Below are 56,610 nucleotides of genomic sequence, written 5' to 3'. Positions count from 1 at the left end.
TTGGTCGGATCGTAGCCGGCGATGCGGATCGGCCGGTCCTCGATGTAGCTCTCGGGATGCGCAACCCCTTGTTCGAACGCGAGTCCGTAGATCAGCGGCTTCAGCGTCGAGCCGGGCGAGCGCACCGCGCGGGTCATGTCGATGTGGCCGAGCCGGTCGTCGTCAAGAAGGCCGGGCGACCCGGCCAGGGCGAGGATATCGCCACTGGCGTGGTCGGCGACGACGAGCGCGCCGGACAGGCGCGGGCCGAGGGCGGCGACCTTGCGGGAAAGCAGGTCCTCGAGCGCCGCCTGCAGGTCGCGGTCGAGGGTAAGCCGGTGCTCGATGCGCTCGGGCGCGGCGACGACGACCTCGCGCGCGAGATGCGCGGCGAGCATCGGCATCGGCCGGCGCAGCGTTGGAATCGCTTCCCTTTTCGCCGCTTCGGCGGTGTCGCGGTCGATCACGCCGGCGGCCGCCGCGCGCTCCAGCACGCGGTCGCGGGCGCGCCGGGCAGCGGGGATGAAGCGATCCGGCCGGCGGCTTTCGGGCGCTTGCGGCAGGGCGACGAGCAACGCCGCCTCGGCCGGCGTCAGGCGCCAGGGTTCCTTGCCGAGCCAGACCAGGCTGGCAGCGCGGATGCCCTCGAGGTTGCCGCCGTAGGGCGCGCGCAGAAGATACAGGGCAAGAATATCGTCCTTGGCGAGCCGGCGCTCGAGCGCCAGCGCGTCGACCATCTGCCGGTACTTGCCGGTAAGCGTGCGGGTCGGCGTCTCGCGCAGCAGGCGGACGACCTGCATGGTCAGCGTCGAGCCGCCCGACACCGTCCGGCCGTTGGCAAGGGCTTGAAAGCCTGCACGAATCAGCGCCAGCGGATCGACGCCGAGGTGGTCACGGAAGCGACGGTCTTCGTAGGCGATGAGCATGTCGATCAGCAACGGGTCGACGGTGCGAAGCGATACCGGCAGGCGCCAGCGCTCGTCGGCGGTGACGAAGGCGCGCAGCAGCCGGTCGTTGCGGTCGAGGACAACCCGCGAGACGGAGATCTCGGCGAGGCCCGGCAGGTCGGGCGCGCGGGCGACGTCGAGGGCGACGAAACCCGCCGCCGCGACGGCGAGACCGGCGACGGCCACAAGGACGATGCGAAGCCCCGTCAGCCGCCCTCGACCGACTCCGGAGAGTCGCCGGAAACCCTCCGGATCGTCGCCTACATCCCTCCGATCCTGCGCGGCCATGGCGCCCCGCCTCAGCGCACCGGGCCGAGCACCTCGAACCGGCCGGTGTCGGTGCGCGCCTGACGGTCGGGCTGGTACATGTCCTCCACCGTCGCCGGCGGATGGACATAGGAGCCCGGCGTCACCGCGCGCGCCAGATAGGCGAAGGTCAGCACCGGGTCGCCGAAGCGCTTCTGATCGACCGAGACCACGAAGCGGTCCTGGCGGAACTCGACGTGGTCGGGCTGGTCGATGGTCTGCAGCCAGTCGAGGGCGCCGAGATCGCCCGAGCGCACCAGACGCGGGTTGTCGATCGCAAGCCCGCCCGGCAGGCGGTCGACGACGAGCAGCCGGCCTTCCGATTCGTACAGCGGCTCGACGGTCAGCACGACCGCGACACGGGTGTTGTAGGGGATTGCCGAGGGATCGAGCTCGGTGCCGTCGAGATCGTAGAGCGTGCGGGTGACGGTGAAGCCGTCGCCGCCGGCAGGTTCCGGCACCTCCGGCTGGCCGGCGACGCTGACCAGGATGTCGACCGCCTGGGCGCCCTCGTTGGCGAACACCACCGGGCGGGCGAGGATCTCGCTGCCCTCGAAGCGCCAGACGATGCGCCCGTCCGGGGCGTTGCCGTCGACGGTCAGGCGGGCGTTGCGGGCCTGCTCGTCGGCCTCGCGGGCGGCGAGCAGCAGCCAGGCCATGTCCTGGGTCGACAGGTGGACGGTGCGCTCCTGCTGGACGGCGACGAAGGCCGTGGCCTGGGCCTCGCCGACACCGGACGTCCGCGTCTCGGCGATATAGCTCAGCACCCCGGCACCGTCGCGGGTCGGCGAGCCGTAGTCCTCGCGATAGAGGCCGGCGCGCACCAGCGGCAATGCGTCGACGGCGGCGCGGAAGCCGGTCTTCGCCCGCTCCTGCTCGCCGTAGAGGGCGAGGCCGGCGGCGACCTGCGCCTTCGCGAGAGGCGTGGCGAAGTCGGCGAGCTTGACGTCGAGATAGTAGCGCAGGTCGCCGATCGAGGCCCGACCGGTCCGCGCCAGCACGTAGAGCGCATAGGCGATGCCCTCGCCGCCATCGGAGAAGTCGGAGGCATAGGCGAGCCGGTTCTCCAGGTTGTCGAGGGCGGACTCGAAGGCGATCTGCTGCACCTCGTAGCCCTTTTCGCGGGCACGCACGAGGAAGTCGGCGACATAGGCGTCGAGCCAGGTGTCGCTGTCGCCGTAGCTGTTCCAGACGCCGAACGAGCCGCTGGAACTCTGGTTGGCCAGAACCCCGGCGATCGCCTTGACGATGCGCTCGCGCAGCCCCGCGTCGGTGCCGAGGCCGACGGATTCGGCGACCTCGTTCAGGTAGAGCAGCGGCAGCGCGCGGCTGGTGGTCTGCTCGGTGCAGCCGTAGGGATAGCGGTCGAGCGCGGCGAGCAGGCCGGGCACGTCGATGCGCGCGGCACCACCGGCGGCGATGCTGACCGAGGTGGTGCCGGGCCTGAGCCCCGCGAGCGAGTCCGCGTCGAGGGTCAGCCTGTTGCCCGAGGCGAGCGTCATGAGCGAGCGCCGGGTGACCAGCGGCTGGGTGTCGCGCACGCCGAGCGCAAGGCTCTTTTCCGCGTGGGTGCCGTCGGGGCCGTCGAGATCGAGCCGGATTGCGGCATCGCCGGCGTGGGCTGCGGCCGCGATCCGCATCAGCACCTCGGTGCGCTGGCCGGCGGTCAGCTCGACGACGCGCCGCTCCATGCCGGCTTCCACGGCAACGGGGCCGTCGATCGCGGTGGTCAGCGTGTAGGCGCCGGCCGGGCCGTCGACATTGTCGATCTCGATCAGCATGCGTGAGCGGTCGCCGGGGCCGAGGAAGCGCGGCAGGCTGGCGGTCAGCACGACCGGATCGCGCACCTCGACGTCCTTCTCGCCGTGGCCGACGCCGGACGCGGTCCAGGCGACCGCCATCAGGCGCAGGGTGCCGTTGAAGTCCGGCACGTCGAAGCTGACGGTGGCGCGGCCGTCGGCGTCGACTTGGACGATGCCGGAGAACAGCGCGACGGGTTCCTCGTCGGGCGGCGGTGCCTGCAGCAGCATGCCGCCGCCGTCGCCGCCGGAGCGGACCTGGCCGCGGGTGCCGGCGGTGCGGTCGATCAGCTGACCGTAGAGGTCGCGCAGGTCCATGCCGAGTCGCCGTTGGCCGAAGTACCAGCCGTCCGGATCGGGCGTCTTGTAGCCGGTCAGGTTGAGGATGCCGACGTCGACGGCGGCAAGCGTCAGATAGGCGGCCTCGCCGGCGGCGAGCTTGGCGAGCCGGACCGGCACTTCCAGCGTCGAGCGCGGAAGCATCCGCTCGACGCCGCCAATCTCGACGGCAATGCGCCGGTCGCCGGGCTCGACCTGCAGCCAGTTGACGCCGATGGCGCGCGCCGGCATGCGCCTGGCTTCGATGTCCATCGGCCGGTACAGCGTGGCGGTGACATAGGCCCCTGCTCCCCAGTCGTCGGTGACGGGCAGGTCGAGGCGCGCCTCCGCGCCCTCGACCTTGACGGTATGGGTGGCGATCAGCCGGTTCGACAGGACGTTGACGACGGCAAAGCCGTCGAACTGCGGCTTCAGGCGCAGCACGGCGGTCTCGCCCGGCCGGTAGGCGGCCTTGTCGAGGCCGACATCGAGGAAGTCGGGCGTCTCGGAGGAGGCCTCGGCGACGTACCAGCCGGCGGAGAATTCGGTGCTGGTCGCCGCCGGGCGGTCGCCCTCGCGCACGATCTCGAGCCGGTAGCGGCCCCACTCGACCGGCACGGACAAGTGCGCCGGCCGGTCGGCGGCGACCTCGAGGCGGCCGTTGGCGACGCGCTGGCTGGTCGTCACCGGCTCGAACGACCAGGAGCCATCGGTGCGGTACCACTGGTAGCGGCGCTCGACCCTGGACAGCGTCCACACCAGGCCGTCGCCTTCGATGCGGCGGCCCTCGCCGTCAACCAGGACGATGTCGAAGCCGGCCGGACCGCCCTCGTCGACGCCGCCAGAGAAGGCCGGCTTGATGCCGATGCGCGGACCGTCGGCGACGACCGGGCGCTCCAGCCGGCGTTCGACATAACGCCCGCCGCTCTCGACCAGGCGGGCGACGAGGCGGGCCTTGTAGAGGCCGGTCGTCTCGGAGAGCTCAGGCAGCGAAAGGTCGAAGGCGAGCGCGCCGTCGCCGTCCGTGCGCAGCCCCTCGGGCAGCGTGTCGCGGATCGGGTAGCCCTCCTCGTCGGCAAGGCCGAAGACGTAGCCGGGATAGGCGTCGAGCGCGCGGACCGGCGACACGGTGACCTCGCCTTCCAGCACCTGGCCGGACGCCGGCGCGCCGTAGAGGAAGCGCGCCGACAGGCTGATGCGCGCAGGCGCAGCCGGATCGAAGGCATCGACGTCGGTCTCAAGCGCGTAATCGACACGCTCGGGCTGGTAGTCCTCGACCAGGAAGGTCTTTTGCGCCAGCGGCTCGCCCTTGGGATCGACCAGCACGCGCCACGACCAGACACCCTGCTGGACGTCGTGCGGGAGGGGGAGATCGTAGGCGTAGCCGCCGAGGCCGGCATCGGAGACGACGGTGCGCAGATATTCCACGCCGTCCGGCCGGTCGAACACGACGGTCAGCGGCAGGCCCTCCTGGGCGACCGCGTCGGCATTGCGCAGCAGCGCCTGGGCATGCACCGTCTCGCCGCCCTTGTAGATGCCGCGTTCGGTCCAGGCGAAGACATCGAGCGGGCCGGACGCGGGCCGGCCGTCGACACCGCGGTCGGACAGGTCGAAGGCGGGCTTGCGCAGGTCGAGGAAGGAATAGTCGCCATCGGCGGTCTCTGCGACCAACAGCGACGGCGTGCGTCCGCCGCGCCCGCGCGACAGGCCGGGCGCGAAACGCGCCATGCCGTTCGCATCGCTCACGGCCTCGCCGAGGATCTCGTTGTTGACCGCGACCAGGCGCAGCGGCACGCCGGCGCGCGCCTCCGCGCTCGCCAGCGAGCGGACCGAGGCGGTGACGCCGTCGCTGCCGGAATAGGCCGACAGGCCAAGATCGGAGACGATGAACCACTGTGTCGCCCTGGGACCCCAGTCGTCCTGGGTGTCGAGCTTCGAGCGCGCCGTCATCGCATAGACACCGGGCTTGAGGTCGAGGCCGATGTCGTCCAGCGGTATGGCGGTGGTGACGTCGACGTTCAGCCGGCTCTCGGTCTCGACCACGCCCGTCCACACCTTCTCGCCGAGTTCGTCGCCGAGCGTGTCGGCCTGATAGGGGCGCAGCTGGCCGAGGAAGCGGTCGTCGCGCACGACGTCGGCGAGCCCGCGGTCACCGACGCGGTAGATCTCCGCCTGCACTTCGGTGGTGTTGACCGAGACGATCGGGATGGTGGCGTCCTTGCCGCGCGGCAGCACGTAGGCACGGCCGAGGAAATGCACCGACGGCGCGCGGTCGCGCACGTAGATGGTCAGATCGGCGGAGCGTTCCAGCTTCTCGCTGTCGGCCGAGGGCACGCCTTCGCGCACCGTCACGCCGTAGCGCGCGCCGTGGCGCACGCCGGTGATGCAGATCTGCGCGCCGTCGGTCTCCACCGCGGTGCCGCCCTCCCCGCTCACCCTGACGAAGGGCGCGAGGTCTTCGCCCCTGGCAAGGTCGTCGGAGAAGACGACGCAGATGCGCGGCTCGGCGGCGTCGGCGTCGACCTGATGGTCGACGATGCGGAAACCGTGCTGGGCGACCATGTCGTCGTAGCGTTGGCGCAGCGACGGGCTGTCGTCGAGGGCGAGCGCGGCGCGCAGCGCCCGGATCGCAGGCTTCCAGTCCTGGCGCGCCGACAGCGCCGAGGCCAGCGCGCCGAGGCTGCGCACGCGCTCGCCGTCGCCGGCCGAGCGCAGATAGGCGTTGATCGCGCTCGAGGTGGCGTCGCGGCGCAGATCCATCCGCCGGCTCCAGTCGTCGGGGTTCTGCATCGCCTGGGCCAGCGACAGGCCGACCCAGGCATCGGCGTCGCCGGGCAGCAGCACGAGCAGGCGGGCGAACTCGAGCGCGGCCGCCTCGCCGGCGCGCGCCGACAGCGCCTGCATGGCGCTCTGGCGCAAGGTCTCTGCCGTGGCTGCGCCGACCGTGACGGTCGACGGCAGGCGCAGCGCATAGCGCTGGGCCTCCTCCATGTAGGGCTTCGGCACGAAGGCCAGTTCGGCCCTGCGCTCGGCGACGCTGACCTGCGGCCGGTCGACGACCTCGACGACGCGGCCGGCGACCGCGCCGCGGAAGCTCTGCAGCTGGCCGGCATCGGACTTGAGGAAGCACCAGCGCGCCGCGGTGTTGTAGGTGAAGGCGCGGCACATCGGGTCGGCCAGGCAGGCCGCCTCGCAGGTCGCCAGCTCGACCTCCTTCACGGTGCGGTAGTCGGCGCCGAAATAGTCCGCGTCGGGGATGGTAACGACGCGTCGCTCGGCCGCGGAAGCCGCGCCGGTGGCACCGGCAAGGGCGCCGGCAAGAGCGAAGAACAGGGCCAGGACCGCGAGGGCGCCCCGCAACCTGACGGCGGACGACCCGAGCGCACGAGCAAAGACCATGGCAAACCTCCCGACCCGGCGCACCGGCGGCGCCAGCCTGTCCATAAAGACACTTCGACGTGACAATGCCAAGGCAGGATCGCGGGCAATGGCGGCCGCCGTCAATCCGTCATCGCACGGAGCCCGGTCGAACCGGCCCCGCTCAGCCGAGCCGATCCAGCAGGGCGCGCACCAGCGCCTCGACCTCGGCGGCGGCCTTGCCGCGCGCGTCGGTCTCCTGGACGGTACGCCCCTCGCCCATCGAGGCGGCGAAGGCGGTGCGGTTGCCGAGATGGGCGGCGAGCCGCTCGAAACCGGACTTTTCGATCGCTTCGGCCATGTCGGCGGTCAGCGCGGCGCGCGGCGGCACCCGGTTGAGCACCAGCACCGCCGGCGTGCTTTCGCGCCGGGCCATCTGGATGGTCTGGCCGGTCGCCCACAGGTCGACCGGCGTCGGCTGCACCGGCACAACGACGAGGTCGGCGGCGTCGATCGCCGGCTTGGCGTCGACGTCGGTCTTGGGCGGCGTGTCGACCAGGACGAAGTCGAAGTCGCGGGCAAGCGCGCGCGCCTCGCGCCGGGCACCCCAGCCGCTGGCGGTACGGAACTCGAGGCCGGTCGCAGCCTCGCCGAGGCTGCGCTCGCGCGCCTCGAACCAGGTGCCGAGCGAACCCTGCGGGTCGACGTCGAGGATGGCAACGCGAAACGCCGGCGCGCCGTCGGCAAGACGTGTCAGGCCGACGGCGAGATGGGCCGCGAGCGTGGTCTTGCCGGAGCCGCCCTTCTGCTGCGCCACGGTCACGATGCGTCCCGCCATGTCCTGCCTCCCGATGGTCTTGTCGGGACCCATTGTGCTCTGCAAAAAGAGGGCTGGCAACCGGCCGCCGGGCGCGCCTATTTGCCGCCCAGCGCCCGGTAGATGCGGGTGCCGGGCCGGCCGGTCTGGGGCATGCCGAAATGCGCTTCGGCCTTCTTGATCCCCTCGCGGGTGGCCGGGCCGATGCGCCCGTCGGGCTGGCCGACGTCGAAGCCGGCGCGGTTCAGGAGCTTCTGCAACTCCAGCCGCTGGGCGCGCGACAGGCCCGGATCGTCGGTCGGCCAGGCCGCCCTGAACGGCTCGCCGCCGGAAACGAGCTGGGACAACAGCGCGATCGCCAGCCCGTAGGACTGGGAGGCGTTGTAGGAAAACAGCGCGTCGAAGTTGCGCGTGACCAGGAACGCCGGTCCGCGCCCGCCGGCCGGCAGGATCAGCCCGGCCTCGGTCGCCCCGGTCAGCGGCTTGCCATCGAGGCGAGCGAGGCCGCGGCTCGCCCAGGTCGACAGCGAGGCGCGCTGGCGCCGGCCGGTCGGGCCCTTGTAGCCGGCGGGCAGCTTCACCTCGTAACCCCACGGCCGGCCCTGCTGCCAGCCGGCGTCCTTGAGGAAGTTGGCGGTCGAGGCGAGCGCGTCGGGGACGGAGTTGACCAGGTCCTTGCGGCCGTCGCGATCGAAGTCGACGGCGAGCCGCAGGTAGGTGGTTGGCATGAACTGGGTCTGGCCGAAGGCGCCGGCCCAGGAGCCGCGGAAGTCGGCCGCCGGCACATCGCCGCGCGCGGCGATCTTCAGCGTCTTGATCAGTTCGTCGCGGAAATAGGCCGCCCGCCGGCCGCCGGCGCAGGCGAGATTGGCGAGCGCATGGGGGGTGTAGAAGTCGCCGCGGAACTGGCCGTAGTCGCTTTCGATGCCCCACACGGCGAGAACCACGTGGCGCTCGACGCCGTAGGCCTTCTCGACGGCGGCGAGCGTCGTGCGGTGCTTCTGCAGCAGCGCGATGCCATCGCGGATGCGCTTCTCGTCGACCAGAAAGGCCATGTAGTCCCAGATCGGCGTCTCGTATTCGGGCTGGCTCTGCGAGAAGCGGATGACCTTCTCGTCATAGACCGCCCCCCCGAGCAGCGCCTCGGCGGTCGCCGTGTCGACACCCGCCCTTCCCGCCTCGGCGCGCAGGCCGGCAAGGCATCGCTCGAACGAGCCCTGCGCGACCGCCGGGGCGGCGAACGCAAGCCCTGCCGCCAGAGCCAGGGACACCACCGCCGTCCGTCGTTTCGTCATCGCACCGGTCCCGCGTCGAACAAAGCCTCGGCGGGAACTATGCCATCTTGCGCGCCTGCGCGCAGGCCCCGACCGGCGGCGGAGGCCCAATCGCCTGTGGATGGCCGGTCCTATCTGCCCTCGATCAGCCGCCGGCGCAGCCAGCCCGACAGGCTGTCCATCGCGATCACCAGAACCAAGGTCAGCAGGATGATGTAGGCGACGTTCTCCCAGTCGCGCGAGGTCTTCATCGTCTCGACCAGCACCAGGCCGATGCCGCCCGCGCCGAGCGCGCCGATGACGGTCGCCGAGCGCGTGTTGGATTCCAGATAGTAGAGCGACTGCGACATCAGCACCGGCAGGATCTGCGGGATGACGCCGAAGCGGTAGGACTGCAGGCGGTTGGCGCCGGTGGCATCGACGCCTTCGACCTGCTTGCGGTCGATGTTCTCCAGCGCCTCGGAGAACAGCTTGCCGAGCGACCCCATGTCAGTGATGGCGATGGCGAGCGAACCGGTCAGCGGACCGAGGCCGAAGGCGCGGATGAAGATCAGCGACCAGATCAGCGAATCGACCGCGCGCACGAAGTCGAACACCCGGCGCACGCCGAAGCGCAGCAGCAGCGACGGCGTGAAGTTGGACGCGGCGAGGAAGGCGAGCGGCAGCGCGAGCAGCGCCGCCGTCATGGTGCCGAGCAGCGCCATCAGCAGGGTCTCGAACAGCGCGACGGCGAGGATGCCGTGCTGCCAGTCGGGATTGCCCCAGAAGCTGTCCCAGATGAGGCCGAGGTTCGATTTCGACGCGTCGATGCGCTGGTCGCTCCAGGCTAGATCGATCAGGTCCACGGCCGACAGGCCCTGCAGCGGCGAGCCGAACGGGAACCAGAAGTTCTCCCAGCCGAAGAAATAGCGGTGCACCTCGATCTTGCTGCGCGAGACCTGGAGGCGGCGGTCGAAGGTCGGGCGGGCGTCGAACTTGATCTCGTTGCCGGAGACCCAGCTGGGCACCGGCCCGGGGTAACGGACCTCGATGCCCTCGCCGACGACGCGAGCGGTGATGATGCCGTAATCCGGCACGACGAGCCGGGCGGCGTCGCCCTCGATCTCGACCGCATAGCCGTCGCCGAGGTCGACGAGGCTGCGCTCGCCGTCCCGGACGACCCAGTTCGGCGTGGTGCCGGCCGGCCAGGTCGCCGTTCGTTCGCCCTCGACGGCGACGGTGAAGTCACCGCGGCGCAGGTTCTTCTCGACATGGACCTTGTGGTAGAGCGTGTCCAGGGCGAGCAGCGCACCGCGCTCGGGATCGGCGCGTCCGAGCAGGTCCGTCACGCCGAACACGTTCCAAGCATAGGCCAGATAGAGCAACACGAGCAGCGGAACGCCGAAGGCGCGCAGGATGCGCGCCCGCACGATCCGTCCGACCTGTCCGGCGTTCGGCGACGGGATGGCGCCGGAGCGCTGGGACGCGGCAAGGAGAGCGTCGGCCATCGATGGCGGTTCCTTCAATGACGCGCGGCGCCGGTCAGCCGGGCGCGCAGGTAGGAGGAGGTCTGGTCGATCGCCACGATCGACAGGAACAGGAGCAGGAACAGCGCCGCGGTGTCGTCGCCCTGACCCTGGCCCCAGCCGATGGTGCGGCGCAGTTCGGAGCCGATGCCGCCGGCACCGACGAAGCCGAGGATCGCCGAGGCGCGCACGTTGATCTCGAGGCGCAGGAGGAAATAGCTGAGGTAGTTGGGCGCCACCTGGGGCATCACGGCGTAGCGGATCCGCTGCAGCCAGTTGGCGCCGACCGCCTTCAACCCCTCGATCGGCTTGCGGTCGATGTTCTCGTTGACCTCGGAAAACAGCTTGCCGAGCGCGCCGGCGGTGTGGAAGGCGACGGCAATCATGGCCGGCACCGGGCTGGAGCCGAGCAGGAAGATCAGGAACAGGGCGACCACGAGTTCGGGAAAGGCGCGCATGATGTCCATCACGCGGCGCGTCACCGGGATCAGCGGCCCCCAGACGTCGAGGTTGCGCGTGCTGGCGAAGGACAGCGCCATGGCCAGCGCGCCGCCCAGAATGGTCGCGACGAAGGCGATGTTCAGGGTCTCGATCAGGGCCGGGAAATAGTGCCACATCAGGGCGATCATGCCGAACAGGCCGGTCGTCCAGGCTTCCCTGACGATCTCGCCCGGATAGTCGAAGAACTTGGCGATGCCCGTGGCGAAGCTGCCGGAGTTGAGCGCGTTGGCCTCGCCGTAGCCCCAGGCCATCAGCGCCACGATCAGCAGCACCGAGCCGATGGAATAGAGCTGACGCCGCCGGCGCATGGCGAGCAGGTCGTTGCCCAGATCGATCACGGCCATCGAGACTTCCTTTCGCAGATGCAGGACGGCCCCGGACCGCTGGACCGGGGCCGCCGATTTGACGCGTGCCGGATCAGTTGCCGGCGGCGCGACGCACTTCGATGATGTTCTCGTAGGCGGCGTGGTTGATCGGCTTCAGGCCCAGAACTTCACCGGCCATGAAGCTGTAGGCGCATTCCTTGTCCATGAAGCCGAGCGAGGCCAGCATGGCGGTCATGTCGATCTTGACGCGTTCCGGCAGCGCCTTGCGCAGGACGATCGGGCCTTCCACGATCAGCGGCGACTTCCAGATCTCGACCAGTTGGGTCATGTCGACGAGGCCGGCATCGGCGGCCTTGCGCAGGGCGCCCGAATTGTAGCCGTCTTCCCATTCGCCGAGGCCGTCGGCCCAGGTCACGCTGGCCGGAAAGTCGCCGTTGTAGACGCCGACGATCGACTGCTCGTGTCCGCCGCTGGAAACGACCTCGGAGAAGAACTCGCCGTTCTTGGTGGAATAGCCGGCCTTGTTCAGTTCATAGCTCGGGATCAGGTAGCCCGACGTGGAGTTCGGATCGCCGAGGGCGAACTTCTTGCCCTTGAGGTCGTCCAGCGACTTGATGCCGCTGTCGGCACGGGCGAAACCGATCGCGTAATAGCCGAAGGAACCGTCGGTGTTGACCTTGACGAGCACCGGCTCGACGGCTTCCGGATCGGTCAGGTAGACCTTGGCATATCCAGAAGCGCCGAGCCAGGCCATGTCGAGGTTGCCGCCGAGCAGGCCTTCGATGACGCCGTTGTAATCGGCCGGGGCGAAGATCTTGGTCGGCACGCCGAGCAGTTCCTCGGTCTTGGCGCGGATGCACTCGTTGGAGCGCAGGCGGTCGGACGAGTTCTCGCCGCCGAGAATGCCGATACGGAATTCGGAGATGGTATCCTGGGCAAGCGCGCCGTTGACGCCGAGGGCGAGCAAGCTCACCGCGGCCGCGGCGATTTTCGAGATCAGGTTCATGTCGGGATGCTCCCAAAAGCTGTCGGTCGATGACGTTTGACTTCGGCGCGGATCAGACCGCCGCCGCTGCCGCCGGGGTCATCGCACCGGCGGAAAGGGGAACGGCCCCAGCGCGCTGGCGCGGGGCGTCGAGGGCCGTCGACGTGGCGGCCTCGTTGAAGCTGTCGTCGGCACCGTAGATCTCGCGCGCGACATCGGTGGTCAGCGCCTCGGGCGCGCCGTCGAAGACGATGACGCCGTCGCGCATGCCGATGACGCGGTCGCAGTAGGCGCGCGCGGTGTCGAGCGTGTGCAGGTTGCAAATGACCGTCTTGCCGTCGCGCTCGTGGATCTCGCGCAGCGCATCCATGACGATCTGGGCGTTCATCGGATCGAGCGAGGCGATCGGCTCGTCGGCCAGCACCAGTTGCGGCTCCTGGACCAGGGCGCGGGCGATGGCCACGCGCTGCTGCTGGCCGCCGGATAGTTCCTCCGCGCGCTTGACCGCCTCCTGGACGATGCCGAGCCGGTCGAGCGCGGACAGCGCCCGGTCGATGTCGCCCTTACCGAAGATGTTGAACATGCTCTTCAGCGTGCCGTGGGTGTTGAGGCGGCCGAGCATCACGTTGGTGACCACGTCGAGCCGCGGCACCAGATTGAACTGCTGGAACACCATGGCGCAGTCGCGCTGCCAGCGGCGCTTCTCGCCGCCCTTCAGCGACAGCACGTCGCGGCCGTTGAACAGGATCCGGCCTGCGGTGGCGGGCGTCAGCCGGTTGATCATGCGCAGCAGGGTCGACTTGCCGGCGCCCGAGCGCCCGATGATGCCCACCATCTGCGGCGCATCGATCGAAAAGGAGACGTTGTCGACCGCCACGCGGTTGCCGAACTGCTTGGTCACGCCCTCGAAATGGATCACCGGCCAGCCCTGTCGTTGCATTGATCTTCTGGAGCGACAAGAGCCACGGCTTTGTTACAGACGAATGACAAGCGAGGAGGCGGTTTCTTGAAGTTTTCATGACAGATAGTCTTTGACGTCTTGAAGACGTGCGCCGGCGCTCGCCCGGAGACTCCGCGCCGCCTGAAGTCGCTGCCGGCCCCGATCCCCGCGCCCGTCATCGCGCCGTCATCGAAGCGTCATCCGCGCCGGCCCGCGAGGCGCTATGGTGCCCGCCTTCCGCCGTTCCAGATTCGGGACCACCGCCGCAATGACCACGCCCTCCGCACAGCCCGCGCTTTCGCTGCTGCCCTCGATCCACCCCGACGCGCTGGTCGTCGACAGCAGTCTCGGCGCCTGGACCGAGGTCGCCGCCGGTACGGAGATCCGCCAGTCGGAGATGGGCGACTATTCCTACATCATGCAGGGCGGCGACGTGGTCTGGACGACGATCGGCAAGTTCTGCTCGATCGCCCGCAACGTGCGGCTCAATCCCGGCAACCATCCGACCTGGCGCGCCTCGCAGCACCATTTCACCTACCGCGCCGCCGCCTTCGGCATGGGCGAGGACGACGCCGCCTTCTTCGCCTGGCGCAAGGAGCACTGGGTCACCATCGGCCACGACGTGTGGATCGGCCACGGCGCGACGGTGCTCGCAGGCGTTTCGGTCGGCACCGGCGCGGTGATCGCCGCCGGCGCGGTGGTCGCCAAGGACGTCGCGCCCTACACCATCGTCGGCGGCGTCGCCGCCCGGCCGATCAAGCGCCGCTTCACCGAGGCCCAGGCCGAGGCGCTGATGGAGATCGCCTGGTGGGACTGGCCGCACGAGAGGCTCGCCGCCGCCCTGCCCGATTTCCGCACCCTTGCCATCGACGCCTTCATCGAGGAATACCGCTGAGGCGCGGCGATCCGCTCAGATGATCGCCGCGCGGACCCTGGCGGAGATCCACTCCGACAGGACGACCGTGGCGAGGATGACGATCAGGATCATGGTCACCTGCGGCCAGGCCAGCACGTTGAGCGAGGATTGCAGCTTGAGGCCGAGGCCGCCGGCGCCGACGAGGCCGAGGATGGCGCTTTCGCGGATGTTGATGTCCCAGCGGAACACGGTGATGCCCCAGAACGCCGGCAGCACCTGCGGCACGATGGCATAGGACAGGACCTGTGCGGAACTGGCGCCGGTCGCCGTGACCGCCTCGACCTGGCGCACGTCGGTCTCCTCGATCGCTTCGTAGAGCAGCTTGCCGATGAAGCCGACCGAGCGCAGGCCGATGGCGATGACGCCGGCGAGCACGCCCGGACCGAGGATGGCGACCAGCAGCAAGGCCCAGATCAGAGAGTTGATCGAGCGCGACCCGACGATGACGAACAGCGCGGCGGGCCGCAGCACCAGAGCCGAAGGCGTGGTGTTGCGCGCGGCGAGAAAGGCGACGGGGACGGCCAGGACGACGCCGAGCAGCGTGCCGAGCGTCGCCATGTTGAGCGTGTCCCACAGCGGCCACAGCAACTCCGGGAGGTAGCTGACGCGCGGCGGCCACATGCGACTGCCGATGTCGGCTGCCTGGGTGGGGGCGTCGGTGACGAAGAACCAGATCGTGTCCTTCGTCATCACCTGCCAGCACCAGACGAACAGCGCGGCCAGGCCGAGCCAGCCGAACCACAGGGCGAGGCGGGCGCGCGGCGTGCGGTGCTGCCAAGGCCTCGGCGGCGCAGACGAGGACGAGACGGTCGCCGGGATCATTGCAGGTATTTCCGCAGATACGAGGAGGAATATTCCGCCACCATCACGACGGCGATGATGATCAGCAGGATCGCGCCCGCGCTGTCGTACTCGTAGCGGTCGATGGCGGTGTTCAGCGTCGAGCCGATGCCGCCGGCACCGACGATGCCGATCACCGCGCTTTCGCGGAAGTTGATGTCGAGGCGGTAGAGCGACAGGCCGATCAGCCGCGGCATCACCTGCGGCTGGACGCCGAAGTTGACCAGTTGCAGCCACGAGGCGCCGGTCGCCCGGATCGCTTCGGCCTGCGCCTCGTCGATGTCCTCGATATCCTCGGCGAGCAGCTTGGCGATGAAGCCGATGGTGGCGAAGGACAGCGTGAGGAAGCCGGCGAAAGGGCCGAAGCCGAACATGGCGACGAAGAAGATCGCGATGATCACCTCCTGAAGCGCGCGCGACAGGGCAATCACGGAGCGGCAGGCGAGGTAGATCCAGCGCGGCGCCAGGTTGCGCGCCGCACCGATACCGATCGGGACCGAGAGGGCGACGCCGACCACCGTCGAGGTCAGCGTCATGGTCAGGCTCTCGACCAGGCCCTTGGAGATGTCGCGCCAGCGCGAGGTGAAGTCGGGAGTCAGGAACCCCTCGACGAAGCGCAGGCCGCGAGCCGCTCCCTCGACGACGCGCGTCCAGTTGACGTCCAGGGTACCGAGCGCCAGCACCAGGTAGGCGAGCGCGCCGACCTGGATGACGATGCGCCAGGTGCGGTTGGTCAGGATCTGCGGCGGCCGGCGCCAGGTCTGCGGATAGGCGACGGCGGTCATGCGCCGATCTCCGCCAGGCACCGGACGGCCTCGACCTCGGCCTCCGTGTCCTCCTCGTGGCCCTTACGCATGACGTTCCAGTCCTCGGCGCCGTAGATCGTGGTCAGCGCCGCCTCGGTAAGGTCCGCCGGGGGGCCGTCGAACACCACACGGCCCGCGCGCAGGCCGACGATGCGTTGCATGAACTGCTGCGCCAGCGGCACGTCGTGGATGTTGACGATGGCCGGCAGGCCGCGCTCGGCACAGATCTCGATGATCAGGCGCATGATCTGGCGGCTGGTCTTGGGATCGAGGCTCGCCGTCGGCTCGTCGACCAGCAGCAGTTCGGGTTCCTGCGACAGCGCGCGGGCGATGCCGACGCGCTGGCGCTGGCCGCCGGAGAGCGCGTCGGCGCGCTTGTCGGCGTGGTCGATCAGGCCGACGCGGTCGAGCAGGCGGTAGGCGCGCTCGATGTCGGCGGCCGGAAAGCGGCGGGTGAAGCTCTGCCAGAAATTGACGTAGCCGAGCCGGCCGGACAGCACGTTCTCCATCACGGTGAGCCGCTCGACCAGGGCGTATTCTTGGAAGATCATACCGATGCGCCGGCGCTGGCGGCGCAGGGCGCCGGCGGAGAGGCCGGTCAGTTCGCTGCCGGCGAGCAGCACCTTGCCGGCGCTCGGCTCGACCAGGCGGTTGATGCAGCGGATCAGAGTCGACTTGCCGGCGCCGGAAGGTCCGATGAGGCCGACCACCTGGCCCTTGGGCACCGTGAAGCTGACCTCGGCGAGCGCCTTGTCGCCGGTGCGGTAGGTCTTGGTCAGATCGCGCAGTTCGAGCATCGTCCGGTCCCTGAAACGGGCATGCGGGCGGAGGGCCCGCCCGCATGCGGTGATCCGATCGGTCTTACTTGCAGTCGTAGGAGACGCCGGTCGCCTCGTCGATCTGACGGATGACGGCCCAGGTGTCCTTGAAGGTGATCGGGATGAACTGCGCTTCGCCCGACTTGGAGAACTCGGCCTCCAGCGAGGAGCCTTCCCACTTGAAGCTGAAGAAGGCTTCCTTGATCTTCTCCTGCAGCTCCGGCGTCACGTTGTGGGCGATGCCGTAGCCGGTGGTCGGGAAGGTCTGCGACTTGTAGATCGACACGACCTGCTCCGGCTTGATCACCTCGCGCTCGATCATGCGGCTCATCACCGAGTTGGCGATGGCGGCGGCCGGATAGTCCTTGTTGGCGACGCCGAGGATCGAGTTGTCGTGCTTGCCGGAGAACACCGGCTCGAAGTCGGTGCCGGCGACCAGGCCGTACTCGGCCTTCAGCAGCGCCGACGGCGCCTTGTAGCCCGAGTTCGAGGTCTCGGAGGTGAAGGCGAGCTTCTTGCCCTTCAGGTCCTCGACCTTCTCGATGCCCGAACCCGGATGGGTGATGATTTCCATCTCGTAGCCGAACGAGCCGTCGGCCTTGGCCATCATGGTGAACGGGCGGAAGCCGGCGCAGGCAACGGCGAGCGGGTTGGAACCGGTGTTGAAGCCGGCGACATGCAGGCGGCCGGCGCGCATCGCCTCGATCTGAGCGGCGTTGGAATCGACCGGGAAGAACTGGACCTTCTTGCCGGTGACCGATTCCATGTGGGCGAGGAAGTCCTTCCAGGCCTCGGCATAGACCGCCGGATCTTCCACCGGGGTATAGGCGAAGATCAGCGTGGAGGGATCGACCAGCTTGCCGGCATCGGTCGGGATGTCGGCGATCATGTCGCCGTCGGCGTCGGTGTAGCGGGCGTCGAGCTTGAATTCGGCCTGGGCCGTCGAAGCGGCGAGCAGCGCCACAGCGGCGAGAAATGCGCGTTTCATGAGGGACGTCCTCCTGGGAATTGACGTGACGGGCGTGTGCTACCGGCATCCGATGTCAGTTGGGTGACAGCGATATGACAGTTCGTTGACGCGCCCCTGCAATCGTCAGGGGACTTCGGTCGGAGCGCCGACCTCCCTCTTTTCGGTGCAGGCGTGCGTGCAGACACGCCGGCGGCGGTTAGAACAGGCCGAGAAGGGCGCGGGCGAGTGCGGTGTCGGCGTCGCGGAGGTCGAGGACGATGTCGAAGTGATTGCGGCCGGGCACCGTCAGTTCCGGCGCGCCGATGGCCTGCGCATAGGCGCGCGTCTGGCGGTGGAAGCCCGCGGTCTCGGTCGCCGCGACGGCGACGACGCTGCGCGGCGCCCCGGCCGGATGGCGCAGCGGGCTCAGCCGCTCAACTTCCTCCGCCGTGAGGCTCATCCACTCCTGCACGTAGCTGGCAGCGATCGGCGCCAGCTCGAACAGGCCGCTGATCGGCAGGCCGGCCTTGAGCGGCTGCGCGGGCAGACCGAACGCCGCCTGCCAGCCGGTCATCATCAGCGCGCCGGCGAGATGGCCGCCGGCCGAACTGCCGCCGACGACGATGCGGTCGCGGTCGATGCCGAGGTCGGCCGCGTTGTGCCACAGATAGGCCAGCGCGGCGCGCATCTGGCGGACGATCTCGGTCAGGCTCGCCTTCGGCGCCAGCGTGTAGTCGGGCACGGCGGTGGCTATGCCCCGACCGGCCAGCATCGGCGCCATGAAGGCGGAATGCTCCTTGGACAGCGCGCGCCAGTAGCCGCCGTGGATGAACACGAACACGGGCCTGGCCTCGCCCGGCGCCGTGCCGAACAGGTCGAGGCGCTCGCCGCTCGTCTCGTCGTAGACGAGGTCGCAGCGGCTGCCGGGGAGCGCGCGGGCCGCCCGCGACAGCTCGGCGTAAGCGCCGATGATGCGTTCGAAGGTCGCCGCGTCGACGCAGGCGCGCGCCGTGTAGTCCGCGTCCACGCGCTCGCGCGGCCACGCGCCTTCGGCTGCAAGATCGCTCATGGTTTCTCCCCTCCTCTGCCGGTCACACCACCCGCGCGCCGGCGCGGTTCTCGATGAGCCGCACCAGCGACAGCGCGGTCATTTCCGAGGACTTCGGATTGCTCGCCAGCGGCCGGTTCTCAAGCGCGATCTCCATCGTGCCGAAATCGCCTTCGGCGCGGATGCGGTGGCTGTTGCGCCGCGCGCCCGGGTCGGCGACCAGCGCCACGGTGGTGCGGTCGAGACCGAGCCCGGCGAGCGCGGTGATCACCGCGACATTGGCGTTCTGCGGAAAGGCACGCGCCGCCTCGCGCGCGGAGCCCTCGAAGAAGGTAGCCGGCGCGTTCAGGCCGGCAAGGTCGCACAGCGCCTCGGCCGGCGTGCCCGTCCAGGCCTGCGGCGGCTTGACGATCTCGTGGCGCACGCCGGCGAGCGGCAGGCGCGCGGCGGCGGCCAGCGCGTCGATGCCGCCGAGCGCGCCGGGCGGAATGACGAGCTGCGCCCCGCTCGAACGGGCGAGCGCGGTGAGGTCATCGAGGAGCCCCTCGTCGACGAAGGCCGAGGTCGAGGCCGGCGCGAAATCGGCACCGCGCGCCAGCACCGCCCGGCCCCAGGGCCCGACCGACTCCCGCCCGGCCGCCTCGACCGCGAGGTCGAAGGCGAGATCGGCAAGAGCTCCGGGATCGTCGATGAGCCGCGTGCCGGCCGGAAGATCCTCAGGCCTCGTCGTGCCGTCGCGCACCGCGACGGCGATGAGGTCGACCGGCGCGGCGCGCTCCGCAAGCAGGTCGGCGACGCGGGTGGCGATGGCGCCCCAGCCGATCAGGACGAGGCGCAGCTCAGAGCCCGACATAGCCGTGCACCCGCTCCGCGTCGCGGTCCATGTCCGCCCCGCTTCCCGTCCACACCGTTCGGCCCTTCTCGACGATGTAATGGCGGTCGGCCAGCCGCTTGAGCACGGCGAGGTTCTTGTCAATCAGCAGGATCGACTGGCCGGCCGCCTTCAGGTGTTCGATGCAGTGCCAGATCTCGCGCCGGATCACCGGCGCGAGGCCCTCGGTCGCTTCGTCGAGGATGAGCAGGCGCGGGTTGGTCATCAGCGCACGTCCGATGGCGAGCATCTGCTGCTCGCCGCCCGACAGGGTGCCGGCCATCTGTCCGGCGCGTTCCTTCAGACGCGGGAACAGGCCGTAGACCCGCTCCAGCGTCCAGGGATCGGCGCGGCCGAGCCGGTTGGCGGCGGTGGCGACAAGGTTCTCGCGCACCCTGAGCGTCGGGAACACCTGGCGCCCTTCCGGCACCAGCCCGGCACCGAGGCGGGCGATGCGCTCGGGCGTGAGACCGGCGACGTCGCGGCCCTCGAAGCGGATGCTGCCGCCCTGCGGCGCCAGGAGCCCCATGATGCAGCGCACCGTGGTGGTCTTGCCCATGCCGTTGCGGCCCATCAGCGTCACCACCTCGCCGTCGGCGATCTCCAGATGGACGTCGAACAGCACGCGGCTCTCGCCGTAGGCGGCCTGAAGATTGGCGACGCTCAGCACAGCTCGTCCTCCGCCCCGAGATAGGCCTCGCGCACGGCCGGGTCGTCGCGGATCTCGTCGACCGTGCCGGTGGCGATGATCTTGCCGTAGACCAGCACGGAGATGCGATCGGCGAGCGCGAACACCGCATCCATGTCGTGCTCGACCAGCAGCATGGCGGCACTCTCCCGCGTCCGCCGCAGCATCTCGATCATGGCAAGGCTCTCGACATGACCGAGGCCCGCCATCGGTTCGTCGAGCAGCAGCAGGCGCGGCTTCATGGCCAGCGCCACGACCAGTTCGAGCTGCTTCTTCTCGCCGTGGGAGAGGTCGGCGACGCGCACGCCGGCGCGCGGGGCCAATGCGCTGTCGGCAATGAGGCGGTCGGCCTCCTGCCAGACGGCGCGGCGGTCGCGCACGGCGTCGAAGATGCGGAAGTTGTGCCCGAGGCGCACCTGCACCGCCATGCCGACATTCTCGCGCACGCTCATGTCGTCGAGCAGGCTGGTGATCTGGAACGTCCGGCCGAGGCCGAGGGCGACGCGCGCCGGGGTCGGCACGCGCGTGACATCGCGTCCGGCGAGGCGGATGGTGCCGGAATCGGGCGCGAGTTCCCCGCACAGCTGGTTGATCAGAGTCGACTTGCCGGCGCCGTTGGGGCCGATCAGGGCGTGGATCTCGCCCTCGCGCACCTCCAGGCTGACCCGGTCGGTGGCGACCAGGCCACCGAAGCACTTGACCAGGTCCTCGATGGCCAGGATCGCGCTCATTGCCCCCCTCCCCGCCCGAGGGCCGACAAGCGCCTGATCAGCGCCTCGATGCCGCCGCGGGTGCCAAGCACAACCACCAGCAGGATCAGCCCGAGGGCGAGCGGCCAGTGTTCGGACCAGGAGGCAAGGAAGGTCTCCAGCATGAGGAACACGCCGGCGCCGAGGAACGGCCCGAACAGCGTGCCGACGCCGCCCAGGATGACCATGATCATCAGTTCGCCCGACTTGGTCCAGTGCATCATGTCCGGACTGGCGAAGCGCAGGAAATTGGCCATCAGCGCGCCGGCCAGCCCCGCGCCCATACCCGACAGCACGAAGGCGGCGAGCTTGTAGCGGTAGGCCGGGATGCCGAGCGCGGCCATGCGCCGCTCATTCTGGCGGATGCCGGAGATGACGGCGCCGAAGCTGGAGTTGATCAGCCGGCGCAAGCCGAGGAAGAAGAGGACGGCGATCGTCAGCACGACCCAGTAGAGGGTCGCCTTGTCGCGCATGTTCAGCCCCGGCAGCGCATTGGTGCGGCGGATGATGATGCCGTCCTCGCCGCCATAGGCCTTGAGCGACACGAACAGGAAGAACAGCATCTGCGCGAAGGCGAGCGTGATCATGATGAACTGCACGCCGCCGGTGCGCAGCGACAGCGCGCCGATGGCGGCGGCGAACAGGCCGGCGACCAGGATCGCCACCGGCAGCGTGACCAGCATCTGGTCGGTGCCGGGAATGACGCCGAACAGCGGCTCGCCGCTGGCGTGGTGGGTGAACAGGATGCCGACCACGTAGCCGCCGATGCCGAAGAAGGCGGCGTGGCCGAAGCTGACCATGCCGCCGTAGCCGAGGATGAAGTTCAGGCTGGCGGCGGCGATGCCGTAGATCAGGATGCGGGTGGCCAGCGCCAGCCAGGCGGCCTGGCCGAGCGCGTCGGTGACGAAGGGCAGCGCGGCAAGCGCGGCGACGAGGACAGCGAATCCCAGGACACGCATGGTCACGACCCCGCCGCAAAGAGGCCCTTGGGCCGGATCAGCAGGACGAGCGCCATCAGCAGATAGATGCCCATGGAGGAGATGCCGATGCCGAGCGCGTCTGCCTCCGGCCCCGCCATCACCTGGCGCAGCAGGCCCGGCAGGAAGGCGCGCAGGCAGGTGTCGACGATGCCGAGCACGATGCCGGCGACGAAGGCGCCGCGTATCGAGCCGACGCCGCCGATGACCACGACGACGAATGTGGCGAGCAGGATCTGCTCGCCCATGCCGACCTGCACGGCGAGGATCGGGCCGGCCATGTAGCCGGCGAGGCCCGCGAGCAGTGCGCCGAGGCCGAAGACGACCGTGTAGAGCAGGCGGATGTCGACGCCGAGCGCACGCACCATCTCGCGGTTGGTCGACCCGGCCCGCACCAGCATGCCGATGCGGGTGCGGTTGATGAGAAAATACAGCCCGACCGCGACCAGCAGGCCAGCGGCGATGATCAGCAGCCGGTAGGGCGGATAGTGCAGGCCGGGGATGAGTTCGATCGAGCCGGCGAAGGCCTCGGGCAGCATGGTGAACACCGGCTGGCGGCCGAAGCCGATCACGATCAACTGGTTGAAGGTCAGGATCAGGGCGAAGGTGGCGAGCACCTGGTCGAGATGGTCGCGCGCATAGAGCCGGCGCACCACCGCCGCCTCAATAGCGAGCCCGGTGACAGCCGCCGCCGCCAACGCCGCCGGCAGGCCGAGCCAGAAGCTGCCGGTCTCGGCCGCAACCCAGGTGCCGGCATAGGCGCCGACCATGTAGAGCGACCCGTGTGCCAGGTTGATGACCCCCATGATGCCGAAGATCAGGGTCAGCCCGGCTGCGAGCAGGAACAGCATGACGCCGTACTGCAGGCCATTCAGGATCTGTTCGAGAACGAGGATCATCCGCCCGCCCGATAAACCGTGTCAGACATGGTGCGGCCGGGGGCGCTGACCCCCGGCCCTGCGTGCGGAGATTACATCTTGCACTGGTCGGCGTAGGCGTCGCCGTAGTCGTCCAGCAGCTTTTCCTTGGTTACGGCCATCGGCTTGCCGTCCGGCCCGGCGACGATGTCGAGCAGGTACCAGTCGTGCACCGGGTGCTGGTTCGGGCCGAACTTGAAGTCGCCGCGCACGCTCTCGAAATCGGCCGCGCGCACCGCCTCGCGGAACGCGTCGATGTCGTCGAGGCCGCCGGTTTTGGCCAGCGCCGAGGCGATCAGCCTGGCGGTGTCGTAGCCCTGCGAGCCGTAGTAGGTAATCGGCCGGCCGTATTTCTCGTCCCACGCCTTGACGAATTCCGCATTGGCGGCGTTGTCGAAGTCGCGGTTCCAGTGGGCGGTGGCGTGGATGCCGATCGCCGCCTCGCCGACCGCGCCGAGCACGACCGCGTCGGTCGACGGCTCGGACAGCACCATCGGGATCTGGCCGATCAGGCCGGCTTGGGCGTATTGCTTGAGGAAGGCAATGCCGAGGCCGCCGGGATGGAACTGGAACACCACCTCCGGATTGGCGGCGCGGATCTGGGCCATTTCCGAGGCGAAGTCGGTCTGGTCGAGCTGGGTGTAGATCTCGCCGGCGATCTCGCCGCCGAAGGTGCGCTTGAAGCCGGTGATGGCGTCCTTGCCGGCCTGGTAGTTGGGCGCCAGCACGAAGGCGTTCTTGAAGCCGAGCTGCTTGGCGGCGGCGCCGGCAGCCTCGTGCAGGGCGTCGTTCTGCCAGCTGACGACGAAGTAGTTCGGATGGCACTCGGAGCCGGCGAGGTTCGACGGGCCGGCGTTCGGGCTGATGTAGATCGCGCCGTTGTCGACGATGTCGGGCACGGTGGCGCCGGCAACGTTGGAGAACACGATGCCGGTCAGGAGCTTCATGCCGTCGTCGTTCATGAACTTTTCGGCGATCTGCCGGCCGTTGCCCGGCTTCAGGCCGTCGTCCTCGACGACCAGCTCGACCGGCACGCCGCCGAGCTTGCCGCCTTCCATCTCGATCGCCAGCAGCATGCCGTCGCGGATGTCCTGGCCGAGATAGCCGGCCGGACCCGACAGCGTCGTGATCATGCCGATCTTCAGCGGATCCTGGGCCAGCGCGGCGCCCGTCATCATCGCAACGAGGCTGGCGGCGGTCATAAGCGTCTTCATCATCATCCTGTTCCCCTCTCTATCAACGCCGTTCGGCATTCTTGATTGCGGCCAGCTTGTCGCCTCCGCGCAGATATTTCAAGTCTAAAATATTTACAGTTTCACCCAGCCCGCCGGCGGCTCCTTGCCGGGATGCACGGCACCGCAGTTCGGGCAGGTGCGCGCGTTCTCGTCGGCGTAGAACGCCTTGTAGATCGGCGGCAGGTCGTCGACGATGCTCTCCAGGTCGACCTCGGCGCGATGCACCAGGTGCTGGCATTCGAAGCAGTACCATTCGATCGCGTCGAGCGCACCCTCGGGCCGCGCGGGCTCGATGACCAGGCCGATGGAGCCTTCCTGCGGCCGCTGCGGCGAGTGGCGCACGTGCGCCGGCAGCAGAAACACGTCGCCCTCGCGGATCGGCACGTCGTAGAACTCCTTGCCGTCGTAGACCTTGAGCAGCATGTCCCCCTTGAGCTGGTAGAAGAATTCCTCGACCGGATCGTCGTGGTAGTCCGTGCGCTTGTTCGGCCCGCCGACGACGGTGACCATCAGATCGGCATCCTTGAACACCAGCTGGTTGCCGACCGGCGGCTTGAGCAGGTGCTTGTGCTCGTCGATCCATTTCTGGAAGTTGAAGGCGGACAGTCGGGACATCCTCGTTCTCCTTTCGGGGCTGCGATCATGCGGTCTTCAGGCCGCAGGCGTCAAACGCCGCGCGGGTTGCGCGTCTTTCCTCTTCGGTGAGTTCCAGCAGCGGCGGGCGAACCCTTCCGCCGGTCTGGCCCAGAAGCTCCTGCCAGTATTTCTGGTGCGCGTGCGGCTTCTCGGGCGGGCGCGTGTGCTTGAGCGCGCGGCGCACCGGCTCGAGGCTGTCGCGCACGGCACGCGCCTCCCCGGCGCGGCCGGCGAAGGCAAGGTCGGTGTAGGCGCGCATGCGCCGGTCGGCCGCAGTCTGGATCAGGTAGGGCGGCGACGAGCACAGGTAGAGCCGCCAGTCGAGCTCCAGGATGTTGTCGAGCCATTCCTCCTCCGAGGCGGTCGACACGATGATACGGTCGCGCGCCATCGCGGTCAGGCGCACGTACATCTCGCGCGGCACCGAATACTTGATCGCCACCACGGTCTCGATATCGGCCAGCCGGTTGCACAGCTCCGGGCTCATCAGGTAGCCGCTGTCGGGATGCGACCACAGCGCGATGCCGATGTCGACCTTGGCGGCGATGGTCTCGTAGTAGCGGATCAGCGTCTCGTCCTGGGCCTTGAAGAAATGCAGCACCGGCGCGTGGACGACGATGTAGTCGGCGCCGCAGGCCTGGGCGTGGCGCGCGAGATCGATGACGACGTCCATGTTCTGATCGGAGCACGACATGATCGTTTGCGCCCGGCCGGCCGCCGCCGCGACGGCCAGGTCGAAGCAGCGCTTGCGCTCGTCCACCGACATGGAGAAGAACTCGCCCTGCTTGCCGGCGATGAAGAAGCCGTCGATGCCGAGGTCCTCGATCCAGTGGTTCATGTTGGCGCGAAAGCCGTCCTCGTCGATCGACAGGTCGTCGCGGAACGGCGTCAGCGCTGCGGCCCAGATGCCGCGCATGGCCGCGAAGGCATGGGATTTGGCGTCCTTGCGGGAATAGTTCATGGCTCAAGTCCTGTGATGATCCGCCAGACCTTTTCAGAGGTCAGCGGCAGCGAGAGATCGGGGGCGCCGAACGGCAGCAGCGCATCCTGGACGGCGTTCAGCAGCGCGGCCGGCACGCCGATGCAGCCGGCCTCGCCGACGCCCTTGACGCCGAGCGCGTTGGCCGGCGAAGGCGTCGGCTGACTTACGATCCGCACCGGTGGCATGTCGGCGGCGCGCGGCAGGGCATAGTCCATCAGCGAGCCTGTGAGCAGTTGGCCGTCGCGGTAGACCACCCGCTCCATCAGCGCCGCGCCGAGGCCCTGGGCGAGGCCGCCGATGAGCTGGCCCTCGGCGAGCAGCGGATTGACCATCGTGCCGGCGTCGTCGACCCAGGTGATGGCCTCGACCGCAATCGTGCCGGTGTCCGCCTCGATGGCGACCTCGGCGAGCACGGCACCCGACGCCCAGGCCTCGCCAGGCGCCTCGTAGCGTTCGCTCGCCGACAGCACGACGGCGTCGGGCGCGCCGAGCCGCGCGGCGAGCTCGCGCCAGACGAGCAGCGTCCCGCCGGGCGCGATCAGCCCGCCGGGTCCGACATCGAGCGCATCCTCGCGGCAGCCGAGCAGCGCGGCCGCCTTTCGAACGGCCCGGGTCACCAGCGTCCGGCACGCGAGCAGCATGGCCGAGCCGCCGATCGCGGTCGACCGGCTGGCCAGCGCGCCGATCCCCTCCGGCACCGCATCAGTGTCGCCGGCGACGACGCGCACCGCCTGCGGCTCGATGCCGAGCGTATCGGCGACGATCTGGGCGAAGGCGGTCTCCCGCCCCTGCCCCTGGGCGCTCGCTCCGGTCGCGGCGACGATCGTGCCGTCGCCCATCAGCCGGACCTCGGCCGTTTCCCATCCCTGGCCGCAGGGTTCGATGTAGAGGCCGAGGCCGAGACCGACGATCTCGCCTGCCGCGCGCCGGCGCGCCTGCGTAACGCGCTTTTCCTGGTAGCCGGTTTCCGCCGCAAGCCGGTCGAGCAGGGCCGCGAAGTCGCCCGAGCACAGCCGCTCGCCGGTCGGCGTCATGCGCGGCAGCACGGACGCCGGCGTGACGTTGCGCCGGCGCATCTCCAGCGGATCGAGCCCGAGCGCCTGCGCCGCACGGTCCATCAGCCGTTCCATCAGCATCGTGGCCTCGGGCCGGCCGGCGCCGCGATAGATGTTGACCGCCGGCCCCGCGCTCAGGTGCGCCTGGAGCGCCACGTCGACGGCGGCAATATCGTAGGGGCCGGGCAGGATGCGGCCGGCATTGCGGCCCGGCGCCAGCGCCGAATAGGGCATCCAGTGGCCGAGCGGATAGTCGAGATCGGCCTTAAGCGCGCACGCCCGTCCCTCGGCGTCGACTTGGAGCGTCGCCGAGGTGACCGCGCCGCGGCCCTGGGTGGCGGCCTGCATCTCCTCGGACCGCGTCGCGCACCACTTGACCGGCCGGCCGAGGCGCAGGGCGGCGCAGGCGACCAGCACGTCCTCGGGCATGAGCGACGCCTTGCCGCCGAAGGCGCCGCCGACGTCGGGGGCGACGACGCGGATGCGGTCGCGCTCAAGGCCGAGCATGGCGGCTAGATCGTCGCGGCACCGCTGCGGCGTCTGGGTCGACAGCCACACCGTCAGCCGGTCGCTGTCGGGCACGGCCAGGGCGGCACGCGGCTCCAGCGCGAAAGGCGCGACCAGGGCGTGCTCGACGCGCACCGAGACGGCCCGCCCGCAGGCCGCCGGGGCAGAGTTCCCCGAAGCGGCGACCGGGGCGCCCCAGCGGTGGCGAAGCACCGTCCGCGTCGCGGCCGGCACCTCCTCGACATCGAGCGAAACGAGTTCGAGCGCGTCGCGCGCCGCCTCGCGGCTGTCGGCGACGACGGCAACGACGCCCTGGCCGAGGGCGCGGACGACGCCATCGGCCAGCACCTGCATCGGCACCGCCTCGCCGCCCGGCAGCAGCGGGTTGATAGCGGAGGCGCCGAGGCCGGCGAGATCCGTGGCGGTCAGCACCAGACGCACGCCCGGTGCAGCGCGCGTGGCCTCAACGTCGAGGTCCACGATGCGGCCCGCGGCAAACGGATTGCGCAGGATGTCCAGGGTCAGGCAGCCGTCGGGCGCCAGATCGTCGACGTAGCGACCCTGGCCGGTGACAAGGCGCAGATCCTCGCGCCGGGGCATCTCCCGTCCGATCCATGCCTTGGTGTGCCACATCGCGTCCACGGCGTCCCCCATTCGGGAACGAGTTAAACACCGGCAAACCTATACAACAATCATGATTTATCTTATTTATTGATAAGAAATAGGGATAAATCATGCGTCCAAGCCTGCGCCAGATCGAAGCCTTTCTCGCCGTCGCCGAACACGGCAGCTTCTCGCGTGCCGCCGAGCGGATCGGCTCGACCCAGCCGGCCCTATCGCAGGCCGTGCGCGACCTGGAAGCCGCGCTGGCGCTGCGCCTGTTCGACCGCACCACCCGGCGGGTCGACCTGACCGAAGCTGGCCGGCTGTTGCAGGAACGCGTCGCCAAGGGGCTGGAGGAACTCGACAACGCCTTCCTGCATGCGCGCGATCTCGCCCGCCTGCGCCGCGGCCACCTGCGCGTCGCCGCCCCGCCCCTGCTCGCCGCGACCGTGCTGCCGCAGGCGCTCGCCGGCTTTCTCGCGGCCCATGCGGAGCTGACCTGCGCGCTGGCCGACGTCGGCACCGAGGAAATCGTCGCGCGGGTGCGCTCCGGACAGGCCGACCTTGGCATCGGCACCTTCCAGCCCGGCGAGCCCGATCTGGAGCTCAGGCCGATCCTGCGCGACGAGATGATGCTGTTCTGTGGTTGCGACGAGGCGCCGGCGCGGACCTGGCGGGACCTCGAGCATCGGCCGGTGATCACGCTGACGCGGGCAAGCAGCCTGCGCCTGGTCACCGAACTCGGTTTCGAGACGGCCGGCCTCGCGCTGCGCCCGACCCACGAGGTCAATCAGATCGCCACCGCGCTGGCCCTGGTCGAGGCCGGGTTCGGCGTCGCCGTGCTGCCCGGCTATGCGCGGGCGGCCATGCGCGGCATGGCGGTGCGTGCAGCCCCCTTGCGCGAGCCGTCGATCAGCCGCGAGATCATGCTGCTGCAGGCCCGCGACCGCCCGCCCGGCCCGGCTGCAGCCGCCTTCGCCGAGTATCTGGCCAGGACGCTGCCGCGCCTGTCGCCGGCGGCCGACTGAGGGCTTTACGCCTCCTCGCGTAGGCGGAACCGCTGGATCTTGCCGGTCTGGGTCTTCGGCAGGGCGTCGGTGAAGACGACCCGGCGCGGGTACTTGTAGGGCGCGATCACCGCCTTGACGTGGTCCTGCAGCCGCCTGACCGTCGCCTCGTCGGGCGCGACGCCTGCCGCCAGCACAACATGCGCCTCGACGATCTGGCCGCGGTCGGCATCCGGCGCGCCGATCACCGCGCATTCGAGCACGTCGGAATGGGCGAGCAGCGCGGCCTCCACATCCGGTCCGGCGATGTTGTAGCCGGCCGAGACGATCATGTCGTCGTTGCGCGCGGCGAAATGGAAATAGCCCGCCTCGTCCTGCCAGAAGGCGTCGCCGGTGATGTTCCAGCCATTCTGGACGTAGTTCGCTTGCCGTTCGTCGGCGAGATAGCGGCAGCCGGTCGGCCCGCGCACGGCCAGCCGGCCGACCTCGCCGCGCGGCAGTTCGGCGCCATCGTCGCCGACGATGCGCGCCTCGTAGCCGGCTACCGGTCGGCCCGTGCAGGCGGGCTGGCTGTCGCCGAAGCGGCTGGTGATGAAGATGTGCAGCATTTCCGTGGCGCCGATGCCGTCGAGCATCGGCTTGCCGGTCCTGGCCATCCACTCCTCGTAGACGGGCGCCGGAAGGGTCTCGCCGGCCGAAACGGCGGCGCGCAGGCTGGACAGGTCCGCGCCCTCGTCCATCGCCTTCAGCATGACCCGGTAGGCGGTTGGTGCGGTGAAGCAGATGGTGGCGCGGTACTTCTGGATGATCTCGATCAGATTGGGCGGCGTGGCATTTTCCAGCAGCGCTGCGGCGGCGCCGAAGCGCAGCGGGAACACCGCGAGCCCGCCGAGGCCGAAGGTGAAGGCGAGCGGCGGCGAGCCGACGAAGACGTCGTCGGGAGTCACCCCGAGCACTTCCCTGGCATAGCCGTCGGCGATGATCAGGATGTCGCGGTGGAAATGCATCGTCGCCTTGGGCACGCCGGTGGTGCCGCTGGTGAAGCCGAGCAGCGCGACGTCGTCGCGCCCGGTCCTGACCGCCTCGAAGCGCACCGGCTTGCCGAGCGCTATGCGGTCGAGTTCGGCGTCGTGATTGGCGGTGCCGTCGAACCCGATCACCTTCTTCAGGAACGCCGAGCCCTTGGCGCAGGCGACCAATTCGTCCATCAGCCGCGTGTCGCACAGGGCAAGGCCGATCTCGGCCTTGTCGACGATCTTGGACAGTTCGCCGGCGCGCAGCATCGGCATGGTGTTGACCACCACGGCGCCGGCCTTGGTCGCCGCCAGCCAGCAGGCGACCATGGCCGGATTGTTGGCGGAACGAATCAGCACGCGCTCGCCCGGCTTGACGCCGTAGTCCTCGACCAGGGCGTGGGCGATGCGGTTGGTCCAGTCCGACAGTTCCTTGTAGGTCCGCTGGCGGCCGTTGCCGATCAGCGCCACATGGTCGCCGAAACCCTTCTCGACCATGCGGTCGGTCAGTTCGACCGCGGCGTTGAGATGGTCGGGATAGTCGAAGCCGTCGAGCGGCATCGCCGGCCACTGCGCGAACGGCGGCAGGTTGTCACGCGTGAAGGTGTCGACATGGGCGCTCGGCCCGAGCGGCGGCAGTGTGATCATCATCTGTTCCCCTGGATGCGACGGCGGCCGGTCGCGGGATGTGCCCCCCGTCGCCGGCTGCCGGTTGTCAGTCTTCCGTGTCCGGAACCACGGCGGTCGCCTCGATCTCGACCAGCGCCCGGTCCTCCACCAGCGCCGCGACCTGGACCAGGGCCATGGCCGGATAGTGCTTGCCCAGGATGTCGCGGTAGGCGGCGCCGAGCCCGGCGAGGTTGTCGAGATAGGCCTGCTTGTCGGTGACGTACCAGGTCATGCGCACCAGATGCTCCGGCCGCGCGCCGCCCTCCTCCAGCACGGCGACGATGTTGCGGAGCGTCTGGGCGACCTGGCCGACGAAGTCGTCGGTCTCGAATTCCTGCTCGCCGTTCCAGCCGATCAGCCCGCCGAGAAACAAGAGGCGCCCGCGCGCGGCGACGCCGTTGGAATAGCCGCGCGCCGGCTTCCAGGATTTCGGATGGAGGAATTCGTGCGGCGATCCGCTCATGCGCCCGCTCCCTGCTTGCCCCCGGCGATCGTCGCCCGGGCGATGACGATCTTCTGCACGTCGCTGGCGCCCTCGTAGATGCGCAGCGCGCGGATCTCGCGGTACAGGCTCTCGACGGCGAAGCCCTTGCGCACGCCGTCGCCGCCGTGCAGCTGCAGCGCGGTGTCGATCACCGTCTGCGCCGCCTCGGTGGCGTGGAGCTTGGCCATCGCCGCCTCGCGGCTGACCCGTTCGGCGCCCATGTCCTTGGTCCAGGCGGCGCGGTAGACGAGCAGCGCCGAGGCATCGACGGCGAGCGCCATGTCGGCGATGTGGCCCTGCACCATCTGCAGGTCGGACAGAGGCGCGCCGAACAGCCGGCGGCTTTCGACCCGCGCCAGCGCCTCGTCGAGCGCCCGGCGCGCGAAGCCGAGCGCCGCCGCGCCGACGGTGGCGCGGAACACGTCGAGCACCGACATGGCGATCCTGAATCCCTCGCCGTGTCGGCCGATCAGCGCGCCGTCGGACAGCACGATGTCGTCGAAGCGCAGATGCGCCAGCGGATGCGGCGCGATCACCTCGATGCGCTCGACGACCGCGAGACCCGGCGCGTCGGCCGGCAGCAAGAAGGCCGACAGGCCGCGGGCGCCGGGCGCCTCGCCGGTGCGGGCGAACACGACATAGACGTCGGCGATGCCGCCGTTGGAGATGTAGGTCTTGTCGCCGGAGAGCACCCAGCCGCCGCCGGTGCGCGGGCGCGCCTGCGTCGCGATGTTGGCGACGTCGGAACCGGAGCCCGGTTCGGTCAGCGCGAAGCCGGAGATCGCCCTGCCGGTGCGGGTGCGCGCCAGCCAGGCGCGCTGCTCCGGCGTGCCGAACAGGCTGACCGCGCCCATGCCGAGCCCCTGCATGGCGAAGGCGAAGTCGGCGAGCCCGTCGTGACGCGCCAGCGTCTCGCGGATCAGGCACAGGCTGCGCACGTCGAGCCGCTCGCCCTCCTCCGCCCCCGAATGGCGCAGGAAGCCGGCCGCGCCGAGGCGCGCGACGAGATCGCGACAGGCCGCATCGGTGTCGGTGTGGTCGACCGGCAGGTTGGCCGCGCACCAGGCGTCGAGTTCCGCGGCAAGGGCGCGGTGGCGGTCGTCGAAGAACGGCCAGGCGAGGAACGAGCGGTCGGCCATGTCAGTTGCCCTCGAACACCGGCTTTTCCTTCGCGACGAAGGCGCGGTAGGCGCGCGCGAAGTCCTCGGTCTGCATGCAGATCGCCTGCGCCTGCGCCTCCGCCTCGATCGCCTGCTCGAGGCCCATGTTCCATTCCTGGTTCAGCTGGGTCTTGGTGATGCCGTGGGCGAAGGTCGGCCCGGCGGCGAGCCGCGCGGCGAGCTTCAACGCCTCGTCCTCGAGCACGTCGGCCGGATGCAAAGCGTTGAAGAAGCCCCAGGCCGCGCCCTCTTCGGCGCTCATGGCCCGCCCGGTGTAGAGCAACTCGGCCGCCCGCCCCTGGCCGATGATCCTGGGCAGCATGGCGCAGGCGCCCATGTCGCAGCCGGCGAGCCCGACGCGGGTAAACAGGAACGCGGTCCTGGCCTCGGGCGTCGCCAGGCGCAGGTCGCTGGCCATGGCGATGATCGCGCCGGCGCCGACGCAGACGCCGTCGACGGCGGCAACGATCGGCTTGCCGCAGCCGATCATGGCCTTGACCAGGTCGCCGGTCATGCGCGTGAAGGCGAGCAGCCCCTTCATGTCCATGCCGACCAGCGGCCCGATGATGTCGTGCACGTCGCCGCCGGAACAGAAATTGCCGCCGTTGGACGCGAACACGACGACGTCGACGTCGTCGGCATAGGCGAGCGCGCGGAAGGTGTCGCGCAGCTCCGCGTAGCTGTCAAAGGTCAGGGGGTTCTTGCGCTCCGGCCGGTCGAGCCGGACGACGGCGATGCGCTCGCGCACCTGCCACTGGAAATGCACGGGCGCAAGGCCGGCGAGCTTGGTCATGGGGCTTCCTTCCTCATCCGTTTCAGGATGTCCGTGATCGCGTCGAGATCGGCTTCGGACAGGCCGGAGAAAAGCGCGTTGACCTCGCGCTCGTGGTCGACCGCCAGACCCTCAAACTGGCGCAGGCCCTCGTCGGTCAGCGACACGTGAACCGTGCGCCGGTCGGTCTCGGACGGCACCCGGCGCACCAGCCCGTCCCTTTCCAGCCGGTCGACGACCGTGGTGGCGTTGCCGTTGGAGACCAGCAGCAGGCGCGACAGTTCCGACATGGTCAGCGGCTCGCGACGCCGGTAGAGCGCCGCCATGACGTCGAAGCGCGGCAGCGTGGTGTCGTGGTTGACGCGCAGGAACTCGCGCAGATGCGCCTCGGCATGACGGGTCACGCCGAGCAGGCGGATCCACATCTTCAGCCGGCGCTTGGACAGGGGATCGGTCACAGTTCGCCTCCCGCGATCGCAATGGCCTGGCCGTTGACGCCTTCCGATCCCGGTCCGCACAGCCACAGGGCCGCCGCGGTCACCTCGTCGGGCCGGATCAACCGTCCCTGAGGATTGGTCGCCGTCAGCGCCGCCATCGCCTCGTCCGGGCTCTTGCCGGTCTTGTCCATGATGGTGACAACCGACCGCTGGGTCATCTCCGTGCCGAGAAAGCCCGGGCAGAGCGCGTTGACGGTGATGTCCCGGCGCGCCACCTCCAGTGCCAGCGAGCGGGTCAGACCGACGACGCCGTGCTTGGCCGCCGCATAGGGCGCGACATAGCCGTAGCCCTTCAGCCCGGCGGTCGAGGCGACGGCGATCAGCCGGCCCCAGCCGGTCATCTGGCGCAGGCCGGCACGGAAGGTCAGGAACACGCCGGTCAGGTTGACCGACAGCATGGCGTTCCACTGCTCGAGCGTCGTGCGCGCGAACGGTGCGCTGTCGGCCGCGCCGGCGTTGGCGACGACGATGTCGACCGGGCCTGCGGCGGCAAACAGCGCCTCGACGCTCGCCTCGTCGGTGACGTCGACGGCCAGCGCGCGTACGCCGGCATGGCGCGCCGCGACCGCCTCGAGCGGTCCGGTCCGACGGCCGGCGGCGACGACCTCGGCGCCCGCGTCCGCGAAGCCGCGTACGAGGTCGGCGCCGACGCCGGTGCCGCCCCCGGTGATCAGAACGCGACGGCCGGAGAGCATCGCGGAACGCGTCATGCCCGGATCGCCTCCTGCGTACGTTCGGCGAGCCGCAGCGCCTGGTCGCGGCCGGCCAGATAGGGCAGCGGCCAGGCCGTTCCCCGGTCGCCCAGCGCGACGCCGGCATGCAGCGTCCAGTAGGGATCGGCGAGATGCGGGCGGGCGAGGCAGACGAGATCCGCTCGCCCGGCCATCAGGATCGAGTTGACGTGGTCCGGCTCGTAGATATTGCCGACCGCCATGGTAGCGATCCCCGCCTCGTTGCGGATGCGGTCGGAGAACGGCGTCTGGAACATGCGACCGTAGACCGGGCGTGCCTCGGTCGAGGTCTGGCCGGCGGAGACGTCGATGATGTCCGCCCCGGCCTCGGAAAACCGCTTGGCAATCGCCACCGCCTCAACCGGCGTCACGCCGGCCTCGTCGACCCAGTCGCTGGCCGAGATGCGCACCGACATCGGCTTGTCCTGCGGCCACACGGCGCGCATGGCGCCAAACACCTCGAGCGGATAGCGCAGGCGGTTGTCCAGCGAGCCGCCGTAGTCGTCCTCGCGCCGGTTGGAGGTCGGCGAGATGAAGCTGGAGATCAGGTAGCCGTGCGCGGCATGAAGCTCGACCATGTCGAAGCCGGCCCGTGCGGCCATCTCGGTCGCGGCGACGAACTGGTCGCGGACGCGGTCCATGTCGGCCCGGTCCATGGCCCTCGGCACCGCGTTGCGGTCCGACCAGGGGATGGCGGAGGCAGACAGCAGCGGCCAGTTGCCGTCGACAAGCGGCGCATCCATCTCCTCCCAGCCGAGTTGGGTCGAGCCCTTGCGGCCCGAATGGCCGATCTGGCAGCAGATCTTGGCCGCCGTCTCGGCGTGGACGAAATCGGTGAGGCGCTTCCAGGCCGCCTCGTGTTCCGGTGCGTAGAGGCCGGGGCACCCGGGCGTGATCCGCCCCTCCGGCGAGACGCAGGTCATTTCCGTGTAGACGAGCCCCGCCCCGCCCTTGGCGCGCTCCGCGTAGTGGACGAAATGCCAGTCGGTCGGGCAGCCGTCCTTGGCCTTGTACTGCGCCATCGGCGAGACCACGACGCGATTGTTGAGCCGCAGGCCGCGCAGCCGGAACGGCGCGAACATCGGCGCCCGTCCGGGCGTACCGCCGGCCTGGTCCTGGAACCAGTCCTCGGCAGCGCTCAGCCAGTCGGGATCGCGCAGGCGCAGGTTCTCGTGGGAAATGCGCTGCGAGCGGGTCAGCAGCGAATAGGCGAACTGGTAGGGCGGCATGCCGAGATAGCGCTCGACCTCCTCGAACCACTCCAGCGAGTTGCGCGCCGCCGACTGCAGCCGCAACACATCCAGCCGCCGCTCGTCCTGATAGCGCTGGAACGCCGCCTCCATGCTCGGCTCGGAATGGAGGTAGTCGGCAAGCGCAATGGCGCTGTCGAAGGCAAGGCGCGAACCGGAGCCGATGGAGAAATGGCCGGTCGCCGCCGCATCGCCCATCAGCACCACGTTCTCGTGGTACCAGCGCTCGCAGATCACGCGCGGGAACTGCATCCACACCGCCGATCCGCGCAGGTGCGCGGCGTTGGACATGAGCTCGTGGCCGCCCAGGTGCTTCTCGAAGATCCTGCGGCAGGTCTCGACTGTCTCCTCCTTCGACATCGCCTCGAAGCCCCAGCGGTCCCAGGTCTCGGGCAGGCACTCGACGATGAAGGTCGCCGTGTCGGCGTCGAACTGGTAGACGTGGGCCCAGACCCAGCCGTACTCGGTCTTCTCGAAGATGAAGGTGAAGGCGTCGTCGAACTTCTGGTGCGTGCCGAGCCAGACGAACTTGCACTTGCGCACGTCGATGTCCGGCCTGAACACGGCCTCGTATTCCTTGCGCACGAGCGAATTGATGCCGTCGCAGGCAACCACGAGATCGTACTCCCTTCGGTAGTCCTCCGCCGACCGGAACTCGGTCTGGAACCGCATGTCGACACCGAGTTCCCGCGCCCGTTCCTGCAGCAGGATCAGCATCTGCCTGCGGCCGATGCCGGCAAAGCCGTGGCCGCCGGAGACGGTGCGGTGGCCGTCGTGGACGACGGCGATGTCGTCCCAGTAAGCGAAATGAGAGCGGATCGCGTCGGTCGACTTCGGATCGTTGTTCTGCATGCGCGACAGCGCGTCGTCGGACAGCACCACGCCCCAGCCGAAGGTGTCGTTGGCGCGGTTGCGCTCCAGGACCGTGACCTCGTGGGCGGGGTTGCGGAGTTTCATCGAGATGGCGAAATAGAGCCCCGCCGGCCCGCCCCCCAGACACAGAACCTTCATCGACCTGACCTCCCGAAACGGCGCTTCGAGGGTCAGCCTGCCACCGGCTGGAAATTATTTCAAGTTTAAAACTTTAAAGGCGAAGAAACCCCTCCCGCGCGCAACGGGAGGGGCCGTCGCCGTGCCGCGACCGGTCAGGCCTCGAAGGCGGTGCCCCGATCCGGCACCACGACCGTCGACGCCTTGTCGCCCATGGCGGCCAGGAAGGCGTCGGCGGTCTGGTCGAGGATCGGGAAGGTGCCGTAGTGACACGGCACGATGGTATCGAAGTCGAAGAAGCGCGTGCAGGCGATCGCCGCCGCCTTTGCGCCCATGGTGAAGCGGTCGCCGATCGGCACAATGCCGATCTTGGGTCCGTAGAGTTCGTTGATCAGCGCCATGTCGCCGAACAGCGCCGTGTCGCCCATGTGGTAGAGCACCGGCTCGCCGGGAGCAGCGACGATGACGCCGTGCGGATTGCCGAGATACTTCAGCCCGTCGCCGTCCGCCTTGGTCGCCGAGGAATGATGCGCAACGGTCAGCCCGACCTTGAACGGGCCGACGTCGACGAAGCCGCCCGAGTTCATCGGGTTGATGTTTTCAACACCCTTGCCGCTCGCCCACATGCAGATCTCGAAGTTGGCGGTCAGCTGAGCGCCGGTCTTCTGCGCGATCGCGACGGTGTCGCCGATATGGTCGTCGTGGCCGTGGGTCAGCAGGATATGGGTGATGCCCTCGGCGACCGCATCGACCGAGAGGGATTTCGGAAAGGTCGGGTTGCCCGACAGGAACGGGTCGATCAGGATCGCCGCGCCGGCGATGTCGATGCGAAAGGCCGAATGGCCGTACCAGGTCAGTTTCATGTCGAATGGGCCTCCCTTGGGGTCTGGGTCGGGCCGAGTATAGGAAGCCGTGCGACGGGAACAAGACGCCGCGCCGGACAATCCGCTGGCCCGCTCCCCGCACGGCTCTGGCGCGGCGCCGGTCCGCCTGATAAAGCGGGGCGATGGCAACCGACCCGTCCCTGTCCCTGGAAGACTTCGTCGCCGCGCTCGCGCCCGGCACACGCCTCATCGGCCTCGATCTCGGCACCAGAACCATCGGCCTCGCCCTGTCCGACCTCGGTCGCGGCATCGCCTCGCCGCTGGAGACGATCCGGCGGCGAAAGTTCACGCTCGACGCCGAACAGCTGCTGAAGATCTGCGCCGAGCACAGGGTCGGCGGCCTCGTCCTCGGCCTGCCGCTCAACATGGACGGCAGCGAGGGGCCGCGGGTGCAGGCGACCCGCGCCTTCGCCCGCAACCTCGCCGAGAAGACCGACCTGCCGATCACCTACTGGGACGAGCGCCTGTCGACCGCAGCCGTCACCCGCACGCTGATCGAGGCCGACCGCAGCCGGGCGCGGCGCGCCGAACTGGTCGACAAGATGGCCGCCGCCTACATCCTGCAGGGCTTCCTAGACCGGCTGGGCTATCTGTCCCGCTCCCGCGATCTCCCGGACGCCTGAGGCCGCCCCGTGCTGACGACCCTCGACGCCCTGCTGCCGGTGATCCTGGTCATCGCCGTCGGTCACCTCGTCGCCAGGACCGGCCTGATCACCGGCGAGCAGTGGCGCGGCATCGAGAGGATCGCCTACTATGTGCTGTTTCCCGCGATCGTCGTCGAGACGGTGGCGCGCGCCGATTTCATGGCCCTGCCGGCGCTGTCGATGGGCGCTACCCTGGTCAGCGCGATCCTCGCCATGTCGGTCTTGGTGTTCGCCCTGCGCCCGCTCCTCGCCGCCGCCCTCGGCGTCGGCGGGCCGCAGTTCACCTCGATCTACCAGGGCTCTGTGCGCTGGAACACCTTCATCGCGCTCGCCCTTGCCGACAAGCTGATCGGCACGGAGGGCCTTGCCCTGCTGGCGGTCGCCATCGTCGCGATGATCCCGATCCTCAACGTGCTGTCGGTGCTGGTCCTGTCGCGCTACGCCGGCGGCACGCCGCCCGGACCGGCGAAGGTCCTGCGCGACCTCGCCACCAATCCCTTCATCCTGTCGACGCTCGCCGGCATCGTCCTCAACGTCTCCGGCCTGCCGCTGCCGGCCTTCGCCTGGTCGACGCTGGAGATCCTCGGCAGCGCGGCGCTGCCGATCGGCATCGTCTGCGTCGGCGCCGGGCTGGATCTCGCCGCCCTGCGCCGGCCCGGCGCCGCACTCGCCATCGGCACCGCCCTGCGCCTGCTGGCCATGCCGGTGTTCGGCGCCGGTTTCGCCGGCCTCTACGGCGTCGAGGGCCCGGCCCTGACGGCGGTGGTCATCGCCACCGCCGTGCCTGCTGCCAGCGGCTCCTATCTCCTCGCCCGGCAGATGGGCGGCGACGCCCGGCTGATGGCCGAAATCCTGACCCTGCAGACGCTGCTCGCGACCGCCACCATCCCGCTGGCGCTGGTCCTCATGGCCTGAGCCGCCTCAGCCCTCCGGATACAGCGCCTCGACCAGCCGGCGGGCGTTGTGGCGCCCCGGCAGCATGCCGTAGCTCGACCGCCACTGGCCGGCCAGCCGGCTCTCGATGAAGGCATCGGCGACCGGCTCCGGCGCGATGGCGCGCAGAGCGGCGGCGGCACCCGTCAGGGCCAGCTGTTCGGTCAGGATACGCCCGTTTGACGGGTCCTCGCGCGCCGCCCGCGCCGCGGCCGCGATCACCTCGCCCGCCGCCGCGCCGCCACGGCCGAGCCGGCCGGCGAATTCCGCAAGCACCGCCTCGAGCGCTGCCGGAGTGCGCTCCAGCGCGCGCAGCACATCAAGCGCCATGACATTGCCCGAGCCCTCCCAGATCGCGTTGACCGGCGCGTCGCGGTAGAGCCGCGCCATGTCGAAATCCTCCACGTAGCCGTTGCCGCCCAGGCACTCCATCGCCTCATAGGTCAGCAGCGGCGCGGCCTTGCAGATCCAGTACTTGATTGCCGGCGTCATCAGCCGGACATAGGCCGCCTCGGCCGCGTCGTCGGCCATGCAGTCTGCGGCGCGCACCAGGCGGAAGGCCAGCGCCGTCGCCGCTGCAACGTCGAGCGCCATGTCGGCCAGCACCCGCGTCATCAGCGGCTGGTCGACGAGCCGCGCCCCGAATGCCTGCCGGTGGCGGCAATGGTGCACGGCCCGCGCCACGGCGGCGCGCATCTGCGCCGCCGAGCCCAGCGCACAGTCGATGCGCGTCGGCACCACCATGTCGAGGATGGTGGCGATGCCCCGCCCCTCCTCGCCGATCAGCAGCCCGCCGGCGTGCTGGAACTCCACCTCCGTGGAGGCATTCGAGCGGTTGCCGAGCTTGGCCTTCAGCCGCTGGAAGCGCAGGCCATTGACCGTGCCGTCGGGCAGGAAGCGCGGCACCAGGAAGCAGCCCGGCCCCCGCTCCGTTTTCGCCAGCACCAGGAAGGCGTCCGACATCGGCGCCGACAGGAACCACTTGTGCCCGGTGAGAACGTAGAGCCCGTCGCCGCTGGGCTCCGCCACCGTCGTGATCGCGCGCAGGTCCGTGCCGCCCTGCTTTTCGGTCAGGCCCATGCCGAAAGTGACGCCGCGCTTCTGCGCCATCGGCACGAAGCGCTGGTCGTAGTGGCGCGAGCGGAGCAGCGGCAGCCACCCCTCGGCCGGCTGCGCATGGGCCTTGAGCACCGCGCCGGCGGCATTGGTCATGGTGATCGGACAGCAGTGGCCGGTCTCTGCCTGCGAGGTGACGAAATAGCGCCCGGCCCGGCGCGTCTGCGGCCAGGGGCCGTCGTCGAGGCTCGCCGCGTGCAGGCCTGCCTCGACCGAGCGGCGCATCAGCGCGTGATAGGCGGGATGATACTCGACCACGTCGAAGCGGCGCCCGTGGATGTCGTGGGTCTTCAGCACCGGGGCATGCTCGTCGGCGAGCCGGCCGAGGTCGAGCACGTCGAGGCTGCCCAAGGCCGCGCCGTGGGCAGCCAGTGCCGCGCCGGTCGCCTCGTCCAGCGCCGCGCCGTGGGCGGCGATCAGCAACGGATCGGAGGTGGCGAGGTTGCCCCCGCCGTAGCGCGGCGGCTGGTTGAACACCTCGTGGGTCTCAAACGGTGTCATGAAGCCTCCCGCCGCGCGATTCGTTTCGTTGTGGACAGGATAGCACGCCGCCCGGCGCGCGCTTGCCGGCGCCCCCGATTCCGCCTATAGCCATTGCCTCGATGAGCGCAAACGATCCCCATCGAGCCGGCCTCTTTCCCCACCGCCACCTGCTGGGCATCGAAGGCCTTGAACCCCAGGACATCCTTGGCCTTCTGGACCGGGCGGAAGAGGCCGTCGAGGTCAGCCGGCAGGTCGAGAAGAAGAAGTCCGTCCTGCGCGGCCGCACCCAGATCAACCTGTTCTTCGAAGCCTCGACCAGGACGCAGTCGTCCTTCGAGCTGGCCGGCAAGCGCCTCGGCGCCGACGTCATGAACATGTCGGTCGCCGCCTCCTCGGTGAAGAAGGGCGAGACGCTGATCGACACCGCGGCGACGCTCAACGCCATGCACCCGGATCTCCTGGTCGTGCGCCACCACGCCGCCGGAGCGGTGCACCTGCTCGCCCGCAAGGTCGGCTGTTCGGTGGTCAATGCCGGCGACGGCGCCCACGAGCATCCGACCCAGGCGCTGCTCGACGCCCTCACCATCCGCCGCCACAAGGGCAAGATCGCCCGCCTGACGGTGGCCATCTGCGGCGACATCCTGCATTCGCGCGTCGCCCGCTCCAACATCATCCTGCTGAATGCCCTCGGCGCGCGGGTGCGCGTCGTCGCCCCCTCCACGCTCCTGCCGAACGGCATCGACAGGATGGGCGTCGAGGTGTTCCGCTCCATGAAGGAGGGGCTGGCCGGCGCCGACATCGTGATGATGCTGCGCCTGCAGCGCGAGCGCATGAGCGGCGCCTTCGTGCCCTCGGTGCGCGAATACTTCCACTACTGGGGCCTCGATGCGGAAAAGCTCTCCTACGCCAAGCCGGATGCGCTGGTCATGCACCCGGGCCCGATGAACCGCGGCGTCGAGATCGACCCGCAGATCGCCGACGGCCCGCAGAGCCTGATCCGCGAGCAGGTGGAGATGGGCGTCGCCGTGCGCATGGCCGTGCTGGAAGCGCTCGCCGCGCACCTGCCCAACAGCTGAGGACCCCGCCGTGGCCGACACTCCGAAACCGCTGGTGCTTGCCAACGCCCGCGTCATCGACCCGGCGCGCAACCTCGATGCGCCCGGTTCCGTCATCATCGTCGACGGCACCGTCCTCGCCGCCGGTCCCGAGGCCGCCAACCAGGGCGCCCCCTACGGTGCGGAGATCGTCGACTGCCGCGGCGCCGTCGCCTGCCCCGGCCTCGTCGACATGTGCGTGTCGGTCGGAGAGCCCGGCCACGAGCACCGCGAGACGCTCGCCAGCGCCAGCCAGGCGGCGGCCGCCGGCGGTATCACCACCATCGTCACCCTGCCCGAGACCAACCCGGTCATCGACGACCCGGCGCTGGTCGACTACATCCTGCGCCGCGCCCGCGACACCGCGATCGTGCGCGTGCATCCCATGGCCGCCCTGACCAGGGCCATGGCCGGCGCCGAAATGACCGAGATCGGCCTGCTGAAGGAAGCCGGCGCGGTCGCCTTCACCGACGGCCACCGCTCCGTTGCCAGCGCCCAGACCATGCGCCGGCTGATGACCTACGCACGCGACTTCGGCGCCCTCATCGTCCACCACACCGAGGACCCGACGCTTTCCGGCGGCGTCATGAACGAGGGCCTCAACGCCTCCTGGAAGGGCCTTCCGGGTATTCCGCGCGAGGCCGAGATCATCATGGTGGAGCGCGACATCCGCCTCGCCGCGCTGACCCGCGCGCGCTACCACGCCAACCTGATCTCCTGTTCCGACAGCGCCGAGGTGATCCGCGCCGCCAAGGCGCGCGGCCTCGACGTCACCGCCGGCGTGTCGATCAACCACCTGACCCAGAACGAGAACGACATCGGTCCCTACCGGACCTTCTTCAAGATGTCGCCGCCCTTGCGCGACGAAGACGACCGCAGGGCGATGATCGCCGCGCTCGCCGACGGCACTATCGACATCATCGTCTCCAACCACGATCCGCAGGACGTGGAGACCAAGCGCCACCCGTTTGCGGAAGCCGAGGACGGCGCCATCGGCCTGGAGACCCTGCTTGCCGCCGCGCTGCGGCTCTACCATGCCGGCGACATCGACCTCGTCTCCCTGCTTGCCTGCATGACCTCGCGCCCGGCCGACCGGCTCGGCCTCGACGTCGGCCACCTCAGCCGCGGCGCCCCGGCCGACGTCGTCGTGTTCGACCCGGACAAGCCCTGGGTGCTGGAGAAATCGGCCATCCGCTCGCGCTCCAAGAACTCGCCGTTCGAGGACGCCCGCTTCTCCGGCCGCGTGCTGCGCACGGTCGTTGCAGGCCGCACGGTCTACGAATACGCTTGAGCCCGCCGTAACCGGAGACATCCCGTGCCGGATCCGATCAGCTGGGCCCTCGCCTGGCCCTACTATCTCGCCGCCCTCGCCTTCGGCTACCTGCTGGGGTCGATTCCCTTCGGCCTGATCGTCACGCGCGCCGCCGGCCTCGGCGACATCCGCACCATCGGCTCCGGCAACATCGGTACCACCAACGTGCTGCGCACCGGCAGGAAGTCGCTCGCCGCCCTCACCCTCGTCGGCGACGCGCTGAAGGGCACCGTCGCCGTGCTGGTTGTCGGCCACCTCTATGGTCAGGAAATGGCTCTTGTCGCCGGTCTCGGCGCCTTCCTCGGCCATCTCTTCCCGGTCTGGCTGAAGTTTAGGGGCGGCAAGGGCGTCGCCACCTATCTCGGCATCCTGCTCGGCCTCCACTGGCCGGCCTTTCTCGCCTTTGCCGCGATCTGGGTCGGCATGGCCGCCCTGTTCCGCTACTCGTCGCTGGCGGCGCTGACGGCGAGCCTCGCCACGCCCGTCCTGCTCTACGCCCTCGGGCACGTCCAACTCGCCGAAGCGTTCCTCGCGATGACGCTGCTGCTGTGGCTGAAGCACAATGAGAACATCCGCCGCCTGGTCACCGGCAAGGAGTCCCGGATCGGCGCGCGATCGAAACCGAAGACGGAGACCGCCGACGGAGGCCCATGAGCCGGGGACCTGAGCCTGCTAAAACGCCGCGCCTCAGCGAGGCCCAGCGGCTGGCATGGCTCCGGCTAATACGCTCCGAGAACGTCGGCCCGTCGACCTTCCGCGCCCTCGTCAATCACTTCGGATCGGCAGAACGGGCGCTCGATGCCCTGCCCGCCCTGTCGCGGCGCGGCGGCAAGCCCTCTATCCGCGTCTGCCCCCTCCACGAGGCCGAGAACGAGATGCGCGCCCATGAAAGGGCCGGATCGCGCCTCGTCGCCCTCGGCGAGACCGGCTATCCGCCGCACCTGCGCCATGTCGACGGCCCGCCGCCGCTCCTGTCGGTCAACGGCAGCGACGCAACGCTCGCGAGCCCGAAGACGCTCGCGGTGGTCGGCGCCCGCAACGCGTCGCTCTCGGGCCGCAAGATCGCCGCGACCCTCGCCAGGGACCTGTCCGGCGACGGCTTCGTCATCGTCTCCGGCCTGGCGCGCGGCATCGACGCCGCCGCCCACGAGGCCGCACTTGCCGGCGGCACGATCGCCGTCTTCGCCGGTGGCATCGACATACTCTACCCGCCCGAGCACGACGGACTGCTCGCCCGCATCCTCGACGCCGGCGGCAGTGCGATCAGCGAGATGCCCTTCGGCTGGAAGCCGCGCGGCCGCGACTTTCCGCGCCGCAACCGGCTGATCTCCGGCCTGTCGCTCGGCGTGCTGGTGATCGAGGCGGCCAGGGCCTCCGGTTCGCTGCACACCGCCCGTTTTGCGCTCGAGCAGAACCGCGACATCTTCGCCGTGCCGGGCTCGCCGCTCGACCCGCGCTCCGAAGGCGCCAACCGGCTGATCCAGCAGGGCGCGATGCTGATCACCTGCGCCCGCGACGTGATCCAGAGCCTGGCCGGGCGGATCGAACCCGTCCTGCCCTTCGAGGGGGAGATCTCCGAGCCGGACCAGTCCGCGCCCCCCGAGCCGATCGAGCCGACCGACAGCCTCCGCGATCGCATCGTGTCGGCACTCGGGCCGACCCCCGTGGAGATCGACGAACTGATCCGCTTCACCGGCCTGCCGGCACGCACGGTCCATGTCGTGCTGCTCGAACTGGAACTCGCCGGCCGCCTGGAACGCCACCGGGGACAGCAGGTGTCGCTCGTTTACTGAGCGCGGCCTCTTGAACGTCGTCTCCGCACCTGAGCCCGGCATGACAACGGCGCGGACGGACCAGGTGGACACGTGCGTGTTCCTTGGCACCTTTTCGAGAAACGCACCCGGTGGATAACCCGGCCGCGGAAAGGCCGACTTGACCCCATCGCCGCAAAGGTCCATTTGACACGCGCCGGGCGATCCCTGATCGTCGCCCACTGGTAACGTCAGTTTTTCTTCGGGATGCGGCCCGGGGCGGCGCCCTCATCCTGGCAATCAGCTTCTGGGTTTCGATGAATATTGTCATTGTGGAATCGCCGGCCAAGGCCAAGACGATCAACAAGTACCTCGGCTCCGGCTATCAGGTGCTTGCCTCCTACGGCCACGTGCGCGACCTGCCGGCCAAGGACGGTTCGGTGAAGCCCGACGAGGACTTCGCGATGAGCTGGGAGGTCGATTCCAAGTCCCAGAAACGCCTCAACGAGATCGCCGCCGCGGTCAAGGATGCCGACCGCCTGATCCTCGCCACCGACCCCGACCGCGAGGGCGAGGCGATTTCCTGGCACGTGCTGGAGGTGCTGCATAAGAAGCGCGTGCTCAAGGACAAGCCGGTCGAGCGCGTCGTCTTCAACGCCATCACCAAGCAGGCGATCCTGGAGGCGATGAAGCACCCGCGCGCTATCGACGCGCCGCTGGTCGATGCCTATCTGGCCCGCCGCGCCCTCGACTACCTGGTCGGCTTCACGCTGTCGCCGGTGCTGTGGCGCAAGCTGCCCGGCGCCCGCTCGGCCGGCCGCGTGCAATCGGTGGCGCTTCGCCTCATCTGCGACCGCGAGATGGAGATCGAGACCTTCGTCAAGGAAGAGTACTGGTCGATCCTCGCCAACCTGAAGACGCCCAGCGCCGAGGTGCTCCAGGCCGGTCTGACCGGTTTCGACGGCCGCAAGATCGGCCGCCTCGACATCAAGACCGGCGACGAGGCCGAGACAATCAGGCGCATGCTGGAAGCGGCACGCTACACGGTCGCGAGCGTCGTCTCCAAGCCGGCCAAGCGCCATCCGCAGCCGCCCTTTACCACCTCGACGCTGCAGCAGGAGGCGTCGCGCAAGCTCGGTTTCGCCGCCGCGCGCACCATGCAGGTGGCGCAGAAGCTCTACGAGGGCGTCGCCATCGGCGGCGAGACCACCGGTCTCATCACCTACATGCGGACCGACGGCGTGCAGATCGCCGGCGAGGCCATCTCCGCGACGCGCAAGGTGATCGGTCAGGATTTCGGCGACAATTACGTGCCGGAAAAGCCGCGCTTCTATTCCAGCAAGGCCAAGAACGCCCAGGAGGCGCACGAGGCGATCCGCCCGACCGACCTCGCCCGCCGCCCGCGCGACGTCGCCCGCTTCCTCGATCCCGACCAAGCCCGCCTCTACGAACTGATCTGGAAGCGGACCATGGCGAGCCAGATGGAATCGGCGGTGCTGGAGCGCACCACCATCGACATCGACGCTGCCGGAGCGGGCAAGACCGCCACGCTGCGCGCCACCGGCTCGGTCGTCCGCTTCGACGGATTCCTGGCGCTCTACCAGGAGGGGCGCGACGACGAGGAGGACGAGGCCGCCCGCCGCCTGCCCGCGGTCGACGACGGCGCCCCACTTGCCCTCGCCGCGGTCGAGGGCAAGCCGAGCGCGATCGAGGCCGACCAGCACTTCACCACGCCGCCGCCCCGCTACACCGAGGCGAGTCTGGTCAAGAAGATGGAGGAACTCGGCATCGGCCGTCCCTCCACCTATGCCTCGACGTTGCAGACCCTGCGCGACCGAGACTATGTCGCGTTCGACAAGAAACAGCTGGTGCCCCAGGACAAGGGCCGTATCGTCACCGCCTTCCTGGAGAGCTTCTTCAACCGCTACGTGGAATACGATTTCACCGCGAGCCTGGAGGAACAGCTCGACCGCATCTCCGCCGGCGAACTGTCCTGGCGGGAGGTGCTGGCCAATTTCTGGCGTGACTTCTCGGCTTCCGTCGACGAGACCAAGGACCTGCGCGTGTCCCAGGTCATCGACGCGCTCAACGACCTGCTCGCCGCCCACATCTTCCCACCCCGCGAGGACGGCAAGGACCCGCGCGCCTGCCCGACCTGCGCCACCGGCCAGCTGTCACTCAAGGTCAGCCGCTTCGGTGCCTTCATCGGCTGCTCCAACTATCCCGAGTGCAGCTACACCCGCCAACTCGCCCGCAACGGCGACGGCGAGGGCGAGGACGCGGCCAGTGACGGCCCGAAGGTGCTCGGCACCGACCCGGCGACCGGACTGGAAGTGTCGCTGCGTTCCGGCCGCTTCGGTCCTTACGTCCAGCTCGGCGAGGATGCCAAGCCCAGACGCTCGTCCCTGCCCAGGGGCTGGTCGGCGGCCGATCTCGACCTGGCCAGGGCGCTGCAGCTCCTGTCGCTGCCGCGCGACGTTGGCGCCCATCCCGAGGACGGCAAGATGATCACCGCCGGGCTCGGCCGCTACGGACCGTTCGTCCAGCACGACGGCACCTATGCCAATCTGGGCTCGGCCGACGAGGTATTCTCGGTCGGCCTCAATCGCGCGGTCGACCTGCTGGCCGAGAAACGCTCCAAGACAGGCCGCGGGCGCGCCACGCCGGCCGCGCTCAAGGAACTCGGCGAGCACCCGAGCGCCGGCGGTCCGATCACCGTGCGCGACGGCCGCTACGGGCCCTATGTCAACTGGGCCAAGGTCAACGCCACCCTGCCCAAGGGCAGCGATCCGATGGCAGTCACCCTCGAGCAGGCCGTCGAGCTGATCGCCGCCAAGGGCGGCGGCAAGGCAGCCCCTAAGAAGGCCGCAACGAAGAAACCCGCCGCGAAGAAGCCGGCGGCGGCAAAAAAATCGGCGTCGAGGACGAAGGCGAAGGCCGGCGGCGCGGCTGCGGACGGGACTTCTTGAGCACGAAGCGGCCAAAGCCGCGAAAGGCCGCGGCGCGCAAGGCGAAGACGCCGGGCGAGATGCCCTCGCGCGAGGACATCCTTGCCTTCGTCGCTGAAAACCCGGGCAAAGCCGGCAAGCGGGAGGTCGCGCGCCACTTCGGAATCGTCGGCGCGGCACGCATCCAGCTCAAGCGGATGCTCCGCGACCTCGCCGACGAGGGCGTGGTCGAGACGCGCCAGAAGCGCCTGATCCGGCCCGGCGACCTGCCGCCCGTTCTGGTCGTGCACCTGAACGCCCGCGACGCCGACGGCGAGTTGCTCGGCGAGCCGGTCAACTGGGACGAGGAAGCCGGCGCGCCGCCGAAGCTGCTGGTGCTGACCGGTCGCACGACGGCCAAGACGTCTCAGCCGGGCCTCGGCGACCGCGCCCTGGTGCGTCTGACCGAGGCCGATCCGGGCGCCGAGTCGACCCACGCCGCACGGGTCATCAAGGTGCTGGAAAAGCAGCAGGGCGCCATCCTCGGCATCCTGCGTCGGCGCCCCGGCCGCCATCCGCCCTACCTGGAGCCGATCGACCGCAAGCAGCGCGAACTCGACATCGATCCAAGCGACCTCAAGGACGCCGAGGAAGGCGATCTGGTCAGCGTTCAGGTCACCCGCACCGGCCGCTACGGCGCACCCAGGGCGAAGATCGTCAGGCGCTTCGGCGCGATGCATTCCGAGATGGCGGTCTCGGAGATCGCGCTGCACAGCCACGGCATCCCGCATGTCTTCCCGGCCGCCGTCGAACTGGAAGCCGAGCGCGCCGAGCCGATCGGCCTCGGCCAGCGCGAGGACTGGCGCAAGCTGCCGCTCATCACCATCGACCCGCCCGACGCCAAGGACCACGACGACGCCGTCTTCGCCGAACCCGACCAGGATCCGGCCAACCAGGGCGGCCATGTCGTCTATGTCGCCATCGCCGACGTCGCCCATTACGTCCGGCCCGGATCGGCGCTCGACCGCGAGGCGCACCTGCGCGGCAACTCGGTCTATTTCCCCGACCGCGTCATCCCCATGCTACCGGAGCGCATCTCCAACGAGCTGTGCTCGCTGAAGGAGGCGGTCGACCGGCCGGCGCTCGCCGTACGCATGGTGTTCGACCGCGCCGGACAGAAGCGCGCCCACAGCTTTCACCGCATCCTGATGCGCTCGGCCGCGAAGCTGTCCTACCAGCAGGCGCAGAAGGCGATCGACGGCGTCTGCGACGACAAGACCGGGACCCTCCTCGACGGCATCCTCAAGCCGCTGTGGGTCGCCTATGCCTGCCTGACGATCGGCCGCGACGCGCGCGAGCCGCTCGACCTCGACCTGCCCGAGCGCAAGATCAGGCTCAAGCCGGACGGCACCGTCGACCACGTCTACATTCCCGAACGGCTCGACGCGCACCGGCTGATTGAGGAGTTCATGATCCAGGCCAACGTCGCGGCGGCCGAGACCCTGGAGAAGAAGAACACCCCCCTGCTCTACCGCATCCACGACGCGTCGAGCCCGGAGAAGCTGGAGTCGCTGAAGGAATTCCTGTCGACGCTCGGCCTCAAGCTGCCGTCCTCGGGCGGCCTCCGGCCGGCCGTCTTCAACGCCATCCTGGCCAGGGTGAAGGACACGCCACAGGCGCAGCTCGTCAACGAAGTGGTCCTGCGCAGCCAGGCGCAGGCGGAATACAATCCGCACAACATCGGCCATTTCGGCCTCAACCTGCGCCGCTACGCCCATTTCACCTCGCCGATCCGCCGCTACGCCGACCTCATCGTCCACCGTGGCTTGATCCGCGCCCTCGGGCTCGGCGACGACGGTCTGCCGGAGGGCATCGAGGCCAAGCTGGAGGCGATCGGCGCGGAAGTGTCGGCCGCCGAGCGGCGCGCCATGCTCGCCGAACGCGACACCATCGACCGGCTGATCGCGCTGTGGATGACCGACCGCATCGGCGCGCGCTTTTCCGGACGCATCTCCGGCGTGGTCAAGTCGGGTCTGTTCATCCGCCTCGACGACAGCGGCGCCGACGGATTCGTGCCCGCCTCGACCATCGGGCTGGACTACTATCGGTATGACGAAGCGTCGCACGCCCTTGTCGGCGACAGGAGCGGCGAGACATATCAACTCGGAGACCGGGTCGAGGTCGAACTGGTCGAGGCCGCACCCTTTGCCGGCGCCCTGCGCTTCGCACTCGTCAGCGAGGGCCGCAAGGACAGGAAGGCCGGCCGCCGCGCCGGCGCCGCAGCACGCGGCGCGCGGCAGGCATCATCCGGCCGGCGCACCGGCGCCGCATCGCCCGGCAGGAACAGGAAGAAGCAGGGATGACCGTACGATATACAGGCATGGCCGAGGTTCCGGCCGTTTCCGTCGCCAAACCGCACCGCCCCGTCATGCAGGCCGTGACGCGCGGCATGATGTGCCGCTGCCCGGCCTGCGGCGAAGGCAGGCTGTTTTCCGGCTACCTGGCCGTCAATCCCGTCTGCAGCACCTGCGGCGAGGAACTGCACCACCATCGCGCCGACGACGCGCCGCCCTATTTCACCATCACCATCGTCGGGCATATCATCATTCCCGCCATGCTGGCGGTCGAGTTCCTGTATCGCCCGGCGATCTGGATCCACATGACGCTGTGGCTGTCGCTCACGCTGATCCTGGCTCTTGGCTTCCTGCGCCCCGTGAAGGGTGCGCTGATCGGCCTGCAGTGGGCCCTCTACATGCACGGCTTCGACCCGGACTCGGGCGAGGACCTGCCTGTTCCCGAACCGATGGCGACCCCGCGATGACCGATTCACTGACGCAAGACCTGGTAAAGGAAGCAATGGCCAATGCCGGCCATGCCTACATTCGCCCCAAGGACGCCGCAACGCTGCTGGTGCTCGACCGCAGCGGCGCCGAGGTGCGCGTGCTGATGGGCCGTCGCCACATGCGCCACGCCTTCATGCCCGGCAAGTTCGTGTTTCCCGGCGGCCGCGTCGATCCCGGCGATTCGCGCGTTAAGGTCGCCGGTGCCTATCATCCTGCCGTAGAGGAAAAACTCGCCGCACAGCACAAGGGGCGCGCCAGTGCCGCCCGCATACGCGCCTTCACCGTCGCCGCGATCCGCGAGACCTACGAGGAGGCCGGCCTGTTCATCGGCCGGCACACGGGCGACCGCTGGCCGGCGAAGGGCGACTTCGAGGCCTTTTCCGAGCGCGGCATCCTGCCCGATCTCGAGCCCATGCGCATGGTCGCCCGTGCCATCACGCCGCCTGGCCGTCCGCGCCGCTTCGATACCCGGTTCCTTGCCGTGTGGTCCGACGCCATCGTCGACCGCCTGCCGGAAGGTACCGGCCCGTCCGGAGAACTGGAGGACGTCGCCTGGGTCACCCTCGACGAGGCGAAGCGGATGGAACTGCCGGCGATCACGCTGAAGGTGCTCGACGACCTCCACAACCGCCTGCGCGAGGACCCGGAGCTGTCGCCCGGCGCCCCGGTTCCGTTCTACTACCGGCGCGGCGCCGGCTTTGCCCAGGACCTGATCTGACGCCAGGTTCGCACGGTCGGCAAAATCGCCCCGTTCCGCCGAGGCCGCTTGACTTTGGTCCGCTTATGAGTAGGGTGCGCTCTGATTTCCGTACAGCGGAGCGGACGCGCGGGCGCCAGGATCCTGGCCGCAAACAGCGTTTGCCAACCAGACCAAGACAGGATCGAAGGCCATGGCCAAGGCGACCACCATCAAGATCAAGCTGCTGTCCACGGCGGATACCGGCTATTTCTACGTGACCAAGAAGAACTCCCGCACCATGACAGAGAAGATGGTGCAGCGGAAGTACGACCCGATCGCGAAGAAGCACGTCGAGTTCAAGGAAGCCAAGATCAAGTAAGCTTGATCCTTCCGGTATGACCGGTCAGGAAGGGCGCCGCTTCGGCGCCCTTTTTCGTTGCCTTTTCACTGCCCCGTCCCGGCTTCGGTCTCCCGCCGGAGAGCGCCTACCCGGCAAGACAACGGCCGTTGCCGGCGATGGCGCGAAAGAAGGGGGGCGAAGGACGGGAAGAGGCGGCCGGCGGGAAGCGAACGACACGAGGAGGCCACTCTTCGGCTCCCTTCCTCGCCGGCCTACCCCACGGACCCAGGAGATGCGGCGGACCTGAGCGCTCCGTAGGGATTTCTGTGCAAAACATTGCAACATGATCGTTTTGCAATCGGATTGAAGCTTCCGATTGCGCGATCACACTATCCAAGTGGTGCGGGAAATCAACACCGCAAGGCCTTTGTGCGCAAACTCTATACGAAATTAGTAAATCCGTAACGTTAACATTTGGCCATCTTGGCGCGGGGCGCCACAGACGGCGCCACAACCGGCCGGCTTGCCCCCAAATCCGCCCTTGGGCCCTGGCCCGAGAACCTGGCAGACCTCAGCCTTCGCCGAGGTAGGAGCGCACCGTCTCCAGGAACTTCGCCACCGAGATCGGCTTGGAAATATAAGCCTCGCAGCCGCCCTGGCGTATGCGTTCCTCGTCGCCCTTCATGGCGAAGGCGGTCACCGCGATGACCGGAATGGTGCACAGGTCGTCGTCTTCCTTGATCCACTTGGTCACCTCCAGGCCCGACACCTCGGGCAGCTGGATGTCCATCAGGATCAGGTCGGGACGGTGCGCGCGGGCGAGTTCAAGGGCTTCGATGCCGGTCCGCGTCTGGAGCGTATTGTAGCCGTGGGCTTCCAAGAGGTCGTGAAAGAGCTTCATGTTGAGCTCGTTGTCTTCCACGATCAGCACGGTCTTCGCCATGAGAACTGCCTCGGCCGCATGGGGCCTGTTTGATTGCTGGCGGCCGGACATGCGCCTCCGTCGCGCGACGCTGGCGCCCGTCCCCACTCCGCATTAGTTATGGTGATCGTAGCGTGGAATCGTTTCGGAAAGGCAAAAATGCAATGCTGGGCGGCAACGGCAAGTCCATGACTGTTGAAAAGGCCGAGGAAATCGCGACAGAAGCGCTCCTGCACCTGACCCGCGACCCGGATCAGGTCGGCCGCTTCCTCGCCGTCTCCGGCATCGGCCCTGAATCGATTCGCACCGCTGCCAGCGAGCCCGGCTTCCTTGCCGGCGTCCTTGAGTTCCTGATGACTGACGAGGCCCTTCTGTTGGCCTATTGCGAGAATGCCGGCGTGCGGCCGACCATGATCGCCGCCGCCCGCTTCGTGCTCGCCGGCGACCCGGCCGACCATGTCTGACCTGCACGCACCGGACCGCCATGTGGTCGAGCAGATCGCGGCCCTGCCCCGCACCGACCGGCCGCTGCTTGTCTGCGACGTCGACGAAGTGGTCTTCCACATGGCGTCGCATTTCGAAACCTACCTCGCAGAGCGCGGCTTCGCCTTCCTGAGCCATTCCTATCACCTGACCGGCAACATCGCCGCCATCGGCGAGACCGCACCGCTCGGCCGGGACGAGGTGCGCCGCCTCATCCACGGTTTCTTCGACGCCGAAAGCGGCCGCCAGACCGTCGTCCAGGGCGCCAGCGCCGCGCTGGCCCGCCTGTCGCGCGACTGGCAGGTCGTGTTCCTGACCAATCTGCCCGGCGCCCACAACAAGCCGGCGCGCGAGCGCCTGCTTGCCGACCACGGCATGCCCTATCCGGTGGTCACCAATTCCGGCCCCAAGGGCGGCGCCGTCTCAGCGCTCGCCGCCGGCGCCAGGGGCCCCCTGGTGTTCATCGACGACAGCCCGCTCAACCTGCGTTCGGTCGCCGCCGCCCTGCCGGCTGCGACCCTGGTCCAGTTCATCGCGGACGCCCGCTTCCGTGCCATGGCCGAGCCGCTGGCGGAGGTCGCTCTGGTGACCGGCGATTGGGACCAGACAGCCGCCTTCATCGAGGCTATCCTGTTGCCCGGCTGATCCTGCAGCGGACCACGGGTCGTCCATGACCGAAAACCCGGGCGGCACGCCCGCCCATCCCTTGCCGCTTTGCCGCGACTGCGGTGCCCGCGCGCCTGCCCGCCGCGACCGCTGCGCGCGCTGCGGCAGCCCACGCCTCGTCGCCCATCCCGAACTCGACCGGCTGGCCATCGCCCATATCGACTGCGACGCCTTCTTCGCCGCCATCGAGAAACGCGACAACCCGCAGCTCCGGGATCTTCCAGTCATCGTCGGCGGCGGCCGGCGTGGCGTCGTCTCCACCTGCTGCTACATCGCGCGCATCCACGGCGTGCGCTCCGCCATGCCCATGTTCAAGGCGCTCGAAGCCTGTCCGGACGCGGTCGTCATCAAACCCAACCTGGCCAAGTATTCCGAGGTCGGACGCCAGGTGCGCGAACGCATGCTCGCCCTCACGCCATTGGTCGAGCCGGTGTCGATCGACGAGGCGTTCCTCGACCTGACTGGCACCCAAAGGCTGCACCGCGCCTCCCCTGCCGAGACGCTTGCGGCTTTCGCGCGCGCACTGGAGGCAGACCTCGGCATCTCCGCCTCCATCGGCCTTGCACCCAACAAGTTCCTCGCCAAGATCGCCTCGGACCTCGACAAGCCGCGCGGCTTTTCCGTCATCGGAGCCGCCGAGGCCAGGGCCTTTCTCGCCGAACGGCCGGTCGGCATCATCTGGGGTATCGGCAAGGTGTTCCAGGCGAAGCTCGCCGCCGACGGCATCCGCACCATCGGACAGCTGCAGGCAATGGACCCGACCGACCTCCTGCGCCGCTACGGCGCCCTGGGCCAGCGGCTCGCCCGGCTAGCGACCGGCGCGGACGACCGTCCCGTCTCGCCCGATCGGGGCGCCAAGAGCATCAGCGCCGAGACGACGTTCGACACCGACATCGCCGGCCTCGACCGCTTGCGGCCGATCCTGCGCGAACTGTCGGAAAAGGTGTCGCAGCGGCTGAAGCGGGCCGGGCTCGGCGGCCGCACCGTGACGCTCAAGCTGAAGACGGCCGATTTCCGGATCCTCACTCGCTCGCGCCAACTCGCCGATCCGACGCAGCTTGCCGACCGCATCTTCCGCGCCGGCGATGACCTGCTTGGCCCCGAGGCGGACGGCCGCCGCTTCCGCCTGATCGGAATCGGTGTCGGCGAGCTTGCCGATGCCGGCAGCGCCGATCCCGGTGACCTTCTCGATGCCGGAGCTGGTCGCCGCGCCAGGGCCGAGCAGGCGATGGACAAGGTGCGCGACCGGTTCGGCACCGAGGCGGTGGAACTCGGTCTGGTCCATGCCTCGCGGGCGCGCCGCACGCCTGGCCGGCCCGACGAGGCGTGACGATCGCGGCAGGCCTACCTGCGGCAGTCGTTCGCGTCGAAGACCACCAGGTCCTTCATCTCCCCGATGATCTTGAAGTCGCCGTAGTCGAGCACGAGCCGGCGGCTGATGCCGTTCTCGTAGAGCAGGAAGCTCAGCTGGTAGACGGGCATGGCTTCGCCGGTGAGGTCCTGCGCCGGATCGAAATAGGCGACCGTGACCGGCCAGGGCATGCCGGCACCGATCCTCGCAACGGCCTCCGCGTCGTCGCCGCCCAGATCCTGGGTGCTCAGGCGGGAGCCGATAACGGCGGTGGTCGCATAGACCTTGTCGCCCGTCTCCGAGCCGTCGAAGATATCCGCCTCCAGGAAGCTCTGCCCGTTCTTGGCCGCCTCGATCACCGCCATCAGGTGCTCGGTTGGAAAATAGATGTCGCCGGCAAGGTCGACCGTCCGCTTCGACGGCACCGACAGGTCGACCGCGATGCCGCCGTCCTCCTCCGCGGCCGCGCCGCGGGTCTCTTCCGACAGCTCCTGATCGACATAGGTGGTGGTCAGGAACTGGTAGAGTCCGTTCGCCGGTTCCTCGAACGACGTGGTGCGCAGGTCCGTGACCTGCGTGCCGCCGTCGGTGTCCTGGAACCGGGTCACGAACCGGAACGAGACGGTGTAGCCCTCGCAGGCGTCGCCGGAAAACTCGTAGACCATGCGGCCGGAAATGCCGGCGATGTTGGCCTTCTCGCTGACCTCTCCGAGCCTCATGTCGTAGACCGCGCGGTGCGAGGCCAGCGGGCCGGCCTGGACCGGCACGCTCCACAGCGCGCTGCCGGCGCCGCACAGAAGGGTCGCCACGGCCAGTGCCCGCAAGGGCCCTGCAAGTCCTGCCATCAACACAAGCTCCCGTCGGTCGGATGCGCTGCCGTCATCGGTTCGACATCAGTCCTATCATATTACGACCGCGCGATGGCAGCCCCCATCTTGGCTGGCCGGACCCGAGGGGTTTGCCCTTGCCCGCCTGCCGGATTTGCGACATGACTTGCCGACCTGCCATTGCCGGGCCACCGCTGCCGTGCCGCCCTGCCGCCCTGCCGTCCTGCCATCGAACGAGGATGACGCCATGACCGACACGATCGACTCCCGCCTCGCAGCCCTCGGCGTCGTCCTGCCGAGCCCCGCCGCACCCGCCGCGAACTACGTTCCCTGCGTGACGACGGGCAACCTGCTGTTCGTCTCCGGACAACTGCCGATCGGCGCCAAGGGCATCGAGGTCGTCGGCAAGCTCGGCGCCGGCGTCTCGAGCGACGACGGCCGCGCCGCCGCGCGCCTGTGCGCCATCAACGTTCTCGCCCAGGCCCGGGCCGCCCTCGGCGACCTCGAGCGCATCGTCCGGGTGGTCAAGCTGGTCGGCTTCGTCAACTGCACTGGCGACTTCGCCGACCAGCCCAAGGTCGTCAACGGCGCCTCGGATTTCCTCGTCGACGCGCTCGGCGAGCGGGGCCGCCACGCCCGCTCCGCCGTCGGTGTCGCCTCGCTGCCCTTCGGCGCCGCCGTCGAGGTCGAGGCGATCCTCGAGATCGCCTGACCGCCACCTGCTCCCGCCCGACCGGAAACCCGTTCCATGACCGACCTTTCCTGGCTGGTTGCCCGCCCGATCGCCCACCGCGGCTATCACGACGCGGCAGCCGGCGTCATCGAGAACACGCCCTCCGCCGTCGCCGCCGCCGTCGAGCGCGGCTTCTCCATCGAGGTCGACCTGCAGGAAACCGCCGATGGCCGGGCGCTGGTGTTCCACGACCACACGCTCGACCGGCTGGCCGAGGCGCAAGGTCCGGTCGTCGCCCGCAGCGCCGCCGAACTCGTCCGCGTCCCGATGCGCACGGGCTCCGACAGGCTCTGGCTGCTGGAGGACCTGTTCGACCTGGTCGACGGTCGCGTCACGCTGGTGGTCGAGATCAAGACCCTGATGACCCGCGCCGGGCAGCAGGATTTCGTCCGCCGCAT

Annotated in this window: 51 protein-coding genes (2 of these 51 only partly in view); 18 read left to right on the top strand and 33 right to left on the bottom strand. The window is 69.3% G+C overall.

The window, feature by feature from the left end; translation table 11 throughout:
• The 8 genes from pbpC to phnC (SL003B_RS09505) form a co-directional block, all read right to left on the bottom strand.
• Positions 1 to 1,136: the 5' portion of a penicillin-binding protein 1C gene (gene pbpC, locus SL003B_RS09540; RefSeq protein WP_422613603.1), read on the bottom strand. 949 nt of this gene lie to the left of the window's left edge; only the first 1,136 of its 2,085 coding nucleotides appear in the window; the start codon lies at positions 1,134 to 1,136; the stop codon falls past the left edge of the window.
• A gap of 89 nt (positions 1,137 to 1,225) precedes the next feature.
• On the bottom strand, positions 1,226 to 6,748 hold the full coding sequence (locus SL003B_RS09535; protein WP_041375997.1) for an alpha-2-macroglobulin family protein: 5,523 nt from the start codon (positions 6,746 to 6,748) through the stop codon (positions 1,226 to 1,228).
• Between the two features lie 142 nt (positions 6,749 to 6,890).
• Positions 6,891 to 7,544: a ParA family partition ATPase gene (gene parA / locus SL003B_RS09530; protein ID WP_041375996.1), complete on the bottom strand. Its 654-nt coding sequence runs from the start codon at positions 7,542 to 7,544 to the stop codon at positions 6,891 to 6,893.
• Between the two features lie 77 nt (positions 7,545 to 7,621).
• Positions 7,622 to 8,818, bottom strand: a complete 1,197-nt coding sequence (locus SL003B_RS09525; RefSeq protein WP_013652626.1) for a lytic murein transglycosylase — start codon at positions 8,816 to 8,818, stop codon at positions 7,622 to 7,624.
• Positions 8,819 to 8,928: 110 nt separating this feature from the next.
• Positions 8,929 to 10,284, bottom strand: a complete 1,356-nt coding sequence (gene phnE / locus SL003B_RS09520; protein ID WP_013652625.1) for a phosphonate ABC transporter, permease protein PhnE — start codon at positions 10,282 to 10,284, stop codon at positions 8,929 to 8,931.
• Positions 10,285 to 10,298: 14 nt separating this feature from the next.
• A complete protein-coding gene (gene phnE / locus SL003B_RS09515) occupies positions 10,299 to 11,147 on the bottom strand; it encodes a phosphonate ABC transporter, permease protein PhnE (RefSeq protein ID WP_013652624.1) in 849 nt (282 codons plus the stop codon).
• A gap of 73 nt (positions 11,148 to 11,220) precedes the next feature.
• On the bottom strand, positions 11,221 to 12,135 hold the full coding sequence (phnD, locus tag SL003B_RS09510; RefSeq protein ID WP_013652623.1) for a phosphonate ABC transporter substrate-binding protein: 915 nt from the start codon (positions 12,133 to 12,135) through the stop codon (positions 11,221 to 11,223).
• Positions 12,136 to 12,187: 52 nt separating this feature from the next.
• Complete coding sequence (gene phnC / locus SL003B_RS09505; RefSeq protein ID WP_422613599.1) at positions 12,188 to 13,054, bottom strand: phosphonate ABC transporter ATP-binding protein; 867 nt, start codon at positions 13,052 to 13,054, stop codon at positions 12,188 to 12,190.
• Positions 13,055 to 13,322: 268 nt separating this feature from the next.
• On the opposite strand from phnC (SL003B_RS09505), the gene SL003B_RS09500 reads away from it, so the two are divergent.
• Positions 13,323 to 13,949, top strand: coding sequence for a DapH/DapD/GlmU-related protein (locus tag SL003B_RS09500; protein WP_013652621.1), 627 nt, complete (start codon positions 13,323 to 13,325; stop codon positions 13,947 to 13,949).
• A 15-nt stretch (positions 13,950 to 13,964) separates the two neighbouring features.
• Here the strand turns inward: SL003B_RS09500 and phnE (SL003B_RS09495) are convergent, their stop codons facing one another.
• The 14 genes from phnE (SL003B_RS09495) to SL003B_RS09430 form a co-directional block, all read right to left on the bottom strand.
• A complete protein-coding gene (phnE, locus tag SL003B_RS09495) occupies positions 13,965 to 14,792 on the bottom strand; it encodes a phosphonate ABC transporter, permease protein PhnE (protein WP_013652620.1) in 828 nt (275 codons plus the stop codon).
• Positions 14,789 to 15,595, bottom strand: a complete 807-nt coding sequence (phnE, locus tag SL003B_RS09490) for a phosphonate ABC transporter, permease protein PhnE (protein ID WP_013652619.1) — start codon at positions 15,593 to 15,595, stop codon at positions 14,789 to 14,791. Before phnE (SL003B_RS09490) ends, phnE (SL003B_RS09495) begins: the two co-directional genes overlap by 4 nt.
• Positions 15,592 to 16,413, bottom strand: a complete 822-nt coding sequence (gene phnC, locus SL003B_RS09485) for a phosphonate ABC transporter ATP-binding protein (protein WP_013652618.1) — start codon at positions 16,411 to 16,413, stop codon at positions 15,592 to 15,594. The genes phnE (SL003B_RS09490) and phnC (SL003B_RS09485) overlap by 4 nt, the downstream gene beginning before the upstream one ends.
• Before the next feature lie 64 nt (positions 16,414 to 16,477).
• Complete coding sequence (gene phnD / locus SL003B_RS09480; RefSeq protein ID WP_013652617.1) at positions 16,478 to 17,422, bottom strand: phosphate/phosphite/phosphonate ABC transporter substrate-binding protein; 945 nt, start codon at positions 17,420 to 17,422, stop codon at positions 16,478 to 16,480.
• 178 nt (positions 17,423 to 17,600) lie between these two features.
• Positions 17,601 to 18,452, bottom strand: a complete 852-nt coding sequence (locus SL003B_RS09475; protein WP_013652616.1) for an alpha/beta hydrolase — start codon at positions 18,450 to 18,452, stop codon at positions 17,601 to 17,603.
• 22 nt (positions 18,453 to 18,474) lie between these two features.
• A complete protein-coding gene (locus SL003B_RS09470) occupies positions 18,475 to 19,284 on the bottom strand; it encodes an aspartate dehydrogenase (protein WP_013652615.1) in 810 nt (269 codons plus the stop codon).
• Positions 19,271 to 19,972, bottom strand: coding sequence for an ABC transporter ATP-binding protein (locus tag SL003B_RS09465; protein ID WP_013652614.1), 702 nt, complete (start codon positions 19,970 to 19,972; stop codon positions 19,271 to 19,273). The genes SL003B_RS09470 and SL003B_RS09465 overlap by 14 nt, the downstream gene beginning before the upstream one ends.
• Positions 19,966 to 20,721 (bottom strand): ABC transporter ATP-binding protein, encoded by a 756-nt coding sequence (locus SL003B_RS09460; protein WP_013652613.1) that lies wholly within the window; start codon positions 20,719 to 20,721, stop codon positions 19,966 to 19,968. Before SL003B_RS09460 ends, SL003B_RS09465 begins: the two co-directional genes overlap by 7 nt.
• Complete coding sequence (locus SL003B_RS09455) at positions 20,718 to 21,698, bottom strand: branched-chain amino acid ABC transporter permease (protein WP_013652612.1); 981 nt, start codon at positions 21,696 to 21,698, stop codon at positions 20,718 to 20,720. Before SL003B_RS09455 ends, SL003B_RS09460 begins: the two co-directional genes overlap by 4 nt.
• A 2-nt stretch (positions 21,699 to 21,700) precedes the next feature.
• The gene (locus SL003B_RS09450; RefSeq protein ID WP_013652611.1) at positions 21,701 to 22,615 is read right to left on the bottom strand and encodes a branched-chain amino acid ABC transporter permease; all 915 of its coding nucleotides are present in this window, start codon (positions 22,613 to 22,615) and stop codon (positions 21,701 to 21,703) included.
• 71 nt (positions 22,616 to 22,686) lie between these two features.
• On the bottom strand, positions 22,687 to 23,850 hold the full coding sequence (locus SL003B_RS09445; protein WP_013652610.1) for an ABC transporter substrate-binding protein: 1,164 nt from the start codon (positions 23,848 to 23,850) through the stop codon (positions 22,687 to 22,689).
• 90 nt (positions 23,851 to 23,940) lie between these two features.
• Positions 23,941 to 24,483, bottom strand: coding sequence for a 3-hydroxyanthranilate 3,4-dioxygenase (locus SL003B_RS09440; protein WP_013652609.1), 543 nt, complete (start codon positions 24,481 to 24,483; stop codon positions 23,941 to 23,943).
• A 25-nt stretch (positions 24,484 to 24,508) separates the two neighbouring features.
• On the bottom strand, positions 24,509 to 25,465 hold the full coding sequence (locus tag SL003B_RS09435; RefSeq protein ID WP_013652608.1) for a dihydrodipicolinate synthase family protein: 957 nt from the start codon (positions 25,463 to 25,465) through the stop codon (positions 24,509 to 24,511).
• Positions 25,462 to 27,681, bottom strand: coding sequence for a xanthine dehydrogenase family protein molybdopterin-binding subunit (locus SL003B_RS09430; RefSeq protein ID WP_013652607.1), 2,220 nt, complete (start codon positions 27,679 to 27,681; stop codon positions 25,462 to 25,464). The genes SL003B_RS09435 and SL003B_RS09430 overlap by 4 nt, the downstream gene beginning before the upstream one ends.
• A 101-nt stretch (positions 27,682 to 27,782) precedes the next feature.
• On the opposite strand from SL003B_RS09430, the gene SL003B_RS09425 reads away from it, so the two are divergent.
• The gene (locus tag SL003B_RS09425) at positions 27,783 to 28,679 is read left to right on the top strand and encodes a LysR family transcriptional regulator (RefSeq protein WP_013652606.1); all 897 of its coding nucleotides are present in this window, start codon (positions 27,783 to 27,785) and stop codon (positions 28,677 to 28,679) included.
• Between the two features lie 5 nt (positions 28,680 to 28,684).
• Here SL003B_RS09425 and SL003B_RS09420 read toward each other — a convergent pair whose 3' ends face one another.
• From SL003B_RS09420 to SL003B_RS09385, 8 genes are all read right to left on the bottom strand, one after another.
• Positions 28,685 to 30,319, bottom strand: coding sequence for an AMP-binding protein (locus SL003B_RS09420; RefSeq protein ID WP_013652605.1), 1,635 nt, complete (start codon positions 30,317 to 30,319; stop codon positions 28,685 to 28,687).
• A gap of 67 nt (positions 30,320 to 30,386) precedes the next feature.
• Positions 30,387 to 30,803, bottom strand: a complete 417-nt coding sequence (locus tag SL003B_RS09415) for a RidA family protein (protein ID WP_013652604.1) — start codon at positions 30,801 to 30,803, stop codon at positions 30,387 to 30,389.
• Positions 30,800 to 31,963, bottom strand: a complete 1,164-nt coding sequence (locus SL003B_RS09410) for an acyl-CoA dehydrogenase family protein (RefSeq protein WP_013652603.1) — start codon at positions 31,961 to 31,963, stop codon at positions 30,800 to 30,802. Before SL003B_RS09410 ends, SL003B_RS09415 begins: the two co-directional genes overlap by 4 nt.
• Before the next feature lies 1 nt (position 31,964).
• A complete protein-coding gene (locus SL003B_RS09405) occupies positions 31,965 to 32,777 on the bottom strand; it encodes an enoyl-CoA hydratase family protein (RefSeq protein WP_013652602.1) in 813 nt (270 codons plus the stop codon).
• On the bottom strand, positions 32,774 to 33,214 hold the full coding sequence (locus SL003B_RS09400; RefSeq protein WP_013652601.1) for a MarR family winged helix-turn-helix transcriptional regulator: 441 nt from the start codon (positions 33,212 to 33,214) through the stop codon (positions 32,774 to 32,776). Before SL003B_RS09400 ends, SL003B_RS09405 begins: the two co-directional genes overlap by 4 nt.
• Positions 33,211 to 33,963: an SDR family NAD(P)-dependent oxidoreductase gene (locus SL003B_RS09395; protein WP_013652600.1), complete on the bottom strand. Its 753-nt coding sequence runs from the start codon at positions 33,961 to 33,963 to the stop codon at positions 33,211 to 33,213. The genes SL003B_RS09400 and SL003B_RS09395 overlap by 4 nt, the downstream gene beginning before the upstream one ends.
• On the bottom strand, positions 33,960 to 36,245 hold the full coding sequence (locus SL003B_RS09390; RefSeq protein ID WP_013652599.1) for a bifunctional salicylyl-CoA 5-hydroxylase/oxidoreductase: 2,286 nt from the start codon (positions 36,243 to 36,245) through the stop codon (positions 33,960 to 33,962). Before SL003B_RS09390 ends, SL003B_RS09395 begins: the two co-directional genes overlap by 4 nt.
• Before the next feature lie 134 nt (positions 36,246 to 36,379).
• Entirely contained in the window at positions 36,380 to 37,087 is a 708-nt protein-coding gene (locus SL003B_RS09385) for a metal-dependent hydrolase (RefSeq protein WP_013652598.1), read from the bottom strand.
• A gap of 143 nt (positions 37,088 to 37,230) precedes the next feature.
• Here SL003B_RS09385 and ruvX point away from each other — a divergent pair, with 143 nt between their 5' ends.
• Together ruvX and SL003B_RS09375 are read left to right on the top strand one after the other, a co-directional pair.
• On the top strand, positions 37,231 to 37,731 hold the full coding sequence (ruvX, locus tag SL003B_RS09380; protein ID WP_013652597.1) for a Holliday junction resolvase RuvX: 501 nt from the start codon (positions 37,231 to 37,233) through the stop codon (positions 37,729 to 37,731).
• A gap of 9 nt (positions 37,732 to 37,740) precedes the next feature.
• Positions 37,741 to 38,667 carry an AEC family transporter gene (locus SL003B_RS09375; RefSeq protein WP_013652596.1) on the top strand — a complete coding sequence of 309 codons (927 nt, stop codon included), beginning with the start codon at positions 37,741 to 37,743 and terminating at the stop codon, positions 38,665 to 38,667.
• A gap of 6 nt (positions 38,668 to 38,673) precedes the next feature.
• Here SL003B_RS09375 and SL003B_RS09370 read toward each other — a convergent pair whose 3' ends face one another.
• Entirely contained in the window at positions 38,674 to 40,302 is a 1,629-nt protein-coding gene (locus SL003B_RS09370) for an acyl-CoA dehydrogenase family protein (protein WP_013652595.1), read from the bottom strand.
• A 101-nt stretch (positions 40,303 to 40,403) separates the two neighbouring features.
• Here SL003B_RS09370 and SL003B_RS09365 point away from each other — a divergent pair, with 101 nt between their 5' ends.
• The 9 genes from SL003B_RS09365 (at position 40,404) to rpmG (ending at position 51,269) form a co-directional block, all read left to right on the top strand.
• On the top strand, positions 40,404 to 41,360 hold the full coding sequence (locus SL003B_RS09365; RefSeq protein WP_013652594.1) for an aspartate carbamoyltransferase catalytic subunit: 957 nt from the start codon (positions 40,404 to 40,406) through the stop codon (positions 41,358 to 41,360).
• Positions 41,361 to 41,370: 10 nt separating this feature from the next.
• Entirely contained in the window at positions 41,371 to 42,669 is a 1,299-nt protein-coding gene (locus SL003B_RS09360) for a dihydroorotase (RefSeq protein WP_013652593.1), read from the top strand.
• Positions 42,670 to 42,693: 24 nt separating this feature from the next.
• Positions 42,694 to 43,344 carry a glycerol-3-phosphate 1-O-acyltransferase PlsY gene (gene plsY, locus SL003B_RS09355; RefSeq protein ID WP_013652592.1) on the top strand — a complete coding sequence of 217 codons (651 nt, stop codon included), beginning with the start codon at positions 42,694 to 42,696 and terminating at the stop codon, positions 43,342 to 43,344.
• Positions 43,341 to 44,483, top strand: a complete 1,143-nt coding sequence (gene dprA / locus SL003B_RS09350; protein WP_013652591.1) for a DNA-processing protein DprA — start codon at positions 43,341 to 43,343, stop codon at positions 44,481 to 44,483. The genes plsY and dprA overlap by 4 nt, the downstream gene beginning before the upstream one ends.
• Positions 44,484 to 44,758: 275 nt before the next feature.
• Positions 44,759 to 47,410 carry a type I DNA topoisomerase gene (topA, locus tag SL003B_RS09345; protein ID WP_041375469.1) on the top strand — a complete coding sequence of 884 codons (2,652 nt, stop codon included), beginning with the start codon at positions 44,759 to 44,761 and terminating at the stop codon, positions 47,408 to 47,410.
• Complete coding sequence (gene rnr, locus SL003B_RS09340; protein ID WP_013652589.1) at positions 47,407 to 49,731, top strand: ribonuclease R; 2,325 nt, start codon at positions 47,407 to 47,409, stop codon at positions 49,729 to 49,731. The genes topA and rnr overlap by 4 nt, the downstream gene beginning before the upstream one ends.
• On the top strand, positions 49,728 to 50,189 hold the full coding sequence (locus tag SL003B_RS09335; RefSeq protein ID WP_013652588.1) for a DUF983 domain-containing protein: 462 nt from the start codon (positions 49,728 to 49,730) through the stop codon (positions 50,187 to 50,189). Before rnr ends, SL003B_RS09335 begins: the two co-directional genes overlap by 4 nt.
• Positions 50,186 to 50,929: an NUDIX hydrolase gene (locus tag SL003B_RS09330; RefSeq protein WP_013652587.1), complete on the top strand. Its 744-nt coding sequence runs from the start codon at positions 50,186 to 50,188 to the stop codon at positions 50,927 to 50,929. The genes SL003B_RS09335 and SL003B_RS09330 overlap by 4 nt, the downstream gene beginning before the upstream one ends.
• Before the next feature lie 172 nt (positions 50,930 to 51,101).
• Positions 51,102 to 51,269, top strand: coding sequence for a 50S ribosomal protein L33 (rpmG, locus tag SL003B_RS09325; RefSeq protein ID WP_013652586.1), 168 nt, complete (start codon positions 51,102 to 51,104; stop codon positions 51,267 to 51,269).
• Between the two features lie 532 nt (positions 51,270 to 51,801).
• Here rpmG and SL003B_RS09320 read toward each other — a convergent pair.
• On the bottom strand, positions 51,802 to 52,173 hold the full coding sequence (locus tag SL003B_RS09320) for a response regulator (protein WP_013652585.1): 372 nt from the start codon (positions 52,171 to 52,173) through the stop codon (positions 51,802 to 51,804).
• Between the two features lie 167 nt (positions 52,174 to 52,340).
• On the opposite strand from SL003B_RS09320, the gene SL003B_RS09315 reads away from it, so the two are divergent.
• Genes SL003B_RS09315 through SL003B_RS09305 form a run of 3 tightly spaced genes read left to right on the top strand, consistent with a single transcriptional unit; the run spans position 52,341 to position 54,631 of the window.
• The gene (locus SL003B_RS09315) at positions 52,341 to 52,616 is read left to right on the top strand and encodes a DUF3572 domain-containing protein (protein ID WP_148259282.1); all 276 of its coding nucleotides are present in this window, start codon (positions 52,341 to 52,343) and stop codon (positions 52,614 to 52,616) included.
• Positions 52,609 to 53,280, top strand: coding sequence for a hypothetical protein (locus SL003B_RS09310; protein ID WP_041375467.1), 672 nt, complete (start codon positions 52,609 to 52,611; stop codon positions 53,278 to 53,280). The genes SL003B_RS09315 and SL003B_RS09310 overlap by 8 nt, the downstream gene beginning before the upstream one ends.
• 25 nt (positions 53,281 to 53,305) lie before the next feature.
• Positions 53,306 to 54,631 carry a DNA polymerase IV gene (locus SL003B_RS09305; protein ID WP_013652582.1) on the top strand — a complete coding sequence of 442 codons (1,326 nt, stop codon included), beginning with the start codon at positions 53,306 to 53,308 and terminating at the stop codon, positions 54,629 to 54,631.
• Positions 54,632 to 54,645: 14 nt separating this feature from the next.
• On the opposite strand, the gene SL003B_RS09300 is transcribed toward SL003B_RS09305, so the two are convergent.
• On the bottom strand, positions 54,646 to 55,497 hold the full coding sequence (locus SL003B_RS09300) for a cell envelope integrity EipB family protein (RefSeq protein WP_013652581.1): 852 nt from the start codon (positions 55,495 to 55,497) through the stop codon (positions 54,646 to 54,648).
• Positions 55,498 to 55,726: 229 nt separating this feature from the next.
• Between SL003B_RS09300 and SL003B_RS09295 the strand changes: the two genes are divergently transcribed.
• Complete coding sequence (locus tag SL003B_RS09295; protein WP_013652580.1) at positions 55,727 to 56,191, top strand: RidA family protein; 465 nt, start codon at positions 55,727 to 55,729, stop codon at positions 56,189 to 56,191.
• A gap of 36 nt (positions 56,192 to 56,227) precedes the next feature.
• Positions 56,228 to 56,610, top strand: partial view of a glycerophosphodiester phosphodiesterase family protein gene (locus SL003B_RS09290; RefSeq protein ID WP_013652579.1) — the 5' portion only. The gene runs 379 nt beyond the window's last position; 383 of the gene's 762 nt are visible here — the first part of the coding sequence; it begins with the start codon at positions 56,228 to 56,230; its stop codon lies off the right edge, out of view.

Source organism: Polymorphum gilvum SL003B-26A1, assembly GCF_000192745.1.
Classification (GTDB): Bacteria; Pseudomonadota; Alphaproteobacteria; order Rhizobiales; family Stappiaceae; genus Polymorphum; species Polymorphum gilvum.
This window is presented reverse-complemented; position numbering and strand designations above follow the sequence as displayed.

Bases quoted from the DNA above. Each gene is read 5' to 3' on its own strand.
- SL003B_RS09535 (WP_041375997.1), bottom strand. From the start codon at position 6,748: ATGGTCTTTGCTCGTGCGCTCGGGTCGTCCGCCGTCAGGTTGCGGGGC.
- parA (WP_041375996.1), bottom strand. From the start codon at position 7,544: ATGGCGGGACGCATCGTGACCGTGGCGCAGCAGAAGGGCGGCTCCGGC.
- SL003B_RS09525 (WP_013652626.1), bottom strand. From the start codon at position 8,818: ATGACGAAACGACGGACGGCGGTGGTGTCCCTGGCTCTGGCGGCAGGG.
- phnE (WP_013652625.1), bottom strand. From the start codon at position 10,284: ATGGCCGACGCTCTCCTTGCCGCGTCCCAGCGCTCCGGCGCCATCCCG.
- phnE (WP_013652624.1), bottom strand. From the start codon at position 11,147: ATGGCCGTGATCGATCTGGGCAACGACCTGCTCGCCATGCGCCGGCGG.
- phnD (WP_013652623.1), bottom strand. From the start codon at position 12,135: ATGAACCTGATCTCGAAAATCGCCGCGGCCGCGGTGAGCTTGCTCGCC.
- phnC (WP_422613599.1), bottom strand. From the start codon at position 13,054: ATGCAACGACAGGGCTGGCCGGTGATCCATTTCGAGGGCGTGACCAAG.
- SL003B_RS09500 (WP_013652621.1), top strand. From the start codon at position 13,323: ATGACCACGCCCTCCGCACAGCCCGCGCTTTCGCTGCTGCCCTCGATC.
- phnE (WP_013652620.1), bottom strand. From the start codon at position 14,792: ATGATCCCGGCGACCGTCTCGTCCTCGTCTGCGCCGCCGAGGCCTTGG.
- phnE (WP_013652619.1), bottom strand. From the start codon at position 15,595: ATGACCGCCGTCGCCTATCCGCAGACCTGGCGCCGGCCGCCGCAGATC.
- phnC (WP_013652618.1), bottom strand. From the start codon at position 16,413: ATGCTCGAACTGCGCGATCTGACCAAGACCTACCGCACCGGCGACAAG.
- phnD (WP_013652617.1), bottom strand. From the start codon at position 17,422: ATGAAACGCGCATTTCTCGCCGCTGTGGCGCTGCTCGCCGCTTCGACG.
- SL003B_RS09475 (WP_013652616.1), bottom strand. From the start codon at position 18,452: ATGAGCGATCTTGCAGCCGAAGGCGCGTGGCCGCGCGAGCGCGTGGAC.
- SL003B_RS09470 (WP_013652615.1), bottom strand. From the start codon at position 19,284: ATGTCGGGCTCTGAGCTGCGCCTCGTCCTGATCGGCTGGGGCGCCATC.
- SL003B_RS09460 (WP_013652613.1), bottom strand. From the start codon at position 20,721: ATGAGCGCGATCCTGGCCATCGAGGACCTGGTCAAGTGCTTCGGTGGC.
- SL003B_RS09455 (WP_013652612.1), bottom strand. From the start codon at position 21,698: ATGCGTGTCCTGGGATTCGCTGTCCTCGTCGCCGCGCTTGCCGCGCTG.
- SL003B_RS09450 (WP_013652611.1), bottom strand. From the start codon at position 22,615: ATGATCCTCGTTCTCGAACAGATCCTGAATGGCCTGCAGTACGGCGTC.
- SL003B_RS09445 (WP_013652610.1), bottom strand. From the start codon at position 23,850: ATGATGAAGACGCTTATGACCGCCGCCAGCCTCGTTGCGATGATGACG.
- SL003B_RS09440 (WP_013652609.1), bottom strand. From the start codon at position 24,483: ATGTCCCGACTGTCCGCCTTCAACTTCCAGAAATGGATCGACGAGCAC.
- SL003B_RS09435 (WP_013652608.1), bottom strand. From the start codon at position 25,465: ATGAACTATTCCCGCAAGGACGCCAAATCCCATGCCTTCGCGGCCATG.
- SL003B_RS09430 (WP_013652607.1), bottom strand. From the start codon at position 27,681: ATGTGGCACACCAAGGCATGGATCGGACGGGAGATGCCCCGGCGCGAG.
- SL003B_RS09425 (WP_013652606.1), top strand. From the start codon at position 27,783: ATGCGTCCAAGCCTGCGCCAGATCGAAGCCTTTCTCGCCGTCGCCGAA.
- SL003B_RS09420 (WP_013652605.1), bottom strand. From the start codon at position 30,319: ATGATCACACTGCCGCCGCTCGGGCCGAGCGCCCATGTCGACACCTTC.
- SL003B_RS09415 (WP_013652604.1), bottom strand. From the start codon at position 30,803: ATGAGCGGATCGCCGCACGAATTCCTCCATCCGAAATCCTGGAAGCCG.
- SL003B_RS09410 (WP_013652603.1), bottom strand. From the start codon at position 31,963: ATGGCCGACCGCTCGTTCCTCGCCTGGCCGTTCTTCGACGACCGCCAC.
- SL003B_RS09405 (WP_013652602.1), bottom strand. From the start codon at position 32,777: ATGACCAAGCTCGCCGGCCTTGCGCCCGTGCATTTCCAGTGGCAGGTG.
- SL003B_RS09395 (WP_013652600.1), bottom strand. From the start codon at position 33,963: ATGACGCGTTCCGCGATGCTCTCCGGCCGTCGCGTTCTGATCACCGGG.
- SL003B_RS09390 (WP_013652599.1), bottom strand. From the start codon at position 36,245: ATGAAGGTTCTGTGTCTGGGGGGCGGGCCGGCGGGGCTCTATTTCGCC.
- SL003B_RS09385 (WP_013652598.1), bottom strand. From the start codon at position 37,087: ATGAAACTGACCTGGTACGGCCATTCGGCCTTTCGCATCGACATCGCC.
- ruvX (WP_013652597.1), top strand. From the start codon at position 37,231: ATGGCAACCGACCCGTCCCTGTCCCTGGAAGACTTCGTCGCCGCGCTC.
- SL003B_RS09370 (WP_013652595.1), bottom strand. From the start codon at position 40,302: ATGACACCGTTTGAGACCCACGAGGTGTTCAACCAGCCGCCGCGCTAC.
- SL003B_RS09365 (WP_013652594.1), top strand. From the start codon at position 40,404: ATGAGCGCAAACGATCCCCATCGAGCCGGCCTCTTTCCCCACCGCCAC.
- dprA (WP_013652591.1), top strand. From the start codon at position 43,341: ATGAGCCGGGGACCTGAGCCTGCTAAAACGCCGCGCCTCAGCGAGGCC.
- topA (WP_041375469.1), top strand. From the start codon at position 44,759: ATGAATATTGTCATTGTGGAATCGCCGGCCAAGGCCAAGACGATCAAC.
- SL003B_RS09335 (WP_013652588.1), top strand. From the start codon at position 49,728: ATGACCGTACGATATACAGGCATGGCCGAGGTTCCGGCCGTTTCCGTC.
- SL003B_RS09330 (WP_013652587.1), top strand. From the start codon at position 50,186: ATGACCGATTCACTGACGCAAGACCTGGTAAAGGAAGCAATGGCCAAT.
- rpmG (WP_013652586.1), top strand. From the start codon at position 51,102: ATGGCCAAGGCGACCACCATCAAGATCAAGCTGCTGTCCACGGCGGAT.
- SL003B_RS09320 (WP_013652585.1), bottom strand. From the start codon at position 52,173: ATGGCGAAGACCGTGCTGATCGTGGAAGACAACGAGCTCAACATGAAG.
- SL003B_RS09315 (WP_148259282.1), top strand. From the start codon at position 52,341: ATGACTGTTGAAAAGGCCGAGGAAATCGCGACAGAAGCGCTCCTGCAC.
- SL003B_RS09310 (WP_041375467.1), top strand. From the start codon at position 52,609: ATGTCTGACCTGCACGCACCGGACCGCCATGTGGTCGAGCAGATCGCG.
- SL003B_RS09305 (WP_013652582.1), top strand. From the start codon at position 53,306: ATGACCGAAAACCCGGGCGGCACGCCCGCCCATCCCTTGCCGCTTTGC.
- SL003B_RS09300 (WP_013652581.1), bottom strand. From the start codon at position 55,497: ATGGCAGGACTTGCAGGGCCCTTGCGGGCACTGGCCGTGGCGACCCTT.
- SL003B_RS09295 (WP_013652580.1), top strand. From the start codon at position 55,727: ATGACCGACACGATCGACTCCCGCCTCGCAGCCCTCGGCGTCGTCCTG.